Here is a 54,434-nt window from a genome sequence, read left to right on the forward strand (position 1 = left end):
GATACACACAGTTGGTGTCCCGCCCTCCGCCGTACTTCATGCGCGCGGCTGTACGCCTCAGGCGTCCTGCTGCTCCATGCCGTCGTCGGGTTCGTCGTCGAAGACCGCGCTGACGTCGAAGCGGCAGACGATCTGCTCGGGATCGGCGTGCTCGAAGGGGGCGTTCAGCCACTCCCCCGGGTCCGGCAGCTCCTCCGCGGCCGAGACCCAGAGGGTGGAGTCGCCCTCCTCCAGGCCGAACTCCTTGTGCCGTGATGCGATTTCGTCCGGTTCGTACTCCCCGAAGAGCACGCCGAGGGCGGCGTGCGTGCTGACACCGACGACGGGGGCGGTGTCCGCGCCCTCCTCGTCGCTCTCCAGATCGGCGATGCGCTGGGCCTGGGCGAGCAGCCGCTTCGGCTCCACCACCGCGTAGTCGCGACGGATCAGCACGCTGAGGGCGTGCGGCTCCTCGGGGCCCGCGTACGGCGGCAGCGAGTCCTCGGCGCCCGGGATCTCGAAGGGGGTGACCTCGTCGTACCGGTCGTAGAGCCGCTCGTCGTACGCCTCGGCCGCCGCGGCGAGGGCGTTGAAGGCTTCGTAGACGGCCGGGTCGTCGTCTCCGGAGCGGCGCTCGACCGCCTCGAGGTGACGGTCCAGTGCGGCTTTGACCGCCTCGGCGGCGGCACGTACCTCGGCAGCGGTGGGCTGCGCAGCATCAGACATGAGACGCACGCTATCCGTACCGGGCCCGTGCCCGCACAATAGATGCGATGCCGGAATACGAATTTGTCGACGTGTATGTGCCCCGCGGCGTCTCCCGCAAGGAGGCGACGCGGCTTCTGACCGACCATGCCGAGTACGGGCACTGGGAGTTGGACCGACTGAGCCTGCACCGGGACGGCAGCCGCAGGGTGCGGCTGCGCCGGCGCATCATCCGTCAGGTCCGCGCCACCTGGTGACATGAGAAGGGGCCCCGCCGTGCGGGGCCCCTGTTGCGTCGCGCGGGCTCCCTAGGCGGAGCGGCGGGCGCGGCGGTAGAGCAGCGAGCCGGCGAGCAGCAGACCGGCGCCGGCCGGGACGATCATCCCGAGCGGACCCGAACCGGTCTCTGCGAGCTCCTCGGTGGCCTGAGGCTGCGTGATGGTGTGCGCACCCGGCGTGTTCGGCCCGTTCGGCGTGCCGGGGTTGCCGGACTCGCCCGAGTCACCGGGGTTGCCAGGAGTCCCGGGGTTGCCGGGCGTACCCGGGTTACCGGGATTCCCGGGGTTGCCGGGGTTGCCGGGGTTGCCCGGGTTACCGGGGTTACCGGGGTTACCGGGGTTGCCCGGGTTCCCGGGGTTCCCCGGGTGACCCGGGTGCGTGGGCTCGACGCCGTTGCCGCACCCGTTGCCGAACGTCGGGTTGAGGCCGCCGATGACCGTGACGCTGTTGCCGCACGCATTCACCGGGACGTCGATCGGCACCTGCACGGTGTTGCCGGAACCGACACCCGGCGAGTTACTGGTGCCGCCCTCGGCCGAGGAGCCGCCACGGCCCGGCTTCGAGACGTTGGCGCACGTGTTGCCGAAGGCCGGGTTGATCAACCCGATGACACTGATGGTGTTTCCGCAGGCGTTCACCGGAACGTGAACCGGCACCTGGACGTTGTTTCCGGACGCGACGCCCGGGGAATTCGAGGCCTTGCCGTTCGCACCCGAATCGGCATTCGCATAACCACCGCCGAGGGCGATGACGCCGCCCGCGGCCGCAATGGTGATCAGGCCTTTGCGTGTGACCTGTCGCATAGTTGTTCCCTGCCTTCTCGGCTTCTGCCTTCCGAGCTTCGGAGCCGCCGAGCTGTGAAAGAAGAGGGCCACCGGGCACGACGCCCGGGGCGGAAATGCCCACCGGCCCCGGAGCGCATGGCACGCACTCCGGGGCCGGACCGGCTCAGACCCTCACGGGTCGAGACACAACGTCAGGCGTTGATGCAGGTGTTGCCGAAGGTGGGGTTCAGCAGCCCGATCACGGAGATCGTGTTGCCGCACACGTTCACCGGGACGTGAACCGGCACCTGGACAACATTGCCCGAGAGCACGCCGGGGGAACCGATGGCGGCACCCTGGGCACCCGAGTCGGCAACGGCCATGCCCGCACCCGCGAGAACGAGACCGCCAGTGGCAGCCGCAGCGGCGACGACCTTCTTGATCATTATTCCTCCTTGTTGGCAATGCGATCCCATGCCGCGGACCGCACCACCTGTAACGAGGAGGAGGTATTGGGGCTACGAGCGTATGAGCGCATTCACTCTTTCCGGTCACAGGCGTACGCGCGGCCGAATATCGGAAGGCGCCGCGGAAAGCCTGCCGGGCGACTCAGGAGGCGTCGATGAACCGGTCGAGGACGCGGACGCCGAACTTCAGTCCGTCGACCGGAACACGCTCGTCCACGCCGTGGAACATGCCGGCGAAGTCCAGCTCCGGCGGCAGCTTGAGCGGCGCGAAGCCGAAGCAGCGGATACCGAGGTCGTCGAAGGACTTGGCGTCGGTGCCACCGGAGAGCATGTACGGCACGGCACGGGCGATGGGGTCCTCCGCCTTGAGGGCCAGCTGCATCGCGTCGACGAGGTCACCGTCGAAGCTGGTCTCCAGGGCCTTGTCCCCGTGCACGTCCTCGCGCTTGACCCGCGGCCCGAGGATCCGGTCGAGATCGGCCAGGAACTCCTCCTCGTAACCCGGCAGGAACCGTCCGTCGACATGCGCCGTGGCCTGGCCCGGGATGACGTTGACCTTGTAGCCGGCGCCGAGCATGGTCGGGGCGGCGGAGTTGCGCAGCGTCGCGCCGACCATCTTGGCGATGCCGCCGAGCTTGGCGAGCGTGGCCTCCATGTCCTCGGGATCGAGCGGGGTGCCCAGGGCGTCCGAGAGCTCGTCGAGGAAGGACCGTACGGTCTTCGTGACCCTGACCGGCCACTGGTGGCGCCCGAGCCGGCCGACGGCCTCGCAGAGCTCGGTGATCGCGTTGTCGTTGTTGGTCATCGAGCCGTGGCCGGCGGTGCCCTCGACGGTCAGCCGCATCCAGTGCATGCCCTTCTGGGCCGTCTCGACCAGGTAGAGCCGCAGGTTCTCGTTGACGGTGAAGGAGAAACCGCCGACCTCACCGATCGCCTCCGTCACCCCGTCGAAGAGGTCCCGGTGGTGGTCGACGAGGTGACGGGCGCCGTAGGTGCCGCCCGCCTCCTCGTCGGCGAGGAAGGCGAGGACGATGTCGCGCGGGGGCTTGCGGCCGCTGCGCATCCGGTCGCGGACGACCGCGAGGGTCATCGCGTCCATGTCCTTCATGTCGACCGCACCCCGGCCCCAGACGCAGCCGTCGGCGACCTCGCCGGAGAAGGGGTGGTGGGTCCAGTCCTCGGCGTTGGCCGGCACGACATCGGTGTGGCCGTGGATGAGCAGGGCCGGCCGGGAGGGGTCCTCGCCCTCGATACGGGCGACGGTGGAGGCCCGCCCCTTGTGCGACTCGATGATCTTGGGCTCGAGACCGACCTCCGCGAGCTTCTCGGCGACGTACTCCGCCGCCGCCCGCTCGCCGGGGCCGGAGTGGTCGCCGTAGTTGCTGGTGTCGATGCGGATGAGGTCGCGACAGAGGTCGACGACCTCATCCTCGCCGGTGACGCTCCGGGCCGTGTTCGACTCGCTCACGCTGCTTCCTCCCACTACGTGCCCCACGTGCTTGCTGGTGGTCGCCCCCATCCTCCCGCGCGGCGGCCCGGGACCCAAGGGCGGCCCTCGACCGACACGCGGCTGTCACACGGTTCCGGCCGGAACAGGGGTGGTGATCGGCCACTCCGAATGTTTGCTATGGTTTTCCACGTCGGAACGGCCGAGCGGCCGGAAAGACAGACACCTTGTCCGGGTGGCGGAATGGCAGACGCGCTAGCTTGAGGTGCTAGTGCCCTTTATCGGGCGTGGGGGTTCAAGTCCCCCCTCGGACACCACACGAAGCCCCGTCGAGATCTTCTCGACGGGGCTTCGGCGTTCCCGGCCGGCGTCGGTCAGCCGTTCTCGATGGAGGGTCGGGCCGCCGGGATGAGCGGTCCGTCGACCTTCACGTCCCGGCCCGCCGTGATGGAGCCGCCGCGGATCTCGACGACGGAGCCGTCCAGGGCGACGGTGCCGGCGTTGTCGATCCGTACGGTGCCCGAGTCGTCGTCCGCCTCGGCCGCCTCGCGCAGGAGTGCGGCGAGGGAGCGGGCGAACTCGGGGTCGTTCTCGGCCAGTTCCTGAAGGTGGTCCTCCACCGCGCCGCGCCGGTTGGTGTTGTCGGGCTGGTCCTGGAGGCGGCGCAGGGCGCCCTCGGCGACCGGGTCCCCGCTGAAGCGGGCCGTGACGGTGTCCCAGAGGCGGCACATCCGGTCATCGACGGCGGAGTCGACCGTGGCGCCGGCGAGATGATCGGCGTAGCGGGCGATCAGTGTGACGACTGCGCCCACGGCGAGCGGTTCCATGCGGGGCCCCCTAGGTGTCAGCGGCAGTGTGCTCCTTCCCCCGCGCGGAGGTCGCTACGCGGCGTGAAGGCGGGCTCGCTCTACGCAGTTCGGCCGAGGTGGGTGCGCGGCTGTGGGCGTAGGGAGGCGTAGAGGGGTGGTTACCGTGGTGCGGTGAGACGCAGAACGAAGGCTCCGGCGGCGCCGCTCCCCCAGCGCGACGGCATCGATCCGGCACGCGTCCGGCTGCCGGAGGATCCTGACGGCGCCTGGGCGACCGTCGGGGATCATCTGCGGGACCGCTTCGGGGGCGCCGTCGGGATCGCGCGGGTCGAGGAGATGCTCGCGGGCGGGCGGTTCGTGACCACGGACGGGCCCTTGGACGGGGAGGAGCCGTACACCGCCGGGCTGCATCTCTGGTTCCACCGGGACTTTCCGGCGGAGGAGCGGGTGCCCTTCGAGATCGGGATCGTGCATCGGGACGAGCGGATCCTGGTCGTCGACAAGCCGCACTTCCTGGCGACGATGCCGCGCGGGCGGCATGTGACCGAGACGGCGCTCGCCCGGCTGCGGCGGGAGCTGGGGCTGCCGACGTTGCAGCCCGCGCACCGGCTCGACCGGCTGACGGCCGGTCTGGTGCTGTTCGTGGTGCGGCCCGGGGACCGGGGGGCGTACCAGACGTTGTTCCGGGACCGGTCGGTCGGCAAGGAGTACGAGGCGGTGGCGCCGTACGACCCGGCGGTCGCGCTGCCCGTGACGGTGCGGAGCCGGATCGTGAAGGAGCGTGGGGTGATGGCCGCCCGGGAGGAGCCGGGCGAGCCGAACGCCGAGAGCCGGATCGAGCTGGTCGAGCACCGGGAGGGGCTCGGGCGCTACCGGCTGCTGCCGGCGACCGGGCGCACCCATCAGCTGCGGGTGCACATGAACGCGCTGGGGCTGCCGATCCTGCACGATCCGGTCTATCCCGTGGTGCGCGAGGACGGGCCGGAGGACTTCGGGCGTCCGCTGCAACTGCTCGCGCGGACGCTGGAGTTCACCGACCCGTTCTCGGGCACGCCGTTGAGGTTCGAGAGCCGGCTGCGGCTCAGTGGCCTCGGCTGATCCACTCCTCCAGGTGCGGCGCCTCGGCGCCGATCGTGGTGGTGTCGCCGTGGCCGGTGCGGACGACCGTCTCCGGCGGGAGGGTCAGCAGCCGGTCGCGGATCGAGTCGACGATCGTGGGGAAGTGGGAGAAGGAGCGGCCCGTCGCGCCGGGGCCGCCCTGGAACAGAGTGTCGCCGGTGAAGACGGTGCCCAGGTCGGGGGCGTGGAGGCAGACCGCTCCGGGGGCGTGACCGGGCGTGTGCAGGACCTTGAGGTCCGTGCCGGCGATGGTGAGGGTCTGGCCGTCGGCGAGTTCGCCGTCGGGGGTGTGGTCGGGGTGGGTCTGCTTCCAGAGCGGCTGGTCGTCGGGGTGGAGCAGGATCCGGGCGCCTGTGGCGGCGGCCAGGGCCGGGGCCGCGTCGATGTGGTCGTTGTGGGCATGGGTGCAGACGATCGCGCGCAGGGTGCGGCCGTCGAGCGCGGCGAGGATGGCGGCGGCGTCGTGGGCGGCGTCGATGACGATCGCCTCCGTGTCGTCACCCACGATCCAGACGTTGTTGTCGACGTCCCAGGTGCCGCCGTCGAGGCTGAAGGTGCCGGAGGTGACCAGGTGGTCGATGCGTGCCGCCATCAGAGGACCACCACCGAGCGCAGGACGTCGCCCTCGTGCATCCGGGCGAAGGCCTTCTCGATGTCGCCGAGGCCGATGGTCTCGGTGACGAAAGCGGCGAGGTCGATGCGGCCCTGCTGGTGCAGGTCGACGAGCATCGGGAAGTCGCGGGAGGGCAGACAGTCGCCATACCAGGAGGACTTGAGCGCGCCGCCGCGGCCGAAGACGTCCAGGAGCGGGAGTTCGAGCCGCATCTCGGGGGTGGGGACGCCGACGAGGACGACGGTTCCGGCGAGGTCGCGGGCGTAGAACGCCTGCTTGTACGTCTCGGGGCGGCCGACGACCTCGATGACGACGTCGGCGCCGAAGCCTCCGGTGAGCTCGCGGATCGCTTCGACGGGGTCGGTGGAGCGGGAGTTGACGGTGTGGGTGGCGCCCATCGCCCGCGCGGTCTCCAGCTTGCGGTCGTCGATGTCGACGGCGATGATCCTCGCCGCGCCGGCGAGGCGGGAGCCGACGACCGCCGCGTCGCCGACGCCGCCGCAGCCGATGACGGCGACGGTGTCGCCGCGGCCGACGTTGCCGGTGTTGATGGCGGCGCCGATGCCGGCCATGACGCCGCAGCCGAGGAGCCCGGCGACCTCGGGGGCGACGGACGGGTCGACCTTGGTGCACTGGCCGGCGGCGACCAGGGTCTTCTCGGCGAACGCGCCGATCCCCAGGGCCGGGGAGAGTTCCTGGCCGGTGGAGGCCAGCGTCATCTTCTGCTCGGCGTTGTGGGTGGCGAAGCAGTACTGGGGGCGGCCGCGCAGACAGGCCCGGCAGGCACCGCACACGGCACGCCAGTTGAGGATGACGAAGTCCCCGGGGGCCACGTCGGTGACGCCCGCGCCGACCGACTCGACGATGCCCGCCGCCTCGTGGCCGAGGAGGAAGGGGAACTCGTCGTTGATGGCACCCTGTTTGTAGTGGAGGTCGGTGTGGCAGACCCCGCACGCCTGGATCTTCACCACGGCCTCGCCCGGGCCGGGGTCGGGAATCACGATCGTCTCCACCCGCACGGGTTCGTTCCTGCCGGGGGCGACGACCCCCTGGACCTGCTGCGCCATCGGGTACTTCCCTTCCTCGGTAAGGCTCTTGGGTACCACTATCTCCTGACAAAGGGCGAGACCCCCGCAGGTTCTGCCTGCGGGGGTCTCTTCACCCGTGGGGGGTGCCGTGGGGGGTGTACGCGGTGGGAGCCGTCAGTCCTTGTACGTGGCGGCGGTCGCGCGGACCCGCTTGCGCACCAGGAACCAGCCGCCGACGAGCAGGAGCCCGATCAGCGGGAGGCAGTTCACGGTGGTGCGGCTGATGCCACCGTCCATCCACATCAGGACGAGGACCGAGCCGAGGAAGACCAGCGTGACGATCTGGGTGTACGGGGCCCAGGGCAGCTGGTACCCGGGGCGGGTGACCCGGCCTTCCTTGGAGCGGTTCACGAAGAGCAGCGAGCAGACCATGATCATGGCCCAGGTGCCGATGATGCCGATGGAGGCGAAGTTCAGGACGAGCTCGAAGGCCTCGCCGGGCATGAGGTAGTTCAGGCCGACACCGAGGACACCGAAGGCGGCGGTCAGCAGGATGCCGCCGTAGGGCACGCCGCCCTTGTTCATGACGCCGGTGAACTTGGGCGCGGAGCCCGCGAGCGACATGGAGCGCAGGATGCGGCCGGTGGAGTAGAGACCCGAGTTCAGGCTGGAGAGCGCGGCGGTGAGGACGACCAGGTTCATCACGCCGGCGGCGCCGGGGATGCCCAGCTTGTCGAAGACCGTGACGAAGGGGCTCTGGTCGCCGGAGTACGCGGTGTACGGCAGGAGCAGGGCGAGGAGGACGACGGAGCCGACGTAGAAGAGGCCCACGCGCCACATGATCGAGTTGATCGCCTTGGGCATGATCTTCTCGGGGTTCTCGGTCTCACCTGCGGCGACGCCGCACAGCTCGACGGAGGCGTACGCGAAGACGACACCCTGGATCAGCAGCAGCATCGGCATGACACCGCTGGGGAAGATGCCGCCGTTGTCGGTGATGGTGGAGAAGCCCGGGGTGTGGCCGCCGACGTCGTGCGAGGTCACGATCAGGAAGATGCCGATCAGCATGAAGGCGACGAGCGCGCCGACCTTGATGATCGCGAACCAGAACTCCATCTCGCCGAAGTACTTCACCGAGATGAGGTTGGCGGCGAGGACGACCGCGAGGGCGATCAGGGCCAGGATCCACTGCGGGACGTCGCTGAACATGGCCCAGAAGTGGGCGTAGGTCGCGGCCGCGGTGATGTCCGCGATGGCGGTCGTCGACCAGTTGAGGAAGTAGAGCCAGCCGGCCGTGTAGGCGCCCTTCTCGCCCATGAACTCACGGGCGTAGGAGACGAAGGCTCCGGAGGAGGGGCGGTAGAGGACCAGCTCGCCGAGGGCCCGCACGACGAAGAAGGCGAAGACGCCGCAGACCGCGTACGCGATGAACAGGGACGGTCCGGCGTTGGCCATGCGGCCACCGGCACCGAGGAAGAGGCCGGTTCCGATCGCGCCACCGATGGCGATCATGTTGATGTGCCGGGACTTCAGGTCCTTGCGGTACCCGGCGTCACCGGCGTCGACGTGGGGGGACGCTCCGGATGCCGTCGCCGGTGGCGTGGCGGACAGCGTGTCGGCCGCAGGGAGGGTGCGGTCACTCATGGAGTTGTTCGCCTTCGTGAGGGGGAGGGTCTGTGCGGTACCCGGCCGCGCGCGTGGAGGGTCGTCCACGGCTCTCACGGCCAGCGCACATCGTCACGGCAAGGCGGGATTTCAGCAGTGGCCAATGTCACTGAACGCCCTTATTTGAGCTACTTCTGAGGTTCCTACGAGGCAAACGCCTGGGATCGGAAGGTTTTACGGCGCGAGAACATCCAGTTCCTTGAGCGCGCCGACCGCGATCTGCCGGGTCAACTCCTCGGCGCGGGCCGCGTCCCTCTCCCGTACGGCCTCGGCGACCTGGACGTGGAGGGTGACGGCGGCCGGGTCGGGGTCCTCGAACATCACCTGGTGGTGGGTACGGCCGGTGAGCACCTCGGCGACCACGTCGCCGAGGCGGGCGAACATCTCGTTGCCGGAGGCGTTGAGGACGACCCGGTGGAAGGCGATGTCGTGGACGAGGTACGCCTCCAGCTGCCGGCCGCGCGAGGTGGCGACCATGCCGAGCGCCTGCTCGGTCAGCTCGCGGCACTGCTCGGGGGTGGCGTGGACGGCGGCGAGTCCGGCGGCGACCGGTTCGACGGCGGAGCGCAGCACGGTGAGCGAGCGCAGCTGCCGGGGTCGGTCGGCGCCGGCCAGGCGCCAGCGGATGACCTGGGGGTCGTACACGTTCCACTGCGCCGTCGGGAGGACGATCACGCCGACGCGGCGGCGGGACTCGACCAGGTGCATGGACTCCAGGACGCGGACGACCTCGCGCACGACGGTGCGGGAGACGTCGAAGCGCTGGGCGAGCTCGTCGGTGCGCAGCACGCTGCCGGGCGGGTACTCCCCCGCGGTGATCGCGAGGCCCAGGGTGGCGAGGACGTGCGGATGAAGCCCCTGGGCCGGTGTCGTCATGGAGGTCAGCCTACGCGGGCACCAAGATCGGGAACAAAAAGTATGACTTTAATGTCACAAGCTCTTGAATACGTCGTACTCAATGGGTTTCATGAGCGCGACGGAATCGATGTCGAAGAAGACAGCGAGGCACCACCCCATGAGCACCACCTCCCCGACGGCCCCTCAGGTCGTCGTCGTGATGGGCGTCGCCGGCACCGGCAAGACGACCATCGGTCCGCTGGTCGCGGACGCCCTTGGAGTCCCCTATGCCGAGGGCGACGACTTCCACCCGGCGGCGAACGTCGCCAAGATGTCGGCCGGCATCCCGCTGGACGACGCGGACCGTGGCCCTTGGCTCGACGCGATCGGCGAGTGGGCGCACGGCCGCGAAGGTCACGGCGGGGTGGTGAGCAGTTCCGCCCTGAAGCGGATCTACCGGGACCGGCTGCGGGCGGCCGCCCCGGGCGTGGTCTTCCTCCATCTCACCGGCGACCGCGAGCTGATCGAGAAGCGGATGAGCGAGCGCAAGGGGCACTTCATGCCGACCGCGCTGCTCGATTCCCAGTTCGCCGCCCTGCAGCCGTTGCAGGACGAGGCGGGTGTCGCCGTCGACGTCTCCGGCTCCCCCGAGGAGATCGCCGCCCGGGCGGTCGCCGCGCTGCGCCGGCTCACCGGCTGATCTCCGAACGCCGGCCGCACCCCGGTCGTACGACCGCCGCCGTACCCCCGTCGCCCTCCTGCCCCCACCCGTCCCCTAAGGAATCACCGTGACCAGTCTCAGCGTCGAGATGCTGGCAGCGGATGCCGTCGAGCCGATCACCTCGGCCGGCAACGCCCAGCTCGGCGTCGCCGTGCTCGCCGGCATAGCCGTCATCGTCCTGCTCATCACCAAGTTCAAGCTGCACGCCTTTCTGGCGCTGACCATCGGGTCGCTGGCCCTCGGCGCGTTCGCCGGAGCCCCGCTCGCGGCGACCATCGACTCCTTCACCTCCGGCCTTGGCAAGACCGTCGCCGGCGTGGGTGTGCTGATCGCGCTCGGCGCGATCCTGGGCAAGCTGCTCGCCGACTCCGGCGGCGCGGACCAGATCGTCGACACGATCCTCGCCAAGGCGAGCGGCCGGTCCATGCCCTGGGCGATGGTGCTCATCGCCTCCGTCATCGGTCTGCCGCTCTTCTTCGAGGTCGGCATCGTGCTGCTGATCCCGGTGGTGCTGCTCGTCGCCAAGCGCGGCAACTACTCGCTGATGCGGATCGGCATCCCGGCGCTGGCCGGTCTGTCGGTCATGCACGGACTGATCCCGCCGCACCCCGGCCCGCTGGTCGCCATCGACGCGCTGGGCGCCAACCTCGGTGTCACGCTCGCCCTGGGTGTCCTGGTCGCCATCCCGACCGTGATCATCGCCGGTCCGCTGTTCTCCAAGTACGCCGCCCGCTGGGTGGACATCCCGGCCCCCGAGAACATGATTCCGACGCGCCCCTCGGAGGACCTGGAGAAGCGCCCCGGCTTCGGCGCCACCGTCGCGACCGTCCTGCTGCCCGTCGTCCTGATGCTGGCCAAGGCGCTGGTCGACATCGTCGTGGACAACCCGGACAACGGTCTGCAGAAGGTCACCGACGTCATCGGCTCGCCGCTGATCGCGCTGCTCGCGGCCGTCATCGTCGGCATGTTCACGCTGGGCCGCGCGGCCGGCTTCACCAAGCAGCGGCTCTCCACGACCGTCGAGAAGTCCCTCGCCCCGATCGCGGGCGTGCTGCTGATCGTCGGCGCGGGCGGCGGCTTCAAGCAGACGCTGATCGACGTCGGCGTGGGCCAGATGATCCTGGACTTCTCCAAGAACTGGTCGATCCCGGCCCTGCTGCTCGCCTGGCTGATCGCCGTGGCGATCCGGCTCGCGACCGGCTCGGCGACCGTGGCGACGATCTCGGCGGCCGGCCTGGTGGCCCCGCTCGCCGAGGGCATGGGCACGAGCGAGACGGCGCTCCTGGTGCTGGCGATCGGTGCCGGTTCGCTCTTCTTCAGCCACGTCAACGACGCCGGTTTCTGGCTGGTGAAGGAGTACTTCGGGATGAACGTCGGCCAGACGATCAAGACCTGGTCGGTGATGGAGACGATCATCTCGGTCGTCGGTATCGGCTTCGTCCTGCTGCTGTCGCTGGTGTTGTAGCCGCGGCCGCCGACTCCCCCGCACACGGACCGGGTCCGGACGCCGCCCAGGCGTCCGGGCCCGGTCTCGTGCGTATCGCCGCGTGCCACACTTCGGGGCATGGAGCAGACCGAGAGCGCCGAACAGGCGGAGAACGCCGAGCCGGTGGAGAACCCCGAGTCCCTCAAGCCCTTGGCTCTGGCCTTCCCCGGGCCGCTGCGCGACCAGCTGGTGGCCGCGGTCCTGTCGGGTGAGAAGACCTCGACGACGGGTCTCATGGTGGAGTTCGAGGTGGAGGGCGAGGAACTGCCGCGCGTGGGCGAGCGCTGGGCCCTGCTCGACTCGGAGGAGCGGCCGGTGGCCGTGGTGGAGACGACGGAGGTACGGGTGCTGCCCGTCGGGGAGATCGACCTGCCGTTCGCGATCGACGAGGGCGAGGGGTACACGACGGTCGCCGAGTGGCGGGCCTCCCATGACAGGTTCTGGCACGGCGCCGAGATGCGGGAGTTCCTCGGGGACCCGGACTTCACGGTGACCGACGCGACGACGGCGGTCGCGGAGCGGTTCAAGGTCGTACGGCGGCTGGGCTGAGGCACCGGGTCGCACCGCGGGGGCGAGCCTCTCGAGTCGAACGACCCGGCGTGCCCCGCTCGGTGACGATGCCTACGGCGTGCCGGGAAGCCTGACCGTGACGAGGAGGCCGCCGGCGGGGCGGGGGACGAGGTCGAGGGTTCCGTCGTGGGCGCGGACGATGCTGTGCACGATGGCCAGGCCGAGGCCGACGCCGGCGTGCTCGTCGGTGCGTACGCGTTCCGATCCGCGCTGGAAGGGCTCGGTGAGGGTCGGTACCAGTTCCGGTGGTAGCGGATGGCCCGTGTTCTCGACCCGCAGCACGCTCGCGTCCTGCCGCGCTTCGGTGTGGACCGTCACGGTGCCGCCGGCGGGGAGGTTGTGGACGACGGCGTTCTGGACGAGGTTCGTCACCATCCGCAGCAGAAGCTCCGCGGAGCCGCTGGTCCGGGCCGCCCCGCCGGTGACGTCGATCGTGATCCGGCGCTGTTCGGCGAAGGGAAGCAGCGTTTCGGCGGCTTCCTCGGCGAGGAGGGAGAGGTCGACGCCGGCGCGGGCGAAGTGTCCGCGGTCGCCTCGGCTGAGCACCAGAAGGGCTTCGGTGAGGTCGATGGCCCGCGTGTTGACCGCGTGCAGGCGCTCGATGAGTTCGCCCCGGCCCCGCGTGGGGTCCTTGCGGGCGACGTCGAGGAGCGTCCGCGAGATCGCCAGCGGGGTGCGCAGTTCGTGGGAGGCGTTCGCGGCGAACCTCCGCTGCTCGGCGACGTGGGACTCGAGCTGTCGGAGCATCGAGTCGAACGCGTCGGAGAGTTCACGGAATTCGTCCTGGCGGCCCTCCATACGGATCCGGTGGGACAGCGACCCGTTCCCGGCCATCCGTGCAGCATCCGTGATCCGAGTGAGGGGTGCGAGCATCCGGCCGGCGAGGATCCATCCCCCGACGAGGCCGAACACGAGCAGGAAGAGCATCGCCACGGCCGCGGCGGGGGCGAAGGTGTGCACAAGGAGGTAGCGGTTGGGCGAGATCCCGAGAAGGCCCTGGGAGTTGTCGGGTACGTGGCGCAGCAGGAACACCCACACCACGGCCAGCAGGAGAGCGCCGGCGACGGCCAGGAACCCTGCGTAGCTGAGGGCGAGTCTCAGTCGGGCGCTGAGCCCTGGGCGTCTATGCATGCGCACTGCCCGGACGGTGTGTGTCGGGGCCCGTCTCGATGCGGTAGCCGACGCCGGGCACCGTGGCGATGATCCATGGTTCGCCGAGCCGTTTGCGCAGGGCGGAGACGGTGATGCGCACGGCGTTGGTGAGGGGGTCGGCGTTCTCGTCCCAGGCCCGTTCCAGCAGCTCCTCGGCGCTGACGACACCCCCCTCGGCGGCGACGAGGACTTCCAGGACGGCGAACTGTTTGCGGGTGAGCGCGACATGGCGTCCGTCGCGGAAGACCTCCCGGCGGAAGGGGTCGAGCCGCAGGCCCGCGATCTCGCGGACCGGGGGCCTGGCGTACGCGCGTCTGCGGTCGAGCGCCCTCAGCCGCAGGACGAGCTCCCGCAGCTCGAACGGCTTGGTGAGGTAGTCGTCGGCGCCGAGCCCGAAACCGGAAGCCTTGTCGTCGATCCGGTCGGCAGCGGTGAGCATGAGGATCGGGATGCCGCTGCCGGAGGCGACGATGCGCCGGGCGACCTCGTCGCCGGAGGGGCCGGGGATGTCGCGGTCGAGGACCGCGAGGTCGTAGGAGTTGACGCCGAGCAGTTCCAGGGCGGAGTCGCCGTCCCCGGCGATGTCGGCGGCGATCGCCTCCAGCCGGAGACCGTCACGGACGGCTTCCGCCAGGTAGGGCTCGTCCTCCACGATCAGTACGCGCATGCCCGAAGCCTAAGCAGCACGACATATCGCCGACGTATGCGACGACCCGCAGGCACCGGACACGCGGCTCACCCCGCCGGTGCCATCGCGGGGCGAGGCCGGTCCGACGGCGCCTCCGCCGTCGTGCGCCACCAGCGGCGCGACGCCACTCCGGCCAGCGCGGCGCCGGCGGCGTTGACCAGTACGTCGTCCACGGAGGACACCCGGTCGAGGCTCAGGACGTACTGCGCCGTTTCGACCAGGACCGAGCAGCCCGCCCCGAGCGCCAGGATCCGCGGCACGGACGCCACGGACGCGAACCGCATCGGGGCGAAGAACCCAAGAGCCGCGAAGACGAGCAGGTTGCCGACGATCCCGAGCGGCCCCATCGTGACCAGGTCCCGCAGCGGTACCAGGCTCACCCGGGCCGGGACGAAGCCGGCCCCGCCGCCCGGCATCATGGTCATCCACAGGAACGGCACCGTCCCGTGCACCATGCCCACCTCGGCCAGCGACGTCCGCCACGCCGAGGGGACGCCGGCGGCACGCCGACGGCGCGCCAGAGCCCAGACCACCAGCGCGGCCAAGGGCAGTGCGACCAACGTCATGAGCACCACACCGTTGAACGTGTCGAGGCAGCCGTGCCACCGCCCGGCCATGCACCTCGGAGCGGACATCATGAGCGGCCCCCGCACGACGAACAGGGCGCTCGCGATGCCGAGGGCCGCCAGGCCGAGGAGCACGATCCTTCGCGTGCGACGGGGCGGTGTCGAAAGGGATGCGTTGTGGTTCACGCAACCCATGGAAGACGGAGTGCCGTTGCGGTGGCGTATGCGTTTTTCGATACGCCCGCGATACACGGCATCCCCGGCGTCGAGGAACCGGCGCGAGCCGGCAGTGGGACGCACCGGTTACGGGACGGCCTGGCCGGCCGCCTGACCGGCCGCCCTAGCCCACCGCCCTAGCCCACCGCCTTCGCCGCCGCCCTGCCCGCCGCGCGGCCCGAGAAGATGCAGCCGCCGAGGAAGGTGCCCTCCAGGGAGCGGTAGCCGTGGACGCCTCCGCCGCCGAACCCGGCCGCCTCGCCCGCCGCGTACACCCCTTCCAGTACCTCGCCGTCCTCCTTGAGCACCCGCGACGACAGATCCGTCTCCAGACCGCCGAGCGACTTCCGGGTGAGGATGTTCAGGCGTACGGCGATCAGCGGGCCGGCCTTCGGATCCAGGATGCGGTGCGGGGACGCCGTACGGATCAGCTTGTCGCCCAGGTACTTGCGCGCACCCCGGATCGCCGTGACCTGAAGGTCCTTGGTGAAGGGGTTGGCGATCTCCCGGTCCCGGGCGGTGATCTCGCGGCGCAGCTCCGCCTCGTCGATCAGCGGCTCGTCGGTCAGCGCGTTCATGCCCCGGACCAGGGCGGACAGATCCTTCTCCACGATGAAGTCGACACCGTGGTCCATGAACGCCTTCACCGGTCCCGGCACGTCCGCGCGGGCCCGGCCGATGACGTCCCGGATCGACTTGCCGGTGAGGTCGGGGTTCTGCTCGGAGCCCGACAGGGCGAACTCCTTGCCGATGATGCGCTGGTCGAGCACGAACCAGGTGTGGTCGTAGCCGGTCTTCATGATGTGCTCGAGCGTGCCGAGGGTGTCGAAGCCGGGGAAGAGGGGAACGGGCAGCCGGCGGCCGCGGGCGTCCAGCCAGAGCGAGGACGGTCCCGGCAGGATGCGGATGCCGTGCTTGGCCCAGATCGGGTTCCAGTTCTCGATGCCCTCGGTGTAGTGCCACATCCGGTCGCGGTTGATGTGGTGCGCACCGGCCGACTCGGTGATGCCGAGCATCAGCCCGTCCACATGGGCGGGGACGCCGGAGAGCAGCTTGGCGGGCGGGGTGCCGAGCCGGTCCGGCCACTGCGCGCGGACGAGATCGTGGTTGCCGCCGATGCCGCCCGAGGTGACGATCACCGCCTGGGCGCGGAGTTCGAAGGTGCCGGTGGCCTCCCGGCTGCTCGCGGTGCCGCGCTCCGCGGTGGAGGGCGCCAGGATCTCGCCGCTGACGGTGTCCACGGCGCCCGCCGTGCGGCCGAGGCCGGTGACGCGGTGGCGGAAGCGGAAGGTGACGAGGCCCCGGGCGACGCCCTCGCGGACCCGCTGCTCGAAGGGGGCGACGAGGCCGGGGCCGGTACCCCAGGTGATGTGGAAGCGGGGCACCGAGTTGCCGTGCCCGTTCGCGTCGTACCCGCCGCGCTCGGCCCAGCCGACGACCGGGAAGAACCGGACTCCGCGGGAGTGCAGCCAGCTGCGCTTCTCGCCCGCGGCGAAGTCGACGTACGCCTCCGCCCAGCGCCGCGGCCAGTGGTCCTCCTTGCGGTCGAACCCGGCGGTGCCGAGCCAGTCCTGGAGCGCGAGCTCGTGGCTGTCCTTGATCCGCATCCGGCGCTGCTCGGGCGAGTCCACGAGGAAGAGACCGCCGAAGGACCAGTGGGCCTGGCCACCGAGGGACTGCTCCGGCTCCTGGTCGAGCAGGATCACGCTCCGGCCCGCCTCCACGAGTTCGGCGGTGGCGACGAGCCCGGCGAGGCCGGCTCCGATCACGATCACATCAGCGTCGTACGACATGGACCGAATCTTGGATACACGGATGTATCGAGTCAACAGTTCGGACCGTGCAGACCCCTCCCGCTTTCTAATGTCGAGCATTAATATGGATGCATGGCGAGGACATCCGGGCCCGAGACCAGGGACAAGCTGATCCGCGCGGCGGAGGAGATCTTCGCCGCCCAAGGCGTCGACGGCGCCCAGCTCCGCGACATCGTCGCCCTGGCCGGACAGAGCAACCCGTCGGCCGTGCAGTACCACTTCGGCTCGCGCGGCGGCCTCCTCGACGCGGTGATGGCCGGCCGCCAGCGCCGTACGGAGCAGGTCCTCGACCCGCTCCTCGCCCCGGCCCCCGACGAAACACGCGCACTGATCCGCGCCCTCGTCACCGCCGAGGCGAGCGAGCTGCGCACCGACCGCGGACGGCGCTGTCTGCGGATCTCCGCCCAGCTCAGCCATGAGAGCGGCGTCCGCACCCGCACGCCCCATCCCACACTCGACGGCACCGTCTACTGGCGGCTGATCGAGCGGCTCGAGGCCTGTCTGACCGCACTGCCCGAGCCGCTGCGCCTGGAGCGCCTCGACCTGGCGCTCACCGTCGTCGGCGCGGCCATGGCCGACCGGGCCCGGCAGTACCTCGACGGCACCCGACCGCTCACGAGTGAGGCGCTCTTCCTCGCCGATCTCGTCGAGACCACCACCGCCCTGCTCCGGGCCCCGCTGCCCGGCATCCGAGAGGAGCTCTCATGAACGAGCCCACCGCCGCACACGAGCCCACCCGCCTCCACGACCTGACCGGCCGGACCGTCCTGATCACCGGGGGCGCCCGTGGCCTGGGCGCCGAGGCCGCGCGGCAGGCCGTCGCCGCGGGGGCGAACGTCGTGATCACCGATGTGCTGGACGAGGACGGCAAGGCGACCGCGGCCGAGCTGGGCGAGCGGGCGCGCTTCCTCCGCCACGACGTGACGTCGGAGGAGGAGTGGGCCGCGGCGGTGGCGTACGCGGTCGCCGAGTTCGGCGGTCTGCACGGTCTGGTCAACAACGCCGGGATAGCCAGTGGCGCTTTCCTGGAGTCCGAGTCCGTCGAGAACTTCCGCAAGGTGCTCGACATCAATCTGACCGGCGTCTTCATCGGCATGAAGGCCGCGATTCCGGCGATGAAGGAGGCCGGTGGCGGCTCGATCGTCAACATCTCCTCCGCGGCCGGGCTGATGGGTCTCGCGCTGACCGCGGGCTACGGCGCCTCCAAGTGGGGCGTGCGCGGACTGACGAAGATCGGCGCGGTGGAGCTGGGCACGGCGAGGATCCGCGTCAACTCGGTCCACCCCGGCATGACATACACCCCGATGACCGCCGTCGTCGGTATCGAGCGGGGCGAGGGGAAGTACCCGAACACCCCCATGGGGCGGGTCGGCGAGGCTCCCGAGATCGCGGGCGCCGTCGTCTTCCTGCTGTCGGACGCGGCGTCGTACATGACGGGCGCGGAGCTGGCCGTGGACGGCGGCTGGACGACCGGTCCGACGGTCAAGTACGTCATGGGTCAGTGAGGACGGGTGCCACCGGCCGGTGATTTCATGGCGGGATGACGAACCCCGCCGAAGAGATCCTGGACGTCGTCGACGAGAACGACGAGGTGGTCGGCCAGGCCCCGCGCGCCGAGGTGTACACGCGGGGCCTGATCCATCGCTGCGCCTTCATCCAGGTACGGGACGCCGAGGACCGGATCTTCGTGCACCGCCGTACGCCGTCGAAGCTCGTCTACCCGTCCCTGTACGACATGTTCGTCGGCGGGGTCGTCGGCGCGGGTGAGTCGTACGACGAGGCGGCGCTGCGCGAGGCCGAGGAGGAGCTGGGCGTGACCGGCCTGCCCCGGCCGGAACCGCTGTTCCGTTTCCTGTACGACTCCGGGGGCGTCGCCGGGAAGTGGTGGTCGGCCGTCTACGAGGTGCGCTGCACGCTGCCGGTGCACCCCCAGGCGGAAGAGGTCGCCTGGCACGCCTTCCTGCCCGAGGAGGAAGTGACCTCCCGGCTGGGTACGTGGGAGTGGGTCCCGGACGGCCGGGCGGCCTATGAACGGCTGCGCGCGCACCGCGGTTAAGGTTCCCGGGTGAGTGACTTCGTGCAGAGTCTGCGGCTGTGGTTCGCGCCGCAGCGGATCCGGGACGAGGGCGAGACTCCGGACTACCGGTTCTCGCTCGCCAACGAGCGCACCTTCCTCGCCTGGATCCGGACCGCGCTGGCACTCGTCGCCGGCGGTTTCGCCGTCGACCAGTTCCTGCCGGATCTGCGCTGGGGGGTACGGGTCGGGCTCGCGCTGGCGCTGATCGGCGCGGGGGTGCTGTGCGCGCTGCGGGCGGTCAACCACTGGGTCCGGTGCGAGCGGGCGATGCGGCGCGGCGAGGACCTGCCCGTGTCGCGGTTCCCGACGGTGCTGAGTCTCGCGGTGGCCGTGGTGGCGCTGGCGATGGTGGTGGTCATCGTCTTCGGCTGGGCCGGGCGGTGACGGAGCCGGCGACGCCGGCCCGGGACCCCGGGCTGCAGCCGGAGCGGACGCGGCTCGCGTGGCGGCGTACGACGCTGACGTTCACGATCGCGGCCGTCCTCGCCGCGAAGGCGGTGATCCGTGACGAGATCACCGCGGCGGGAGTGACGGGCGCGGCGCTGGCGGTGCTGGCCTGGCTGGGCTTCCTGGCCGTCGCCCACCGCCGGATCCGCGCCCTGGACGCGGCACGGCCTGCACCGCTCTCCCACCGGGGCGCGCTGCTGGCGACGGTCTGCACGGTCGCGCTGGCGGCGTTCGCGGTCGCGGTGGTGCTCTGACGGCACCGAGAGCACCGACGCACGCTCTGGCCCGACCGGGGTGATCGTTCCTGGGGCTCGATTCCGGGGGCTCGGCCGGGGGCTCGATTCCGGGGGCTCGGCCCGGGGGCTCGGTTGCGGGGGCTCGGACCCGGGGCTCGACCCGGCGGGCTCGGACCCGGGGCTCGACCCGGCGGGCTCGGTCCCGGGGCTCGACCCGGCGGGCTCGGTCTCGGGGGCCTGCTCATGGGACCGGCTCTTGGGCCGTGACCCTGAGGCCTGCACTTGGGGCCTGCTCATGGACCGTGCCCCTGAGGCCTGCCCTTGGGCCTCGCTCCAGGCGCCCCGTCAGTCGGGCCACTCCACCGTGACCACGACCTTGCCGTTCAGGCCGCCCTCGGCGTTCGCACGCTGGGCGTCGGCGGCCTGTTCCAGCGGGAAGCTCCGGGCGACCCGTACGGACAACACGCCCTCGTCGACCAGCTCCGCGAGCGCGGCGAGGTCCCGGGGATCCGGGCGCACCCAGAAGTAGCGGCCTCCGAGGCCGATGACCTCGCCGTCGGCGATCGAGGCGAGGCGCCCTTCGGGGGCCAGCACCCGGGGGGCGAGCTTGAGGAACGGGCCGCCGATGGTGTCGAAGACCGCGTCCACGCCGTCCGGCGCCAGCTCCCGGACCTGTGCGACGAAGGTGTCCTCGTCGAACAGGACCGGCTCGGCGCCCAGCTCCCTGATCTGCTCCTGGCCCGCCTCGCGCGCCGCGCCGATCACCCGGCAGCCGAGGTGGCGGGCGATCTGGACGGCCATGGAGCCGACCCCGCCGGCCGCCGCGTGCACCAGGACGGTCTCGCCGGAGCGGACGGCGAGGGCCTGGTGGAGCACCTGGTAGGCGGTCAGTCCGGCCAGCGGAAGGGCGGCGGACTCCTCGAAGCTCATGGTGCGCGGCTTGCGGGCGAGGGTACGGACCGGGGCGGCGACGTACTCGGCGAAGGTGCCGCGGGCGAGGAAGTCCTCGCGGACGTAGCCCATCACCTCGTCGCCGACGGTGAACTCGGTGACCGAGACGCCGGGCTGGACGACGACGCCGGAGACGTCCCAGCCCGGGATGACGGGGAAGACCGCGTCGATCATCCCGTCGAGGTAGCCGGCCTGGGCCTTCCAGTCGACGGGGTTCACAGCGGCCGCGCGCACCTTGACGAGGACGTCGTCGGGGCCGACCTTCGGGTCGGGCCGCTCGCCGTACTCGAGCACCTCAGGTCCGCCGTACCGGCTGTAGCTGATCGCCTTCATACCCCGAACGATCACGTCGCGCCTCTCGCCCCGCAAGCCGGGTTGGCCCGGCGGAGTGCGGCGACGCGCTCGCCGAGGCGCAGGGCCGACACAAGGACGAAGTAGACATTTCGGACTAGCCTGAGGCCATGACCCTTCTGCACCACGAGCACCCCACCCACGCCCACACCCACGGCCCGTCGTGCGGGCACACCGCCGTCACGCACCGGGACCATGTCGACTACGCCCATGACGGGCATCTGCACCGCGAACACGCCGGGCACTGGGACGAGTGCGAGCCGACGTCGCACGTCGCGCACACCCACCCCGACCACACGCACGGGCCGGAGTGCGGGCACACCGCCGTCGCGCACGGGGACCATGTCGACTACGTCCACGACGGACACCGGCACGCGGAGCACGGCAACCACTGGGACGACCACTGAACTTTCGCGGAACGGGCCCGACTTGGCAGGCACACTTGTCTCCCTGCCCTTGCCAGTCGGGCCCGTCCTTCATGTCCGGGGGGAATCCTTGTCCGTCACCGATCCTTATGTCGTCCGCCTCGCGCCGCACGTGCACGCCTTCGTCCAGCCTGACGGCGGCTGGTGTCTGAACAACGCGGGGTTCGTGGGCGACGCCCGCGAGACGCTGCTCGTGGACACGGCCGCGACCGAGCGGCGGGCGCGACTGCTGCGCGAGGCGGTCCTCGCCGAAGGGCTGCCGCTGCCCCGCACGATCGTCTCCACGCACCACCACGGCGACCACACCTACGGCAACGGGGTGTTCCTTCCGGAGGCGCGGATCGTCGGGCACGACAACTGCCGGACGGAGCAGCTCGCGGCCGGGCGTCAGCTCCATCTGCTGTGGCCGCAGACCGACTTCGGCGCGATCGAGGTGACGCCGCCCTCGCTCACGTACAGCGAGCGGCTGACGCTGTACGTGGGTGAGCTGGAGGTGCGCGTGCTGCACCCGGGGACGGCTCATACGACCGGTGACTCGATCGTCCATCTCCCGGAGCAGGGCGTCGTCTTCACCGGGGACCTGGTCTTCCACGGCGGGACGCCGTTCCTGCCGATGGGTTCGCTGTCCGGTTCGCTGCGCGCGCTGGACCTGCTGCGCGCGCTGGACGCGCCGACGGTGGTGCCCGGGCACGGCCGGGTCACCGAGCCGTCGGCGTACGACGCGACGGAGCGCTATCTGCGCTGGGTCGCCGAGCTGGCGCGCGAGGGCCACGGCAAGGGGGCGACGCCGCTGGAGACCGCCCGCCGGGCCGACCTCGGGGAGTTCGCGGCCTGGCGGGAGAGCGAGCGGCTGGTGGCGAACCTGCATCGGGCGTACGCGGAGCTGGACGGGCTCCCGGAGGGCTCTCCGCTGGACGCGGCGGTGGTCTTCGGCGACATGGCGGCGATGAACGGGGGCGTGCCCGTGGCGTGCCACGCGTAGCGCGGGGCGCGGACGGGGCGCACGGGAGAGACGCGCCTACGTGAGCCGGCGCATCGCCGCCGCGTCGTCGCGGTCGCGCAGGGTGCCGTCGTCCTCGCGCCAGCGACGGTGGAGGTCCGCGAGCCGGTCGCGGTCCAGTGTCACACCGAGACCGGGAGCGTCGGAGACCGCCAGGCGGCCGTCGTGGAACGTGGCGCGGGTGGTGACGACGTCCTCGGTCTGCCAGGGGTAGTGGGTGTCGCAGGCGTGGTCGAGGTGGGGCAGGGTCGCGGCGACCTGCGTCATCGCGGCGAGGCTGATGCCGAGGTGGGTGTTGGAGTGCATGGAGAGCCCGACGCCGTACGTGCGGCAGAGCGCGGCCAGTTCGCGGGTGCGGTGCAGGCCGCCCCAGTAGTGGTGGTCGCAGAGCACGATCCGTACCGCGTCCCGGACGAAGGCCTCCGGGACCTCCTCGAAGGTCGTGACGCACATGTTCGTCGCCAGCGGCACGTCGGTGCGGGCGGCGACCTCGGCCATGGCGTCCGTGCCGGTCGCCGGGTCCTCCAGATACTCCAGGACGTCCTTCAGCTCCCGCGCCACCTCCAGCGCGGTCTCCACCGACCAGGCGCCGTTCGGGTCGAGGCGGAGCGGCCGGCCGGGGAACTCCTCGGCCAGGGCGCGGATCGCTGCGATCTCCTGTTCGGGCGGGAAGACGCCGCCCTTGAGCTTGAAGGAGCGGAAGCCGTACGTCCGGTCGAAGCGGCGGGCCTGTTCGACGATCCCCGCCGGGTCGAGGGCCGCCCCCCAGACGTCCGCTCCTTCGAACTTGTAGAAGAGGTACGCGCTGTACTCGACGGAGTCACGGACCTTTCCGCCGAGCAGGGCGTGGACGGGCAGGCCGAGGCTCTTGCCGAGGGCGTCCAGGCAGGCGACCTCGAAGGCCGAGACGACGGAGAGCCGGAGCTTGTCGGCGGTCTGCACTCCGCGCAGCCCGCCCGCGTCGACCCGCTCGTCGACGGCCCGTGAGTCGCCGCACACCTGCGCGGCGAGCGAGAACAAGCCGTTCACGTCCGTGACCGATCGGCCGGGCAGCGCCTCGGCCAGCGGCCGGGCGAGGTCCAGATACTTCGTATCGCCGTAGGTCTCGCCGAGGCCGACGACACCGCCGCGTGTGACGACCTCGACCACGAGCCGGGGCGTGTAGGGCTGGTGCACGCCCTGGGTGTTGAGCAGAGGCGGGTCGGAGATCAGGATCGGGGTCAGCCGGACTTCCTCGACGAACAGCTCTGGATTCATATGTGAACTCTATTCATGAGTCCGATCGATGACCAGAGCGTCGACACTGCTTTCCCGCCCGAACCCTGGACGACATACCGACTGGTCGGTCATCATGAACGCCGACCCGCCCCGCGTCCCCGGAGGTACACACGATGAGCGCAGTCCAGCCGCCAGGTCTCGATCCCGAGCAGTTGCGCGGATTCCTCGACCGCGAGCGGCCCGGACTCGTCGGCGGCCCGCTGACCGCCCGGCTGATCGAGGGCGGCCGGTCGAACCTCACGTACGTCGTCACCGACGGCACCGGCCAGTGGGTCGTCCGCAGGCCCCCGCTCGGCCACGTCCTGGCCACCGCGCACGACATGAAGCGCGAGCACCGCGTGATCAGCGCCCTGCACGGCACAGCGGTGCCCGTCCCCGGGACCGTGCTGCTCTGCGAGGACGACAGCGTGCTCGGAGCGCCGTTCTACGTCATGGAGTTCGTCGCCGGCACCCCGTACCGCTCGGCCGAACAGCTCGCCCCGCTCGGCCCCGAGCGCACCCGCGAGGCCGTCCTCGGCCTGGTCGACACCCTCGTCGACCTGCACGCCGTCGACCCGGCGGAGGTGGGCCTGGGCGACTTCGGGCGGCCCGACGGCTTCCTCGACCGGCAGCTGCGCCGCTGGGGCAAGCAGCTCGACGCCTCGCGCAACCGCGAGCTGGCGGGCATCGACGAGCTGCACGCGGCGCTCGGCCGCGCGCTCCCGGCCTCTCCCGCCCCGACCGTCGTCCACGGCGACTACCGCCTGGACAACGTCCTGATCGGCGAGGACGACCGCATCAAGGCCGTCCTCGACTGGGAGATGTCGACGCTCGGCGACCCGCTGACCGACCTCGGCCTGCTCGCGATGTACAGCGCGCCGCTCGACGTCCCGCACTCCCCCGTCAGCACGACCGCCACGGCCGCCGGCCACCCCACCCCCGCCGAGCTGATCGAGCGCTACGCCGCCCGCTCGGGCCGCGACACCTCGGCGATCTCCTGGTACACGGCCTTCGCCTGGTTCAAGCTCGCCGTGATCCTGGAGGGCATCCACTACCGGTACACCCTCGGCCAGACCGTCGGCGCCGGCTTCGACCGCATCGGCGAACTCGTCCCCGTCTTCATCGAGCACGGCCTCACCACCCTTCAGGAAGGCTGATCCGCCATGGACTTCGCATTCGACGCACGGACCGAGGAGCTGCGGGAGAAGCTGCTCACCTTCATGGACGAGCACGTCTACCCCGCCGAGCAGACCGCACACGAGCAGCGGGCGCTGCTCGCCTCGCCGTGGGACACCCCGCAGATCGTCGAGGAGCTGAAGGCCGAGGCCCGCCGCCAGGGTCTGTGGAACCTCTTCCTGCCCGACGCCGAGCACGGTGCCGGACTGACCAACCTCCAGTACGCGCCGCTGGCGGAGATCACCGGCCGCAGCCCCGAGCTGGCCCCCACGGCCCTCAACTGCGCGGCCCCCGACACCGGGAACATGGAGGTGCTCGCCCAGTTCGGCGACGAGGCGCAGAAGAAGCAGTGGCTGGAGCCGCTGCTGGCCGGCGAGATCCGCTCGGCGTTCGCGATGACCGAGCCCGAGGTCGCCTCCTCCGACGCGACGAACATCGAGACCCGGATCACGCGGGAGGGCGACGAGTACGTCCTCAACGGCCGCAAGTGGTACATCTCCGGGGCGATGAACCCCGACTGCAAGATCTTCATCGTGATGGGCAAGACCGACCCGGAGGGCGCCGATGTGCGCCGCCAGCAGTCGATGGTCCTCGTCCCGCGCGACACCCCCGGTGTCGAGGTGCGGCGGGCCATGCAGGTGTACGGCTACGAGGACCACTCCCACGGCGGCCACGCCGAGGTGCTGTTCCACGACGCCCGCGTCCCGGTCTCGAACCTGATCGGCGAGGAGGGCGGCGGCTTCGCCATCGCCCAGGCCCGGCTCGGCCCCGGCCGGATCCACCACTGCATGCGGCTGATCGGCATGGCCGAGCGGGCGATCGAGCTGATGTGCCGGCGGGCCGTCTCCCGCACCGCCTTCGGCAAGGCGATCGCGCAGCAGGGGGTCGTGCAGAACTGGATCGCCGACGCCCGGGTGACGGTCGAGCAGCTGCGCCTGCTCGTCCTCAAGACCGCCTGGCTGATGGACACCGTCGGCAACCGCGGTGCGCACACGGAGATCCAGGCCATCAAGATCGCGACCCCGCGCGCGGTCGTCGACATCATCGACAAGGCCGTGCAGGTGCACGGTGCGGGCGGGGTGTCGCAGGACTTCCCGCTGGCCCAGCTCTGGGCCGCGGCGCGGACGCTGAAGCTGGCGGACGGCCCGGACGAGGTGCACCAGCGGTCGCTGGCCCGGCGGGAGCTGAAGAAGTACCTGTGAGCCGAAGAGGGCACCCGGGGCGCAATCGCCCCGGGTGCCCTCGGCCGTACGCGAGTGTTACGGCCGCAGCGCCCGCAGCAGCAGGTCGGCGAGCTGGTCGGCGACCTGCTGCGGAGTCAGCGGGCCGTCCGGGCGGTACCAGGTGGACAGGTGGTGGACCGAACCGAAGTGGTAGTCCACGACCAGGTCGGCGGGGGTCGCCACGGAGAACACCCCGGCTTGCTGGCCCTCCTCGATCAGGGCCCGGAACCGCTCGTGGTAGCGCCGCCGCTCGGCGCGCACCTGCTTGTTCTTCTCCGGGCTGAGGTGGTGCATCGAGCGGAAGAAGATCGAGGCGTCGTCGAGGTTCTCGATCGTGGTCACCACGACGTCGGCGGCGGCGTCCCGCAGCCGCTGCTCGACCGGGGCGTCCGCGTCCGCGAACGCGTCGAGCCGCTCCTGCTGGAGCCGCAGCACTCGGGAGTAGACCTCCTGGAGGAGGTCCTCCTTGGAGCCGAAGTAGTGGTAGAGCGCACCCTTGGTGACGCCCGCCGCCTCCACGATCTCCTGGACGGAGGTGCGGTCGTAGCCACGCTCCGCGAAGAGCCGGGTGGCGGCGGCCAGCAGCCTCTGGGGGACGGGGGTACCGCTCCCGTCCGTCGTCCTGGCCATGCGCCGCCGCCTTTCCCTTGTGATCGTCATGAAGTGGGGGAACGGAGTTCCCGCCTCAGGATCTTCCCACTTGTCGTTTTCGGCAGCTCCGCCAGGATCTCGACCTCGCGCGGATACTTGTACGCGGCCAGCCGCTGCTCGCAGTACGCGGAGAGCTCGCCGGGCTCCGCTGAGGCGCCCGGACGCAGGCTCACATAGGCCTTCACCGTCTCGCCCCGGTAGGCGTCGGGGACGCCGACGACGGCGGCCTCACGGACGGCCGGGTGGGTGTAGAGGACGTCCTCGACCTCCCTCGGCCAGACCTTGAAGCCCGAGGCGTTGATCATGTCCTTCTTGCGGTCGACGACGTAGAGCCAGCCGTCCGCGTCCATGAAGCCGATGTCGCCGGTGCGCAGCTCCCCGTCGGGGAAGGTCTGCTCGGTGGCTTCCGGGAGCCGCCAGTAGCCCGGTACGACCTGCGGGCCGCGTACCGCTATCTCGCCCGGTTCACCGAAGGGCACCTCGGCGCCGGTCTCGTCGAGGATGCGGACGACCGTGTCGGGCCCGGGGAGACCGACGGAGAGGGTGCCGGAGGCCGGGTCGACCGGGGCCTCCAGCTCTGGCGGTACGGCGGCGCAGGGGGCGGTGCATTCGGTGAGGCCGTAGCCGTTGCGGATGTACGGCCCGAAGCCGGCGCGGAACTTCTCCACCAGCGCCGGCGGCACCGGCGCGCCGCCGGAGGAGATGACCAGGAACGAGGAGAAGTGGTCGCGGGTCGCCCCCGGGTGGGCGCCGAGCGCCATGAAGGCCGTGGAGGGGCCGACCGTGTAAGCGGGGCGGTGCTCGAGGAAGGCGTCGAGGACCACGCCGGCGTCGAAGCGGTAGGCGAGCACGAGGGTGCCGGCGTTGCCGAAACAGGCGGCGAGCTCGCAGACCAGGCCGGTGATGTGGAAGAGGGGGGCGAGCGCGAAGTAGCCGGCCCCCTCCGGAATCGGGTGCCCGGTGCGCTGGCGCTCGGCGTTGTAGCTGATGCCCCGGTGGAGGTTGAGCGCGCCCTTGGGGGTGCCGCTGGTGCCGGAGGTGTAGCTGATCAGGGCCACGTCGTCGGCGGTGAGCTCACGGTCGGCGGGGGCGGGGTGGCCGGCGCGGGCGACGGTCAGCAGGTCGTCGACCTCGGTGGGCACGGGCTCGAAGGCGAGGACACGGGGGTCGTCGCGGGTCTGGAGCTCGCGTTCGCAGGCGGTGAGCGCGATCCGTACGGAAGAGCCGGCCGCGGTGTCCCGCAGATACGCCTCCCAGGCCCGGTCGGAGCAGATCAGGGCGGTGGCGCCGGAGTCGCGCAGGGCGTGCCCGACCTCGGCCGACTTGTACATCGGGTTGAGCGGGACGACCGTCGCGCCGGCCTTCCAGGCGCCGAGCAGCGCGAGGACGAAGTGCGGGCTGTTCTGGAGCATGATCGCGACCCGGTCGCCCCGCTCCAGGCCGTGTGCGACGAGGTGCCCGGCGACCGAGTCGGAGAGCCTGTCGGTCTCGCGGTAGGTCAGGCGGCCGTCGAAGTAGGCGAGGGCCGGGCTCTCCGGGGCCCGGGCGGCGGAGGCCCGGAAGGCGTGGAGCGCCGTGGGCGGCGGGGCGATGGGGGCCCGCTGGGCCTCGGTGAGCCGGTCGAGCCAGGGCTTGGCCGCGTACAGCGACTGGGTCGAGGTCATGCGCCGGCTCCTTCCCACTTCCGCTGGATGTGGTTCATGTTGCCGAGCCATCGCTCGGGGTCGGTCGCCCTGGCCCGGTAGAACTCGGCGACCTCGGAGTGCGGGAGGACCAGGAAGCGGTCGGCATCGATGGCGTCGAAGAGGGAGTCGGCGACGTCCTCGGGCTCGATGGCGGTGGGAGCCAGGACCAGCTCGCCGGCCGATCCGGCGGCGGTGAGCATGTCCGTACGCACACCCTGCGGGCAGATCGCGTGGACCTTGACCCCGCGGTGGCGGTACGTGAGGGAGAGCCATTCGGCGAAGGCGTAGGCGCCGTGCTTGGAGACGCTGTACGGGGCGGCGCCCACCATGGTGAGCAGGCCGGCGGCGGAGACCGTGGAGACGAAGCGGCCGGTGCCGCGCTCCAGCCAGTCGGGCAGCAGCGCCCGGGCGGCGCGGACATGAGCCATGACGTTGACGTCCCAGGCGGCGGCCCAGACGGCCTCGTCGGCGAAGGCGTCACCGGGTGAGGCGAGTCCGGCATTGGCGCACCATACGTCGATGGAGCCGGTGCCGCCGAGGGCCTCGCGGGCCTCCTCGACGATCGCCGAGGCGTCGCCCGGGACGGCGAAGGCGCCGATCTCCTCGGCGACGGCCTTGGTGCGGTCGGGGTCGAGGTCGTTGACGACGACCCGGGCGCCCTCGGCGGCGAACCGGCGGGCGAGTGCGGCTCCGATCCCGCCGCCCGCGCCCGTGACGACCACTCCAGCGCCCTGCACCGTACTCATCGAGACCCGCCTCTCCGTTGTGACAGTGCCAGCAGACTAACCAGTCGGTATGTAGCAAGGGAAGACCTCTGGTGCACGCCTCGTTCCCTGGGGCCGTCAGGAGCGCTAGCGTGCGGGCCCATGTCAGGGAAGGCGATCAAGGAGGTTTCCGTATGAGCCTGTCGAGCCCGTCGAACCCGTCGAATTCCTCGAGCCGGTCGCACCCGTCGGGCCTGTCGAGACGCGGCCTGCTCGCCGCCGGCGGCGCGGTCGGGCTGGGGGTCGCGACCGCCCCCGTGGCCGTCGCGCACGGCGACGGCCGCCGGGTCCGCACCGGTTTCGACCGGCTGGTCGCCGACGGATACGCCCCGCTGGCCGGGCAGAAGGTCGGTGTCGTCACCAACCCGACCGGGATCACCTCGGACGTGCGCCACATCGTCGACGTCATGCACACGGACGACCGGGTCGACCTGGTGGCCGTCTTCGGCCCCGAGCACGGCTTCCGGGGCACGGCGCAGGCGGGCGGCTCGGAGGGCCGCTACGACGACCCCGCGACCGGGCTTCCGGTCTACGACACCTACCTCAAGAGCGGGCAGCCGCTGGCGGACGTCTTCACCGCATCGGGCGTGGACACCGTCGTCTTCGACATCCAGGACGCGGGTGCGCGCTTCTACACGTACATCTGGACGCTCTACGACTGCATGGTGGCGGCCGCGCTGGCGGGGAAACGGTTCGTCGTCCTGGACCGGCCGAATCCGGTCACCGGGCAGGCGGCCCTCGGTCCGGTCCTCGACCGCGCCTTCGCCACCTTCGTGGGGCGCGAACCGATCGCGCAGGCGCACGGGATGACGGTGTCGGAACTGGCCCGGCTGTTCAACGGAGAGTTCCTGGCCGAGCCGGTGGAGCTGGAGACCGTGCAGATGTCGGGCTGGAAGCGGCGCGACTTCTTCGACGCCACCGGGCTGCCGTGGGTGCCGCCGAGCCCCAACATGCCCACGCCCGACACCGCGCTCGTCTACTCCGGCACCTGCCTCTTCGAGGGCACCAACCTCTCCGAAGGGCGCGGCACCACCCGCCCCTTCGAGCTGCTCGGCGCGGAGGGCGTCGACCGGCGGTGGGCGGAGGCGGCGAACGCCCTGGAGCTGCCCGGAGTGCGCTTCCGCGAGGCGTACTTCGCGCCGACCTTCTCCAAGTTCCAGGGGAAGACGGTCGGTGGGGTCCAGGTGCAGGTGCACGACCGGGAGGCCTTCGACCCCGTACGGACCGGGATCGGGCTGCTGATCAGCGCGAAGCGCTCGTGGAGCGGCTTCGCCTGGCGGCCGGACAACTGGATCGACAAGCTGACGGGCTCGACACGCGTCCGGACCCTGATCGACGCGGGCGCGGACACGGACGAGGTGGTGGGCGCGTGGGCTTCGGATCTGGCCGCGTTCCGCGCGGTGCGGAAGGAGTACCTGCTCTACCGGTGAAGGGTGGGGGAAACCCCCGCATGATCACGGGTGCGGGCGGGTTGGCCGGGGTGGGTCCGCCGCCACCACCCTTGATCCATGAACACGTTGACACGACATCGGTTACCTCTGGTGGGGGCGGTAGTGGCGCTCTGCCTCGCCGCCCTCGCCCCGGCCGCGAGCGCGGACGCCACGGCCACACAGGACCCCGCCCGTGAACTCGCCCGTACCGCAAGCCCCTTGGACGACCTGCGGCCGCTGGACCGGATGATCGGCTCGGCCAAGGTCCTCGGGATCGGGGAGGCGACCCACAGCTCCTCCGAGTTCTTCGAGACCAAGCACCGGATCTTCGAGCACCTGGTGGAGAAGAAGGGCTTCACCACCTTCGCTCTGGAGGCCAACTGGTCGACGGGGCTGCTGATCGACGACTACGTGCGCTTCGGCAAGGGCGACCCGCGGCGGATCCTGGACGACGAGTTCCAGAACGCGTACCGCTTCTGGAACACCGAGGAGTACCTCGATCTCATCACCTGGATGCGCCGGCACAATCTGCGCCATCCCGGCCATCAGGTGCGGTTCATGGGCAACGACCTGGGCTACGCGGGACCGCAGCTCTTCGACAAGGTCACGGGGTACGTGGCCCGCACCCACCCGCGGCTCCTGCCGCGCTTCCAGGAGCTGTACCGGGCTTCGCGGCCGGTCGGTGACGTCGACACCTGGATGAACGGGTACCTCGCCAAGCCGTTGGAGGAGCGTCGGCGGATGGCCGCGGACGTGAACCGTGCCCTCGCCCTCCTTGAGCGCCAGAAGCCCGGCCGTGACCCCGAGGGGCATGCCTGGATGGTCCAGCACGCCCGTGCGATCGCGCAGGTCGGCACGGAGATGGCGCACGACGCGGAGAGCGCCACGGGCGTCGCCGAAGCGATGCTCTACCGGGACCGGATCATGGCCGAGAACACCGTGTGGTGGCAGCGGGCGACCGGCGACCGGATCGTGCTGTCCGCGCACAACAACCACGTCGGCTACGAGACGACCAAGCCGGACCAGTACCCGCGCCTCCAGGGAGCCTTCCTGCGGGACGCGCTCGGCAAGGACTACGTGAGCATGGGCGCCTCCTTCGGGCGGGGCTCGTTCAACGCCCATGACACCGAGGCACCGGGCGAGCCGATCCGTACGTTCACGGTCGGCCGGCCCGCTCCGGACAGCAGCGCGGAGACACTGGACCGGGTGTCGCCGCGCCCCTTCTACCTGGACCTGCGCGCCGCGACGCCCGCCGCCCGCGACTGGCTGGGCGTGCATCGCCCGGCCTGGCTGATCGGCACCGCGTACCCGTGGGAGGGCAACCGCTCACCGGTCCGGCTGACCACGGCGTACGACCTGCTCGTCCACTTCCCCGAGGTCTCCGCGGCGCGTCTGCGCTGAAAACCTGGCCGTCCCTCCGTGCGCGCAGGATGCTGTCGCGGGAAGAACATCCCGAGCAGTTTCCTCAGGAACTTCCCCAGCACTTCCTCGACGCGGAGGGACGGGCAGAGCATGGCCGGAATGAGTGTGGAGCCGTACCGGGAGATCACCTTCGACAAGGACGGCGACGGGGCGGCCCGGCAGCACGAGGCGCTCGCGGCGCTGGCCGCCCAAGGGGTCACGGATCTGGTGATGTTCGCCCACGGGTGGAACAACACCCGATCCGTGGCGACCCGGCTGTACTCGGCGTTCTTCGCCCCGTTCCCGGAGACCCTGAGGCCGGGTGTGCGGGCCGGGTACGTGGGGGTGGTGTGGCCGTCCATGATGTTCTCGGACGAGCCGATCCCCGACTTCGAGTCCGTGGCGGCGGTGCACCCGGGCAAGGAATCGGTCGTGGAACGGCTGGCCACGCTGCTGCGGGAGCAGCCGGACGACGAGGCGGCGCTGACCGAGTTCGGCGAGCTGCTCCGGCAGTTGACCGACACGAACGGCTCGCAGGGCTTCATGAGGGACGACCCCGAGGTGCCGGACTTCCTGCTCGCGGACCCGGTGGTCGTCTGCGCGATGTTCGCCGACGCGCTGGAGGAGGCGGCGGGGCCGGGGAGCCTGCCGACCCCGCGCGAGGCGTTCGGGGGCAGACTGACGCGGTACTGGAAGGGTGCGCGGGAGGCCCTGCGGCAGGCCACGTACTACACGATGAAGCGCCGCTCCGGCACGGTCGGCGAGCGGGGGCTCGGCCCCTTGCTCGGCGAGCTCGCCCGCTCCTCCCCCGGGCTGCGGATCCATCTCGTCGGCCACAGCATGGGCGCCCGACTCGTCTCGTTCGCCCTGCGCGGCCTGCCGGCCGACGTCCGTAACGTGGCTTCGGTGACGCTCCTCCAAGGGGCCTTCTCCCACTACGCGTTCGCGGCCCGCCTCCCGCACGACCCGGGCCGGGGCGGTGCGCTGCGCGATCTCCAGCGCCGCGTCGACGGCCCCGTGGTCGCCTGCTACTCCCGCCACGACACCGCGCTGCGGGTGATCTACCCCCTCGCCTCCCGGCTGGCCCGCGACGCCGACTCGCTGCTCGGCAGCGACAAGCGCTGGTGGGCGATCGGCCACGACGGCGTCCAGGCGGTCCCGGGCACACCCTCGCTGCCGCTGGCGAAGGCCCTGCGCGACGGGATCCCGGCGACGGGATGCGTGAGCGTCGACGCGGCGGAGGTGGTCGGGGAGCACAGCGACATCTGCCACGCGGAGCTCGCCCGGCTGGTGGCGTCGGCGGGCCGGATCAGGGGGCGGTAGTCAGGTCCGCGGACGTCCCTCACCGACAGGCCTCGACGGCGTCCGGCGGCACCCGGCCGACCGGCGTCCTCGCGGCCTGGGACCAGACCACCGAGAAGTGAGGATCGTCACGGGGCAGCCGTTCCGGGAGCGCCGGATTCTCCGCGAGCCCCAGTACGACGTCCCGCAACAGATCTCCCTCGTGCGCCTCTGATGGCCCCCATCGAATTTTCGATGGAACACGAACGGGCGGCCGTTCGTCCATTCCATAACGTCCTTGACGCCGAAGTACCACCGACGGAGGTGCGAAGCGATGGCGGGTTTCCGGAGTCTTGCGAGACAGGTGCGCGATCCCGGGAGTGACACGGCGCTGCGGAGGTACTCGCTGCGCAAGTGCCTGGAGCGGTTCGCCCCGTACGGGCACCGCGCGACCTGGGACCATCTGTGCCGCAGGCACAGGTTCGGGCCCGAGGATCGGGAGCTCGATCCTGGGCGGCTGGTGGCCGCTCTGGAGGAGCTGGAGGAGGCGCGGGCGGTGTGGCTCGCGTACGAGGAGGAGTTCGCGGCGCGGCGGCGGCGCGAGAAGCACGGCGGGCTGAGGCGGCCCGGCGCGCTGGACGACTGGCACCGGCGGACCTGGGGCGGCAACGGGGTGGCGCGGTGCGACGATCCGGCGGTGCATCCGTCGGAGCCGCTGGCCGAGGTGCTGCGGCGGCTGATCACCGCGCTGCAGTCCGCTCCCGGGGAGTTCTGCCCGGTGTGCGCGGGGCCCCGGATCGAGTGGCGGCCGGATCTGGACGACGAGCCGTGGTTCGGTCCGGTGTGCGGTGACTGCGGGGTCGTGGTGCCGCGGGCCGTGCTGACGGCGGGGGCGCTGGCACGGGCGCGGGAGACGGTTCCACGGCTGGCGTCCGTGGCGTGACGCAGGTCTGTCTGAACGGGGGCCGCGGTCCGGGGGATTCGGCGGCCGTGCCGATGTCGCCGGCCGCGATGGCGGAAGCGGCGGCACGGGCGGTCGCGGCCGGGGCGTCGGACATTCACGTACACCCCAGGACTCCGTGCGGCGGGGAGACGCTCTCGCCCCGGGTGCTGGCGGAGACCCTGACGGCGATCCGCGCGGCCGTGGACGTGCCGGTGGGGGTGACGACCGGCGTGGCGGAGGAGCCCGATCCGGTACGGCGGGTGGAGCGCGTCCGCGCCTGGACGGTCCTCCCCGACCACGCCTCGGTGCACTGGCACGAGCCGGGCGCGGAGGAGCTGGCGGCCGCGCTGATGGAGCGGGGCGTCGGCGTGGAAGCCGGACTGCGATCGGGTACGCGGGGGCCTGCGCGCTTCCTCGGCTCACCCCTCGCTCCCCGGGTGCTGCGCGTCCTGGCGGAGGTCACCGGCCCCGACCCGGTCACGACGGCCCGTACCCTGCTCGCCGAGGTGGGCGGGAGCCACGGTCGGCCGATCCTGCTCCACGGCACCGACGCCGGCGCGTGGCCGGTCCTGCGGCTGGCCCGTCGTCTCGGCCTGGCGACACGTATCGGTCTGGAGGACACGCTGTTCCTGCCGGACGGAAGCCCGGCGCGGGACAACGCCCAGCTGGTCTCGGCCGCGTTCCCGGAGGAGTAGCCCCCGCTTGCGGGAGGCGCGAGGCTACCAGTGCAAAAACCGCTGGCCCAGGGGGTTTTCACACGGGCAGAGTGTCCGGCGATGAGAACGCCACGTGACCATCCCTGAGCCGCCGGAGCACCGACATGTCGACACTGCGCGTCACCGCCGAAACCCTGACCGTCCACGACCATCCCAACGCCGACGCGCTGGAGCTGGCCCAGGTCGGCCTCTACCGAGCCGTCGTCGCCAAGGGCGCGTACCGCACGGGTGAGGTCGCCGTCTACATCCCGGAGCAGGCCGTCCTGCCGATCGCGCTCGTCGACGAGCTGGGGCTGACGGGGCGGCTGGCCGGAAAGGCGTCGGACCGGGTCAAGGCGGTGCGGCTGCGGGGCGAGTTGTCGCAGGGGATCGTGTGCCGGCCCAAGGCGCTGGCCGATGTCGACCTGGCCTCGGCGGCCGCCGAGGGAACCGACTTCGCCGAACTCCTCGGGATCACCAAGTGGGTGCCGCCGATCCCGCCGACGATGAGCGGGGACGTGGAGTCAGCGCCGGATCTGCTGCCGTGGGTCGACATCGAGAACCTGCAGCGGTATCCGGACATCTTCGAGCCCGGCGAGCCGGTGGTCCTGACGGAGAAGCTGCACGGTACGGCCTGCCTGGCGACGTACGTCGTCGAGGACGACCGGCTGCGGGTCTCCTCGAAGGGCTTCGGAGCCAAGGGCCTGGCGCTCCAGGAGGACCCGCGCAACCTGTACTGGCGCGCGGTCCACGGCCATGGCGTGCAGGCGGTGGCGGCACGGCTCGCCGCGCGGCTCGGCGCGAGCCGGGTCGGGCTGTTCGGCGAGGTGTACGGGGCCGGGGTGCAGGACCTCGGCTACGGCGCGAACGCCCGCAGCGAGGGCGTCGGTTACGCCGTCTTCGACGTGTCGGCCGAGATCGACGGCCAAGTCCGCTGGCTGGACCCGGCCGAGGTCCTGGAACCCGGCGAACTGCCGCTCGTACCACGGCTGTACACCGGACCGTACGACCTGGATCGGGTGCTGGAGGTGGCGAGCGGCCGGGAGACCGTCTCCGGGCGGGAGCTCCATCTGCGGGAGGGCGTCGTGATCCGCCCGGTGACGGAGCGGTACAGCCCGGTGGTCGGCGGCCGCGCCATCGCCAAGGCGGTCAGCCCGGCCTATCTGACCCGTAAGGGCGGCACCGAGTACGAGTGATCCGCCCGCCGGAACCGAGGGGCCCGTCCACGGGGGTGGCGGGCCCCTCTCCGTACGTGCGGACGGCCGGCCCGCGGGACTGGGGTGACCTTTCGAGAACGCCACGGCGCTCCGGCGCCGGCCCTCCGGGCGGACCCCTAACCCTCCCGGCGCTCCGGCAGCAGCCGCGAGCCCGTCATCCGTTCGCCGATGACGTCGTCGGGGTTGGACAGCACGCAGTTCTGCAGCGACAGACATCCACACCCGATGCAGTCCGTCAGATGGTCGCGCAGCCGTCCGAGCTGCTTGATCCGCTCGTCCAGCTCCGTGCGCCACGCCGCCGAGAGCTTCGCCCAGTCCTCGTTGGTGGGGGTGCGCTCCTCGGGGAGTTCGGCGAGCGCGTTGCGGATGGTCGCGAGCGGGATGCCGACGCGCTGCGCGGCCCGGATGAAGGCGACCCGGCGCAGGATGTCGCGGCCGTAGCGACGCTGGTTGCCACTGGTGCGGCGGCTGCTGATCAGGCCCTTGGACTCGTAGAAGTGCAGGGCGGACACGGCGGCGCCGCTGCGCGCGGACAGCTGGCCGACGGTGAGTTCGTGGATCTTCTCTGGAATCTGCGGCACTCCCCGAACCCTACTGCTCGACCCTTCCGACCCGTTGACAGAGCCCTCCGCCCCCAGCCAGACTAAGCAGTCGCTTAGATAGGCATCGAGCGACAAGCGTCAAGCCGGGTGAGAGACAGGGAGCAGGGACATGGCCGAGCCGAGGATCTTCACCTCCGCCGAGGAGCTGCGCGCCGGAGTCGGCGAGCAGCTGGGGCACAGCGACTGGCTGGAGATCGAGCAGAAGCGGATCGACCTGTTCGCCGACGCGACCGGTGACCACCAGTGGATCCACGTGGACGCGGAGCGTGCGGCCGCCGGGCCGTTCGGGAAGACGATCGCGCACGGCTATCTGACGCTGTCGCTGCTGCCGACCCTGGTCCCGCAGATCATGCGCGTCGAGGGCATGAAGATGGGCATCAACTACGGCACGGAGAAGGTGCGCTTCCCCTCCCCCGTACCCGTCGGCTCGCGGCTGCGTGCGACCGCCGTGCTGACGAACGTCGTCGAGGCGGGTGGCGGTGTGCAGGTCACCGCGACCGTGACCGTGGAACGCGAGGGCGGCGACAAGCCGGTCTGCGTCGCCGAGTCGGTCTCGCGCTACTACTTCTGAGCGCCGACCATCCGCAGGACGAGGTCGGCGTAGAGCGCGCCGACCTCGTCCGGGGTCCGGCGGCCCGACACGTTGAACCAGCGCGACACGTCGATGCACAGCGAGAGCACCGCGACGGTGGTGCCGGACACGTCCGGGACGTCGAACTCCCCGGCCGTCACGCCCTCGTTGATGATCCGGCGCACGGCCGCGTCGGACTCGCGGCGCAGCTCGACGATCTCGGCGCGGTGCTCGGGGCCGAGCGCGTCGAGCTCGTACTGCACGACCCGCGCGGTGGTGTGCCGCTCGGCGTGCCAGCGGACGAAGGACCGTACGGCGTCCGCGAGCCGCTCCCCCGCCGTTCCCTCACCGTCGGCGGCGTCCCGGAGGATCTCCAGGGCCTTGTCGTGACCGATGCGGCTGATCCGGTGGAGCAGCTCTTCCTTGGTCTTGTAGTGGATGTAGAGCGCGGCCGGGCTCATGCCGGCCCGGCCCGCGATGTCCCGGGTCGTCGTGGCGTGGTACCCGCGCTCGGCGAACGCCTCGACGGCCGCGACGAGCAGCCGCCTGGCCGCCTCCGGCGTGACCTCGCCCCACGGCATGTCCTCGCCGCCGGGCGTCTCCTCCGCCACGCTCATCGCTCGCCCCTCACTCCAGCTGTCGGAACGAACACCATACAACGAAGCTGAGCAAGCGCTTAGAGCTTCTGGAAGGGGTCGTGCTCGGCGAGGAGCTTCTCGAGGCGGGCCTGGTCGACCCGGCTGACGATCTGACCCGCCTCCTGGCGGTCGCGGACGACCTTGGCGAGCGTGAAGGCCGAGGTGGTGAGGTAGAGGACGGCGATGGCGAGGAAGGCACGCACCCAGGCGTCGGCGTCCAGCTGGTAGACGCCGATCGCCACGGCGGCGAGCGCGAGCCCGAAGGAGATGACGGCCTGCAGGTGGTAGGCGGCGGTGTTCTGCTGCTTGACGGGTGTGTCGCTCATGGAGGAAGCATCGGGCGGATGTGGCGCCCGCCACATCCGCCCGGATACTCAGCGGCGCATCGCGACGTACTCAGAACGCCGAGACGCCGGTGAGCGCCCGCCCGATGATCAGCTTCTGGATCTGACTGGTGCCCTCGTACAGCGTCATCACGCGGGCGTCCCGCAGCAGCTTGCCGACCGGGTACTCGTCGATGTAGCCGTAGCCGCCGAAGACCTGGAGGGCGTTGTTCGCGGCGCGGACCGCGGCCTCGGAGGCGTACAGCTTGGCCTTCGACGCGGCGGTGGCGAACTCCTGACCGCGGTCGATCAGATCGGCGACGCGCCAGGTCAGCAGCCGCGACGCGTCCACGTCCACGGCGATGTCGCTGATCAGCTCCTGCACCAGCTGGTACGAGGCGATGGGCTTGCCGAACTGCTCCCGCTCGCCCGCGTAGCGGACGGCCGCGTCGAGCGCCGCCTGTGCGATGCCGACACAGCCGGCGGCGACCGACATCCGGCCCTTGGCCAGGGCTGACATGGCGATGGAGAAGCCCTTGCCCTCGGGGCCCAGCATGGCGGAGGCGGGGACGCGGACGTCTTCGAGGACCAGTTCGGCGGTCGCCTGGCCGCGCAGGCCGAGCTTGCCGTGAATGGTGCGGCGCGAGAGGCCCGGGGTGTCCGTGGGCACCAGGAAGGCGGAGACGCCCTTGTGGCCCGGCGTGTCGTTCGTGCGAGCGAAGAGCAGGACGACATCGGCCCAGGTCCCGTTGGTGATGAACATCTTCGAGCCGTTGACGACGTACGCGTCCCCGTCACGGACGGCCCTGGTGGCGAGGCTGCCGGCGTCCGAACCGGTGCCGGGCTCCGTGAGACCGAAGCAGCCGAGGGCCTCACCCGCGGCGAGCCGGGGCAGCCAGGCCCGCTTCTGCTCCTCGTCGCCCCACGCCGCGATGGTCTTGGCGACGAGACCGAGCGAGACGGAGACGATGCCGCGCACGGAGGAGTCGCCGCGCCCGAGCTCCTCGGTGACCAGGCAGTAGGCGAGGTGGTCGCCGCCCGAGCCGCCGTACTCCTCCGGGATCGTGAGGCCGAGGAAGCCGACGGCGCCGAGCTTCTTGACGATCGAACGGTCGACGCTCTCGGCCCGGTCCCACTCGACGACGTGCGGGGCGACCTCGCGGGCGACGAAGTCGTGGGCGAGCCGCCGTACGGCTTCCTGTTCCTCGCTGAGCTCCAGGTTCACTGCGCCACCGACCTTCATGAAGACTTTAATTAGCACTGCTAGTTTCCTTCGGGCAGGCCTACTATGTGCGCCATGGCCCGACCGCGCAAGCCCCTCCTCAGCCGAGACCGGATCGTCGAGACGGCGAGCGCGCTCGTGGACGCGGAGGGCCTCGCCGCCGTCTCCACCCGGCGGCTCGCCGGGGAGCTGGGGGTCAGCGGGCCGTCGCTCTACAACCACTTCCGCACGAAGGACGAGATCCTCGACGCGGTCGCCGACGCCGTCAGCGCGAAGGTCGATCTGTCGATGTTCGAGGAGGGCGACGAACGCGACTGGCGCACGGCCCTGCACGACTGGGCGGCCTCCTACCGTGCGGCCCTCGCCGACCACCCGAACATCGTCCCGGTCCTGGCACAGGGGCCCGGACGCCGGCCGGCGGGCCTGAAGGTCGCCGACGCGGTCTTCGGCGCGATGGTCCGCGCGGGCTGGCCACCCGCCCAGGCGACCTACATCGGCGCGCTGATGCGGTACTTCGTCACCGGCTCGGCGCTGGGCTCCTTCGCCCGCGGCTTCGTCGACGACGAGACGGCCTACGACCCGGCGGACTACCCTCACCTGGGCCAGGCTCACCTCCTGGCGGAACACCGCCAGAAGGTCGACGAGGGCGCATTCGAGACGGGGCTGCGGGCGCTGCTCGACGGGTTGGCGATGCAGTACGAGACGGGGGCACGGGGAGCATGGGCCAGGCAGGAGACGACGAGCGGCTCGTAGCGGCGGTACGCGCGGGGGACGCGGAGGAGGTCCGCGCCCTGGTGGAGGCGGGTGCGGATCCCGACGCGCGGACCGAGGACGGGCTGCCCGTCGTGTGCGCGGCGGTCGCGGCCTACGAGGCCGAGACCGCCCGCGCTCTCGTGGAGGGCGGCGCCGACCCGGACCGGAAGCTGCCGGACGGCACGACATCGCTGTACCGGGCGATCGACGGAGGCTCTCCGGCCGTCGTCGACGCCGTCCTGGGACCCGAACCCCTGCTGCGGCTCCCGGCGGCCGCGCGGGAACGTCTCCTCGCACTCGCCCGCCGCTGGTACGAGTCGGGCGTGGAGGCCGAACTCCGGCGCGCGCCGGGCGCGTCGGGCCCCGCGCGGACCGTCCTGGTCGAGGACTCCGAGGATTCGTTCGTACGACAGGTGACGCTCGGCACCCGGACCGCACGGGACGGGCACGGCGCGATCCTGACCTCGCTGGAACGGGCGTTCCGTGTCCTGACGCCCCTGGACACGCTGGTGACCCGGGCGGTGACGCCGCCCGACGCGGGCTGGGATCACCCCGCCTGGTCGGGGGCGCGGTTCGTGCTGCTCGAGCGGCGCACCCGCGAGACCTGGTCGGCGCTGGCGGCCTACCGTCATCACCCGGACCCCGTCCGTCGCCGCTTCGCGGTCGAGACCCTGTGGAGCGTCTCCGTCTTCGGTTCGAGCCACGGCGGCTCCTACGAGAGGGACACCGCCGAACTCCTCGCCGACTGGGCCCTGGAGGAGCCTGACGACGACGTTCTCACGGTGATCCTCCGCACCTTCAACCTCCTGGGGCACCCCTGCCACGAGGAGCTCGGCCTACGGTTCGCCGGCCACGCGCACCCGCCCGTCCGTGTGGAGGCGGCGTGCGCCCTGGCGAACGAGCGCGCTCCCCACACACCGGCGGCCCGGGCGGCGCTGCTCGGCCTCGCGGGCGACCCCGACGCCCTGGTACGCGCCGCGGCCGGCGAGACGCTGGCCGACGGGCACGACCTCTCCGACGAGGTCACCGGAGCCCTGCTCGCCCTCGTCGGGGACCGGGACGCCGACGTGCGCGGGAAAGCCGCGGCAGCGCTCGCCAACAGCCGGGACCGGTCACCCGCGGCCGCGGCGGCGCTGTGGGCGCTGCTCGACGAGGACGATCAGTCGCTGCGGCTCGAGGGCGCCTTCGGGCTGGCCCGGCGCGACGATCCGCGGACGGAGGAGGCGTACCGGCGGGTGGGGCCGCTGGTCGGTCCGCTCGCCGGCCCGGAATCCGAGCACGATCACCGGCCCACGGAACTGCTCCACCACCGGTGGCGCCTGGAGGACCGTTCGGCGACCGCCGAGACATGAGTGCGGCGCTCTGCGCCGACAGGATGACGATGCAGTACGAGACGGGGGTACGGGGAGCATGGGCCGGGCAGGAGACGACGAGCGGCTCGTAGCGGCGGTGCGGGCGGGGGACGCGGAGGAGGTCGAGCGTCTTCTCGGCGCGGGCGCCGACCCGGACACGGTGGCGGAGGACGGGCTGCCGGTGCTGTGTCTGGCGGTCGCCGCGTACGACGCGGAGGTCGCCGAGGTCCTGGTGGAGGGCCGGGCCGACCCGGACCGGGTGCTGCCGGACGGCACGACCCCGCTGTCGCGGGCGGTCGACGGCGGCTCCCCCGCCGTCTTCTACGCCGTCCTGGAGCGCGACCCCGGGACACGGCTGCCGAAGGCTCAGCAGGAACGGCTGCTCGGACTCGCCCGCTCCTGGTACGAGACCGGCGCGGAGGCCGAACTGCGGCGCAGGACCGGCGACTCGGGGCCTGCCGAGACGGTCCGGATCCGGGACGACGAGTCCGACACCGTCGACCAGGTTTCGCTCGGCGGGCTGACCGTCCGCGCCGGGCACGGAGCGATCCTGACCACGCTCGAGCGGTCCTTCGGTGTCCTGACACCGACGGAGGTGCTGATGGAGCGGGCGCTCGCGGACCCGGACCCGGAGCACGCGGACCGGTCGGCCGTCCTCCATCCGCTGGGCCTGCGGCTGGACCGGGAGTCCTGGTCGGCGGTCCTCTCCGCACGCCACCCCTCGGAGCGCGACCGCAGGCTGTTCGCGCTCCAGGTACTCCGGTACGCCGGAGTGCTCGGTCTCCTGGGCGAGACCCGATTCGAGCGCAAGGAGCCGGCCGCCCTCCTCGCCTCCTGGACGGCCGACGAGAGCGACCCGAAGGTCCTGTGGGAGATTCTCGACGCCTACATCGGCCTCGGCCACCCCGAGGAGGAGGCGATCGGCCTCCGGCTCGCCGGCCATGCCGACCCCGACATCCGCGCCTCGGTCCCCCTCGCCCTCGGTGGTGACGAGGGCGCGTCCCTGGGCGCGGACGCCCGCCGTGCCCTGTTCGCGCTCACCCGGGATCCGCATCCGAACGTGCGCGCGTCCACCTCCGAGGCCCTGAGCCACTGGCAGCAGCGCTTCACCGAGGCAGGGGAGCCGGCCGAGGCCGCCGAGTTCGCGGAAGCGCTGCTCGCCCTGGCCCGGGATCCCGATCCCGGCGTCCGGGGCGGCACCGCGGCGACATTCGCCACGGGCCCGGACCGCTCCCCCGCCGTGGCCGACATGCTGTGGCGGCTGCTCGACGAGGACGAGCAACTGGTGCGCCTGGAGGCCGCGTACGGGCTCGCGCTGCGCGACGATCCGCGCACCGAGGACGCGTACGAGCGGGTGGGACGGCTCCCATGGGAGGCGCACTGGCTCGCCGAGGACCACCGCCTGCTCGCTCTCCACGCCTACCGGTCGCGCCACCGGGACGGTTTGGCGGACGCCGAACTGTGAGTGCGGCACCCTGGTGCCATGGCCGCCAAAGACCTCGCCGCCCTCGCGGCGCTCCTCGCCGACGAGACCCGCGCCGCCTTTCTCCTCGCCCTGCTCGACGGGCGGGCCTGGACCGCGGGGGAGTTGGCGCGGCACGCGCGCGTGGCGCCGTCCACGACCAGTGAGCACCTCGGGAAGCTCGTCGCGGGCGGGGTGCTCGCCGAGGAGCGGCAGGGGCGGCACCGGTACGTGCGCCTCGTCGACGCCGGGATCGCCCACCTCGTCGAGGACCTGGCCGCCCGCTCCGAGCCCGCGCGGAAGCCGCCGCCGCAGTCGCTGCGGGCCGCGAGCGCGGGGCAGGCGATGGCGCGGGGGCGTACCTGCTACGACCATCTCGCCGGGCGGCTGGGGATCGCGATCACCGAGGCGATGACCGTGCGCGGACTGCTGCGGCAGGACACCGGGTTCGCGCTCACGGACGCGGGCGTGGAGTGGTTCGGGGAGCTGGGAATCGCCCTCGCGGCCAGGGGGCGGCGGCCCGTCGCCCGCGGCTGCCTCGACTGGACCGAGCGGAAGCCTCATCTGGCGGGGATCGCGGGCGCGGCGCTCTGCCGGCACGCGCTCGACGCCGGCTGGTGCGTACGGATCGGGTCCGAGCGGGCCGTGAAGGTGACCCCGCAGGGCGAGCAGGCGCTGCGGCTGGCCCTGGGGATCGAGCCGGAAACAATTCGGTGAGCGCCGAAGGGTCCAGGGCATACGGTCGCCCCATGACCGACTCACCCGACTCCCCCGCCACCTCCCGCCTGGCGCTCGCCGCCGCCGGTGTCACCGTCGTCCTGTGGGCCTCCGCCTTCGTCTCGATCCGCAGCGCGGGGGCCGCCTACTCCCCCGGCGCGCTCGCCCTGGGCCGGCTCCTCGCCGGGGCTCTCGTCCTCGGAGCGGTCCTGCTGATACGGCGGGAGGGGCTTCCGTCACGGGCGGCCTGGCCGGGGATCGCGGTGTCCGGACTCCTGTGGTTCGGCGCCTACATGGTGGTGCTCAACTGGGGCGAGCAGGAGGTCGACGCGGGCACGGCGGCGATGGTCGTGAACATCGGGCCGATCCTGATCGCGCTGCTCGGCTCCCGCTTCCTCGGCGAGAAGCTGCCGCCCCGGCTGATCGCGGGGATGGGGGTCTCCTTCGCCGGCGCGGTCGCCGTCGGGTTCTCGATGTCCGGCGAGGGGCACGCCTCCGTCCTCGGCGTGGTGCTCTGCCTGCTCGCGGCCGTCGCGTACGCGGGCGGTGTGGTCGCGCAGAAGCCCGCCCTGGCCCACGGCAGCGCGCTGCAGATCACGACCTTCGGGTGCCTGGTCGGCACCGTGGCGTGTCTGCCGTTCGCCGGGCAGCTCGTCGACGAGGCGAGCCGGGCTCCGCTCCCGGCGACGCTGAACATGGTGTACCTCGGGGTGTTCCCGACCGCCCTCGCCTTCACCACCTGGGCCTACGCCCTGGCCCGTACGACCGCGGGCCGGATGGGCGCGACGACGTACGCCGTGCCCGCACTGGTCGTCGTCATGGCGTGGGTGTTCCTCGGCGAGCTCCCCGGGCTGCTCACGCTCGGGGGCGGGGCGCTGTGCCTGGCGGGCGTGGCGGTCTCGCGCTCCCGGCCGAAGCCTCTGTCGAGGACTCCGGCCGACAGCGTCGAGGCCACGGAAGCCGTCTGACCGGGGCCGTCTAGAAGACGACGAGCGCCCGGCCGCCCTTGCCCGCGAGCATGTTGTCGAACGCGCCCGGGATGCCGTCCAGGGTGATCCGCTCGGTGACCAGGGCGCCCAGGTCGAGGCGGCCGGCCCGGATGTGTTCGGCGAGGACGGGCAGGTCCACGGCCGGGTCGGAGTTCCCGTACACACAGCCGGACAGGGTCCGGCCCCAGTGGAAGAGCTCAAGGGCGTTGAAGGTGACCTGCTGGTCCTTGCCGCCGATGCCGACGACCGTGGTGCGACCGCCACGCCGGGTCGAGTCCCAGGCGGTACGGATGGTGGTGGCGCGGCCGACGCACTCGACGGCCACGTCGGCGCCCTGGCCACCCGTCAGCTTCCGGATCTCCTTGGCGGTGGTCTCGGAGGCGACGACGTACTCCGTCGCCCCGGCGGCCCGCGCCAGGGCCTCCTTCTCGGGCGACACATCGACCGCGATGATCGGCGAGGCACCCGCGATGCGGGCGGCCTGGAGGGTGGCGAGGCCCACGCCCCCGACACCGAAGACGACGACGGACTCCCCCTCCCGGACCCGCGCCGAGTGGTGGATCGCGCCCCAGCCGGTGAGGACGGCGCAGCCGAGGAGGGCCGCGTCCGTGAGCGGGACCCCGTCCGGGACGGGCAGGACGCAGTTCGCCGCGACCACGGTCTCCTCCGCGAAGGCGGCCACGTTGAGACCGGGGTGGAGGTCGACGCCGTCCTCGGTGGTGGCGTACACGCTCCCGGCGCCGGTCAGCGCGTGGGCGCAGAGCCAGACCTCGCCGAGCGAGCAGGGGTGGCAGGTTCCGCAGGACGGCGCCCAGTTGAGGACGACGCCGTCGCCGGGGGCGACGTGGGTGACGCCCTCGCCGACGGAGACGACCGTACCGGCGCCCTCGTGGCCGAGGACGGCGGGGACGGGCACCCGCATCGTCCCGTTGGAGAGGGACAGGTCGGAGTGACAGACCCCGGCGGCGGCGAGGCGCACCCTGACCTGGCCGGGGCCGGGCTCGGGCAGTCGGATACCGGCTATCTCCAGCGGAGAGCCGACGGCGGGCAGGAAGGCGGCGCGGACCACGCTCATGACGCGTCTTGCTCCTCAGGGGGTCGGAACAGGCTCGGAAAGGACTCGGAGCAGGCTGGGAACGGGCTCGGAGCCGGCTGGGAACGGGCTCGAACACGCTCAGCGGGACCGGAGCGGGTCGGAACCGGCTCGGAAGGGCTCAGAACTGGAGGGACTTGGTCTGGAGGTACTCGGCGAGGCCGTGCGCGCCGAGTTCACGGCCCACGCCCGACTGCTTGTAACCGCCGAAGGGCGCCAGCGGATTGAAGCGGCCGCCGTTGATGTCGACCTGACCCGTGTCCATCCGGCGGGCGAAGGCGACGGCCGCCGCCGGCTCGCCCCAGACCGCGCCGGCGAGCCCGTACACGGTCCCGTTGGCGATGGCCAGGGCGTCCTCCTCGTCCTCGTACCGCAGGATCGAGACGACCGGGCCGAAGATCTCCTCCTGGGCGATGGTCATGTCCGGGGTGACGTCGGCGAAGACGGTCGGGGAGACGTAGTAGCCGGTCTCGCGCGGCGCCTCGGGGCCGCCCGCGACGATACGGGCGCCCTCCTCGACGCCCTTCTCGATGTAGCCGCGCACCCGCTGCTGCTGCTTGGCGTTGACGAGGGGGCCGACGCGCTCGCCGGGGACGTACTTCTTGACGGCCTCGGCGGCCAGCGCGACGGCCTCGTCGTACCGGTCGGCGGGGACGAGCATCCGGGTCCACGCGCTGCACGTCTGACCGGAGTTGGCCATGACGTTGGCGATGCCGACGGCGACGGCCCTGCCGAGGTCGGCGCTCGGCAGGATGACGTTGGCCGACTTGCCGCCGAGTTCCAGGGCGACCCGCTTGACGGCGCCGCCCGCGAGGGCGCCGATCCGCCTGCCGACGGCCGTCGAGCCGGTGAACGAGACGAGGTCGACGCCCTCGTGCTCGGCGAGCGCCTGGCCGGCGACCGGGCCGAGGCCGGTGACGAGGTTGAACACACCGGCCGGGATGCCCGACGCGTGGACCGCCTCGGCGAAGAGCTGGGCGGTCAGCGGAGTGTCCTCGGCGGGCTTGAGGACGACGGTGCAGCCGGCGGCGAGCGCGGGGGCGACCTTGGCGACGATCTGGTGGAGCGGGTAGTTCCACGGGGTGATCGCGCCGACGACGCCGACGGGCTCGGAGTAGACCGTGGAGTTGCCGACCTTCTCCTCGAAGGAGTGGGTGGCGGCGAGCTCGGCGTACGAACCGGCGACGGCGATCGGCAGTCCGGCGTGGACCGTGGCCGCCAGCTGTGGCGGCGCTCCGAGTTCGGCGGTGACCGTGGCGGCGATCTCCTCGGCGCGGGCCGCGAGGGCGTCGCGGAGCGCCCCGATCAGCTTGGCGCGCTCCGCCGGCGGGGTGGCGGCCCAGCCGGGGAAGGCGGCCCGCGCCGCGTGGACGGCGGCGTCGACGTCCTCGGTGGTTCCGGCGGGAACATGGCCGATGACCTGCTCGTCCGCCGGGTTGACGACCGGAATGGTGTCGGTGGAGGCGGCGGGGCGCCACTCCCCGCCGATGTACATCGCGTCGTGGCTCTTCATCCGCTGTCTCCTCTGCGCCTGTTCCCGACCTACCGGCCGGTTCGTCGTCCGCGACCCAAACTAGCGCTGATAGTTTTTCGGCGCCAGAGCCTTCTTCCCGCAGCCCCTTCCCTCCCGCCGGCTCAGAAGTCGGCGCGGGTCGGCTCGTCCAGCCGGGCCACGGACTCCTGCCCGAAGGCCTTCTTGTACGCCTCCCTGACCTGCTCGATCCGCGGGTCGTGAAGTCGCGCCTCGGCGGCCGGGTAGAACAGGATCAGCTCGTACGATCGCTCCCGCTCGATGGTGCCGTGCACGTCACGCCACTGTCCACGCCCGTCCTGGACCGTCAGGCCGGCCGGGAACCCCGGGGTGACCTCCTTGTCGACGAAGGCCATGAACTGCTGATCGGTGACGTCCGGGCCGCCGTCGGGGCGCTCCGTCCCGAAGAACAGCCGTGTCTCGACATACGCCTTGCCGCGCGTCTGTGCCGTGACGGCGGCAGGGGAGACCGCGTCCTCGCCGAGGGTGGCGTACGCGGCGGGGGCGCCGACCGCGATCAGCAGCCCGGCGGTGGCGACGGCGACACGGCTACGGGTGGTCGGCAGACGGAGGGGCATGGACGCGTCCTTGTGGCTCGGGGCCGGGGGCCCGGGGTTCCTGAGGCTCGGTAACTCCCCAGGAACGGACCGGTTCCACCCTTCCCGGCCGAACCGTCGCGTCGCCGTCCCCCGAACGGAGGACGGCACCGGGTCAGATCCCCCGGGCGATGTCGGTGAGATGGGCGTAGACGACGATGTTCGACGCGTACCCCTTCTTCGGATCGAACGAGCCGCCACAGGTGAGCAGCCTCAGTTCGGGGCGGCCCGTGGAGCCGTACACCTCCCGGTCGGGGAATTGCTCCTTCGTGTAGGTGCGGACCTTGTCGACGGTGAAGACGGCGACCCGGCCGTCGGCGCGGGCGACGCGGACGGTGTTCCCGGGGGCGAGCGAGTCGAGGTTGAGGAAGATGGCAGGCCCGGTACGGGTGTCACGGTGGCCGACGACGACCGCCGTGCCGCTTTCACCCGGGGCCGGGCCGTCCTTGTACCAGCCGACGATCCGGGGATCGTCGGCCGGCGGGGTGCCGAGCCGTCCGGAGGCGTCGAGTCCCAGGCCGAGCACCGGGGCCTCGATGGTGATCGCCGGGACGGCGATGCCGGTGGGGCGCGAGCGGGCCAGGGGCGCGGGCAGCGGATCGGCCTTGGGCGTGGCCGGAGCCCCGGGCCGCGGCTGCGCCTTACCGGGGGCCGAGGCCGGGGGCCGGGGCTGCGCCTTGGGCTTCTCGTCGGGGTGTCGACCGGATCCGGCCGGGGCGGCGGGGGGTTCCGCATCCGCCCCGTGCGCGGCCGGGGCGGCGATCGGCGGGCCGGACGGTTCCTCGTCCTGGGCCCACCAGATGCCGCCACCGGCCAGCGACAGGGTCACCACCACCGTCCGGGTGAGCCGGAGGAGGCGCCGCTGTCTGCGCGTGAAGCGGGACCTACGCGGCGCCATCGGTGCGGCGGCGCGACCGACGGACGAGGATCAGGCCGACCGTACCCGCGAGGGCGGCGGCGATGGCCGAACCGACCCCGAAGGCGGAGCCGTCCGTCCCGGTGGTGTCGGCGCTGCCGCCACCGCCCGCGCCGACCGGTCCCTGCGGGGGCTTGGTGGCGCCGCCACCGCTGCCACCGCTCCAGCCGTTCGCGCTGCTGGTGCTGGACGGGCTCGCGCCGTTGCCGGTGCCGCCGTTACCGGTGCCGCCGTTCCAGCTGCCGGTCCCGCCGGTGGCACTGCTGGTGGCGCTGCCGGTCCCGCCGTTCCAGCTGCCGGTCCCGCCGGTGGCACTGCTGGTGGCGCTGCCGGTCCCGCCGTTCCAGCTGCCGCTGCCGTTGGCCGTCCCGCCGTTCGCGCCGCTGCCGGATGCGGTGCTGCCGTTCCCGGTGCTGCCGTTCCCGGTGGCGCCATTGCCACTGTTGGCCGCGGCCCCCCTGTTGCCGCCATTGCCGTTCGTCGGGGGCGGGCCGGCGCTGTCGTCGCAGTCGACTCTGAAGATCTTGCTCTTCTCCGGGCCCTGCTGGCCCTCCCAGGTCCACTCGACCTTGTACCTGCCGTCGGCGAGCGTCAGATCCGGGCTGATCCCGGACCCCGCGGCGTCGATGGGGATCGAGCCGCTCGTCGTGACGCTGTCCACCGACGGCTGTGGCGTAATGGCCCAGTTGATGCTCTGAAGTCCGTCGAAGTCGAAGGCGGCGAAGTAGAACGTGCAGACGGAGGGATTGTTGACCGGGCTGTTCTCGCCCGTGCGGGACACCTCGCCCGGGCGTCCGGCATGGTGGACCTTGATGTCGCCTTCGTCGCCGGGGGCGGCGACGGCCGCGGGCGCACCGGCAAGGGCGGCACCGCCGAAAGCCATGGTAACCAGCGCGGCGGACAGTAGAGGACGGACAGCCAGAGCGGTCATACGAGGGTTCCTCCAGTCATGAAGACATCAGATGATCAACCGATAATCTGACTTTCTGTCATGAGAGGAATACGGAGGGTGGCAGCAACGCCGCCCACCCTCCGACTTTCACTCCCCCGGCGGAGGAACCACCCGCCCTCCGCCGACCGCGGACTAGATGACCCCGAAGAGGATCCCGGCCGCGAGGACCACCAGCGAGGTGAGCGCCGCCCACTTCACCGTGAACCTGGTGTGGTCGCCGAACTCCACCTTCGCCATGCCGACGAGGACATAGACGGCCGGAACGAGCGGGCTCGACATGTGCAGGGCCTGGCCGGCGATCGAGGCGCGGGCGATCTCCAGCGGGGACACGCCGTGGGCCGCGCCCGCCTCGGCGAGGACCGGCAGGACACCGAAGTAGAAGCCGTCGTTCGACATGAAGTACGTCAGCGGCAGGCTGAGCACGCCCGTGACCAGGGCCATGTGCGGGCCCATGCCCGCAGGGATGGCACCCACGAGCCAGTCGGCCATGTGCTTGACCATGCCGGTGCCGGTGAGGACGCCGGTGAACACGGCGGCCGCGAAGACCATGCCGGCGACATTGAGGACGTTGTCGGCGTGGGCGGCGATCCGGGCCTTCTGATCGGCCATGTTCGGGTAGTTGACGGTGAGCGCGAGCGCGGCGCCGAGCAGGAAGAGGACCGGGATCGGCAGCAGTTCGAGGATCATCGCGGTGAGCAGCGCGACGGTGAGGCCGGCGTTGAACCAGTACAGCTTGGGCCGCAGGGTCGGGCGGTTCGGGTCGAGGCCGGGGAAGCCCTCCTCGGAAGCCCCCTCGGGCTGCCCGGGGGCGGCACCGGGCCGTCCCAGGGTGTCACCGGCACCGCCGGAGCCGCCGGACGCCTTCGAGGTTTCCGTACCGGCCCCGGCCTTCACCAGGACGGTCTCGGTCTGCGTCGGCTCGAGAACCTCGTCCAGGGTGAGGTAGCCGATGCGCTTGCGCTCGCGGCGACCGAGGACGTACGCGAGGAGGAAGACGAAGAGCAGGCCCATGCCGAGCGCCGGGATCATCGGGACGAAGATGTCGGCCGCGTCCAGCTTGAGCGCGGTCGCGGCGCGGGCGGTGGGGCCGCCCCAGGGCAGGGTGTTCATGACGCCGTTGGCGGTGGCGGCGACACCGGTCATGACGACGAGGCTCATCCCGAGCCGCTTGTAGAGCGGATACATCGCCGAAACGGTGATCATGAAGGTGGTGGAGCCGTCGCCGTCGAGCGAGACGATCGCGGCGAGCGCCGCCGTACCGACCACCACACGCACCGGGTCGGCCTTGCAGAAGCGCAGGATGCCCCGGACGATCGGGTCGAAGAGACCGACGTCGATCATCACGCCGAAGTAGACGATGGCGAACATCAGCATCGCCGCGGTGGGCGCCAGCTTGCCCACGCCTTCGAGGACGTAGTCGCCGAGCTGGGCTCCCTGCCCGACGACGACGCAGAACAACGCGGGAATCAGCACGAGCGCCGCGATCGGCGACATCTTCTTCATCATGATCAGGACCAGGAAGGTCGCGATCATGGCGAAGCCGAGGACGGTCAGCATGGAGGACACCTCACGTTCACCTTTGAACTCCCACCGGGGCGGCTCCCACCGGTGCGGCGTTCGGATGACGTTAGGTGCCCCCTTCCGCGGTTAACAAGATGTCGACGCGTGAGCAATACGAGCAAAACCCCAGGTCACGGCAGGGGTGACAGCTCCACGGGGAAGCCGTTGAGCACGGCGGTGCCGGACAGCGGGTCCAGCCGGGTGCCGTCGAGGAGCTGGTTCACATTGACCCCGGGGCGTGCGGCGGCGACCGCGAGGCGGGTGCCCGGACGGTCGTGGCCCCAGCCGTGCGGCAGGCTCACCACCCCGTTCCGTACGGAGTCGGTGATCTCCACCTCGACCTCCAGCTCGCCGCCCTCGGCCGCGATCCGCGCGGGCTTGCCGTCGGCGAGGCCGAGCCGGTCGGCGTCGTCCGGGTGGATCTGGAGGGTGCACCGGTTCGAGCCGCTGTTGAGGGACGGCGCGTTGTGCAGCCAGCTGTTGTTGGAGCGCAGATGCCGCCGGCCGACGAGGACGAGGCCGCCCGGTTCGGTGTCGAGGGCGGCGCGCAGCCGGGGCAGATCGGCGGCGATCGGCGTGGGCAGCAGCTCGACGCGTCCGCTGCGGGTCTTGAGGAGCCCGGGGAGGCGGGGCTTCAGCGGGCCGAGGTCGATGCCGTGGGGCGCCCGGCGGAGGGCTTCGAGGTCCAGGTCGTACGGGCCGAGGCGCAGCATCATGTCGAGGCGCCGCTCGGGCCCGGTCACACCGCTCAGTCGGGCCGCGACGGCCTTGGGGTCGGCGCCGTGGACGGGCGAGTGCTCCTGTGCGACGGCCTTGGCGAGGGTGGTGTCGATGGCGAGGTCGTCGACGGCCGAGGGCGGCGCGCCGTGCATCCCGGCGACGGCGAGGATCAGCCGGGCGTGGATCTCGCACTCGTCCATGCGTCCCTCTTCCAGAGGGACGGCGGCGGGCGTGAAGCGGGCCTGGTTGCGGACGGCGAAGTTGTTGAAGGCGAAGTCGAAGTGCGCGCTCTGCGAGGGTGGCGGCGGGGGCAGCACGACATCGGCGTGGCGCGTGGTCTCGTTGAGGTACGGGTCGACGGCGACCATGAAGTCCAAGGTGCCCAGGGCCGCGTCGAGACGCGTGCCGTCGGGTGCGGACAGGACGGGGTTGGCGGCGACGGTGATCACGACCCGGATACGCCCCTCCCCCTCCGTCTCGATCTCCTCGGCGAGGGCGGCCATCGGGATCTCGCCCTTGGCCTCCGGGTGACCGGAGACACGGCTGCTCCAGCGGCCCAGGGCGAAGCCCTTGCCGGATCCCGCCGGGCGGGGCGCGGGGGCCGTGGCGGCGAGCGGGAAGAGCGCGCCGCCGGGGCGGTCCAGGTTGCCGGTGAGGACGTTGAGGACGTCGACGAGCCAGTTGGCGAGCGTGCCGTACGCGACGGTGGAGCTGCCCATGCGGCCGTAGACGGCGGCCGTCGGTGCGGCGGCCAGTTCCCGGGCGATGGTGCGGATGGTGTCGGCGTCCAGGTCGCAGGCGGTGGCGACGGCCTCGGGCGTGAAGTCCCGTACCGCTTCCCGTACCTCCTCCACTCCCTCGACGTGCTCGGTGAGCGCACCGAGGTCCGTGAGGTCCTCGGCGAAGAGGGTGTGGACGAGTGCGGCGAGGAAGAAGGCGTCGGCGCCGGGGCGGATGGCGACATGGCGATCGGCGAGCCGGGCCGTGCGCGTACGGCGCGGGTCGACGACGGTGAGGGTGCCGCCGCGCCTGCGCAGCGCCTTGAGCTTGCCGGGGAAGTCGGGGGCGGTGCAGAGACTTCCGTTGGAGTCCAGGGGGTTGGCGCCGAGCATCAGGAGGTGGTCGGTGCGGTCCAGGTCCGGTACGGGGATGGCGAAGGGGTCGCCGAAGAGCAGTCCGCTGGAGACGTGCTTGGGCATCTGGTCGAGCGTGGAGGCGGTGAAGAGGTTCCGCGTGCGCAGGGCGCCGAGCAGCAGGGGCGGGTAGAGCGCGCCGGCCATGGTGTGGACGTTCGGGTTGCCGAGGACGACGCCCACCGCGTTCGGGCCGTGCTCCTCGATCAGGGGCCGGACGCGGGCGGCGATGGCGTCGAACGCCTCGGTCCAGGTGGCCTCCTGGAGGATGCCGTCCTTGCGGACGAGGGGGCCGGTGAGCCGGTCGGGGTCGGCGTCGACCTCGCCGAAGGAGGCGCCCTTGGGGCAGATGAAGCCCTGACTGAAGACATCGTCCCGGTCCCCGCGAGCGCCGGTGACACGGGAGCCGTCGAGGGTGAGGGTCAGCCCGCAGGTGGCTTCGCAGAGCGGACAGATACGCAGGGCGGTGGACATGGCGGGCTCCCTGGGGCGGCGGCTGTGACGCGCGGGCATCAGCGAGCATACCGACCGGTACGCACGGTGGGGAGGGTCATGTCAGGGACGGCGCGAGATAGGCGTAGAGAAGCTCGCGGATCTCCGCGACGAGCCCCGGGTCCCCGGACGGGGCCGTGCGGAAGGCGAGCTGGAGCAGCGCGTCGGCGGCCTCGACGCCGACCAGCACCTTGCGGCGCAGGACGTCGTCGGTGGTACGGCCGAGATGGTCGGCGAGCAGGCCGCAGAGGCGGTCGGCGACGAGGTGGTTGGCATCCTCGCCCGGCCCCTCGCCCGCGGGCGGGGCCGGGACGCCGAAGTCGACGAGCGCGAAACCGGGGACCGTGCGCTTCATGGCGATGTACTCGTCCAGGACGCCGTCGATCGCGCTGTACGCGTCGACGTCTCCGGCCGCGGCGAGCCGGGCGGCGATCCGCTCGGCGTAGCGGTCGAGGTTGCGCTGGGCGAGGGCGTCGGCCATGGCGCGCTTGTTGCCGAAGAAGCGGTAGACGGAGCCGATGGGGACACCCGCGCGGACGGCGACGGCGCGGGTGCTCAGCTGCTCGTAGCCGGTCTCGTCGAGGAGTTCGGCACAGGCGTCGAGGATCCGGGCGAGGCGCTCGGCGCTGCGCTGCTGGACGGGGGTGCGGCGGAGTGAGGGCGGGGGCACGGGGTCC

At 71.7% G+C, this 54,434-nt stretch carries 57 protein-coding genes and 1 tRNA gene (1 of these 58 running past the window's edge); 27 read left to right on the plus strand and 31 right to left on the minus strand.

The window, feature by feature from the left end; all coding sequences use genetic code 11:
- Positions 1 to 57: 57 nt before the first annotated feature.
- Positions 58 to 705, minus strand: a complete 648-nt coding sequence (locus ACFC0D_RS14120; protein WP_376434603.1) for a hypothetical protein — start codon at positions 703 to 705, stop codon at positions 58 to 60.
- 47 nt (positions 706 to 752) lie between these two features.
- Here ACFC0D_RS14120 and ACFC0D_RS14125 point away from each other — a divergent pair, with 47 nt between their 5' ends.
- Complete coding sequence (locus tag ACFC0D_RS14125) at positions 753 to 941, plus strand: DUF5703 family protein (RefSeq protein ID WP_005319466.1); 189 nt, start codon at positions 753 to 755, stop codon at positions 939 to 941.
- A 51-nt stretch (positions 942 to 992) separates the two neighbouring features.
- On the opposite strand, the gene ACFC0D_RS14130 is transcribed toward ACFC0D_RS14125, so the two are convergent.
- The 3 genes from ACFC0D_RS14130 to ACFC0D_RS14140 all read right to left on the minus strand — a co-directional run bounded on the left by ACFC0D_RS14130 (position 993) and on the right by ACFC0D_RS14140 (position 3,662).
- Entirely contained in the window at positions 993 to 1,766 is a 774-nt protein-coding gene (locus ACFC0D_RS14130; RefSeq protein ID WP_376434605.1) for a chaplin, read from the minus strand.
- A 173-nt stretch (positions 1,767 to 1,939) separates the two neighbouring features.
- Positions 1,940 to 2,173 (minus strand): chaplin ChpH, encoded by a 234-nt coding sequence (gene chpH / locus ACFC0D_RS14135; protein ID WP_376434607.1) that lies wholly within the window; start codon positions 2,171 to 2,173, stop codon positions 1,940 to 1,942.
- A gap of 163 nt (positions 2,174 to 2,336) precedes the next feature.
- A complete protein-coding gene (locus ACFC0D_RS14140; RefSeq protein WP_260230230.1) occupies positions 2,337 to 3,662 on the minus strand; it encodes a M20/M25/M40 family metallo-hydrolase in 1,326 nt (441 codons plus the stop codon).
- A gap of 208 nt (positions 3,663 to 3,870) precedes the next feature.
- Here ACFC0D_RS14140 and ACFC0D_RS14145 point away from each other — a divergent pair.
- Positions 3,871 to 3,958, plus strand: a tRNA-Leu gene (locus tag ACFC0D_RS14145).
- A gap of 57 nt (positions 3,959 to 4,015) precedes the next feature.
- Here the strand turns inward: ACFC0D_RS14145 and ACFC0D_RS14150 are convergent.
- Positions 4,016 to 4,468 (minus strand): hypothetical protein, encoded by a 453-nt coding sequence (locus ACFC0D_RS14150; protein ID WP_376434609.1) that lies wholly within the window; start codon positions 4,466 to 4,468, stop codon positions 4,016 to 4,018.
- A gap of 153 nt (positions 4,469 to 4,621) precedes the next feature.
- Here ACFC0D_RS14150 and ACFC0D_RS14155 point away from each other — a divergent pair, with 153 nt between their 5' ends.
- Positions 4,622 to 5,548 (plus strand): RluA family pseudouridine synthase, encoded by a 927-nt coding sequence (locus ACFC0D_RS14155; protein WP_376434611.1) that lies wholly within the window; start codon positions 4,622 to 4,624, stop codon positions 5,546 to 5,548.
- On the opposite strand, the gene ACFC0D_RS14160 is transcribed toward ACFC0D_RS14155, so the two are convergent.
- From ACFC0D_RS14160 to ACFC0D_RS14175, 4 genes are all read right to left on the minus strand, one after another.
- On the minus strand, positions 5,532 to 6,161 hold the full coding sequence (locus ACFC0D_RS14160) for an MBL fold metallo-hydrolase (RefSeq protein WP_376434613.1): 630 nt from the start codon (positions 6,159 to 6,161) through the stop codon (positions 5,532 to 5,534). The two genes, ACFC0D_RS14155 and ACFC0D_RS14160, sit on opposite strands and share 17 nt — an antisense overlap.
- On the minus strand, positions 6,161 to 7,249 hold the full coding sequence (locus ACFC0D_RS14165; RefSeq protein WP_376434615.1) for an S-(hydroxymethyl)mycothiol dehydrogenase: 1,089 nt from the start codon (positions 7,247 to 7,249) through the stop codon (positions 6,161 to 6,163). The genes ACFC0D_RS14160 and ACFC0D_RS14165 overlap by 1 nt, the downstream gene beginning before the upstream one ends.
- 135 nt (positions 7,250 to 7,384) lie before the next feature.
- On the minus strand, positions 7,385 to 8,854 hold the full coding sequence (locus tag ACFC0D_RS14170; RefSeq protein ID WP_376434617.1) for an amino acid permease: 1,470 nt from the start codon (positions 8,852 to 8,854) through the stop codon (positions 7,385 to 7,387).
- Positions 8,855 to 9,049: 195 nt separating this feature from the next.
- Complete coding sequence (locus tag ACFC0D_RS14175; RefSeq protein ID WP_137990333.1) at positions 9,050 to 9,751, minus strand: FadR/GntR family transcriptional regulator; 702 nt, start codon at positions 9,749 to 9,751, stop codon at positions 9,050 to 9,052.
- A gap of 139 nt (positions 9,752 to 9,890) precedes the next feature.
- Between ACFC0D_RS14175 and ACFC0D_RS14180 the strand changes: the two genes are divergently transcribed.
- The 3 genes from ACFC0D_RS14180 to ACFC0D_RS14190 all read left to right on the plus strand — a co-directional run bounded on the left by ACFC0D_RS14180 (position 9,891) and on the right by ACFC0D_RS14190 (position 12,468).
- Positions 9,891 to 10,412 carry a gluconokinase gene (locus ACFC0D_RS14180; protein WP_376434619.1) on the plus strand — a complete coding sequence of 174 codons (522 nt, stop codon included), beginning with the start codon at positions 9,891 to 9,893 and terminating at the stop codon, positions 10,410 to 10,412.
- 88 nt (positions 10,413 to 10,500) lie between these two features.
- On the plus strand, positions 10,501 to 11,898 hold the full coding sequence (locus ACFC0D_RS14185; RefSeq protein WP_376434621.1) for a gluconate:H+ symporter: 1,398 nt from the start codon (positions 10,501 to 10,503) through the stop codon (positions 11,896 to 11,898).
- A 144-nt stretch (positions 11,899 to 12,042) separates the two neighbouring features.
- Positions 12,043 to 12,468 carry an ASCH domain-containing protein gene (locus ACFC0D_RS14190; RefSeq protein WP_376434773.1) on the plus strand — a complete coding sequence of 142 codons (426 nt, stop codon included), beginning with the start codon at positions 12,043 to 12,045 and terminating at the stop codon, positions 12,466 to 12,468.
- Positions 12,469 to 12,540: 72 nt separating this feature from the next.
- On the opposite strand, the gene ACFC0D_RS14195 is transcribed toward ACFC0D_RS14190, so the two are convergent.
- From ACFC0D_RS14195 to ACFC0D_RS14210, 4 genes are all read right to left on the minus strand, one after another.
- Positions 12,541 to 13,620, minus strand: a complete 1,080-nt coding sequence (locus ACFC0D_RS14195) for a sensor histidine kinase (protein WP_376434623.1) — start codon at positions 13,618 to 13,620, stop codon at positions 12,541 to 12,543.
- Positions 13,613 to 14,308, minus strand: a complete 696-nt coding sequence (locus ACFC0D_RS14200; protein WP_376434625.1) for a response regulator transcription factor — start codon at positions 14,306 to 14,308, stop codon at positions 13,613 to 13,615. Before ACFC0D_RS14200 ends, ACFC0D_RS14195 begins: the two co-directional genes overlap by 8 nt.
- A gap of 68 nt (positions 14,309 to 14,376) precedes the next feature.
- Positions 14,377 to 15,081: a VanZ family protein gene (locus ACFC0D_RS14205; RefSeq protein WP_376434627.1), complete on the minus strand. Its 705-nt coding sequence runs from the start codon at positions 15,079 to 15,081 to the stop codon at positions 14,377 to 14,379.
- 167 nt (positions 15,082 to 15,248) lie between these two features.
- Positions 15,249 to 16,904, minus strand: a complete 1,656-nt coding sequence (locus tag ACFC0D_RS14210) for an FAD-binding dehydrogenase (protein ID WP_376434629.1) — start codon at positions 16,902 to 16,904, stop codon at positions 15,249 to 15,251.
- 93 nt (positions 16,905 to 16,997) lie between these two features.
- Here ACFC0D_RS14210 and ACFC0D_RS14215 point away from each other — a divergent pair, with 93 nt between their 5' ends.
- Genes ACFC0D_RS14215 through ACFC0D_RS14235 form a run of 5 tightly spaced genes read left to right on the plus strand, consistent with a single transcriptional unit; the run spans position 16,998 to position 19,703 of the window.
- Positions 16,998 to 17,633, plus strand: a complete 636-nt coding sequence (locus ACFC0D_RS14215; protein ID WP_376434631.1) for a TetR/AcrR family transcriptional regulator — start codon at positions 16,998 to 17,000, stop codon at positions 17,631 to 17,633.
- Positions 17,630 to 18,430, plus strand: a complete 801-nt coding sequence (locus ACFC0D_RS14220) for a glucose 1-dehydrogenase (protein WP_376434633.1) — start codon at positions 17,630 to 17,632, stop codon at positions 18,428 to 18,430. Before ACFC0D_RS14215 ends, ACFC0D_RS14220 begins: the two co-directional genes overlap by 4 nt.
- A gap of 35 nt (positions 18,431 to 18,465) precedes the next feature.
- Positions 18,466 to 18,981, plus strand: a complete 516-nt coding sequence (locus ACFC0D_RS14225; RefSeq protein WP_376434635.1) for an NUDIX hydrolase — start codon at positions 18,466 to 18,468, stop codon at positions 18,979 to 18,981.
- Between the two features lie 9 nt (positions 18,982 to 18,990).
- Entirely contained in the window at positions 18,991 to 19,386 is a 396-nt protein-coding gene (locus ACFC0D_RS14230; protein ID WP_376434637.1) for a YidH family protein, read from the plus strand.
- Positions 19,383 to 19,703 (plus strand): DUF202 domain-containing protein, encoded by a 321-nt coding sequence (locus ACFC0D_RS14235; protein ID WP_376434639.1) that lies wholly within the window; start codon positions 19,383 to 19,385, stop codon positions 19,701 to 19,703. Before ACFC0D_RS14230 ends, ACFC0D_RS14235 begins: the two co-directional genes overlap by 4 nt.
- A 327-nt stretch (positions 19,704 to 20,030) precedes the next feature.
- Here ACFC0D_RS14235 and ACFC0D_RS14240 read toward each other — a convergent pair whose 3' ends face one another.
- A complete protein-coding gene (locus ACFC0D_RS14240; RefSeq protein WP_376434642.1) occupies positions 20,031 to 20,969 on the minus strand; it encodes an NADP-dependent oxidoreductase in 939 nt (312 codons plus the stop codon).
- A 128-nt stretch (positions 20,970 to 21,097) separates the two neighbouring features.
- Here ACFC0D_RS14240 and ACFC0D_RS14245 point away from each other — a divergent pair, with 128 nt between their 5' ends.
- Both ACFC0D_RS14245 and ACFC0D_RS14250 read left to right on the plus strand, forming a co-directional pair.
- Positions 21,098 to 21,394, plus strand: a complete 297-nt coding sequence (locus tag ACFC0D_RS14245) for a hypothetical protein (RefSeq protein WP_329122466.1) — start codon at positions 21,098 to 21,100, stop codon at positions 21,392 to 21,394.
- Positions 21,395 to 21,482: 88 nt separating this feature from the next.
- Positions 21,483 to 22,394, plus strand: coding sequence for an MBL fold metallo-hydrolase (locus ACFC0D_RS14250; RefSeq protein ID WP_376434645.1), 912 nt, complete (start codon positions 21,483 to 21,485; stop codon positions 22,392 to 22,394).
- Between the two features lie 36 nt (positions 22,395 to 22,430).
- On the opposite strand, the gene ACFC0D_RS14255 is transcribed toward ACFC0D_RS14250, so the two are convergent.
- Entirely contained in the window at positions 22,431 to 23,669 is a 1,239-nt protein-coding gene (locus ACFC0D_RS14255) for a glucarate dehydratase family protein (protein ID WP_376434647.1), read from the minus strand.
- 134 nt (positions 23,670 to 23,803) lie between these two features.
- Between ACFC0D_RS14255 and ACFC0D_RS14260 the strand changes: the two genes are divergently transcribed.
- Entirely contained in the window at positions 23,804 to 24,826 is a 1,023-nt protein-coding gene (locus tag ACFC0D_RS14260; protein WP_376434649.1) for a phosphotransferase family protein, read from the plus strand.
- A gap of 6 nt (positions 24,827 to 24,832) precedes the next feature.
- A complete protein-coding gene (locus ACFC0D_RS14265) occupies positions 24,833 to 26,047 on the plus strand; it encodes an acyl-CoA dehydrogenase family protein (RefSeq protein ID WP_376434651.1) in 1,215 nt (404 codons plus the stop codon).
- Positions 26,048 to 26,104: 57 nt separating this feature from the next.
- Here ACFC0D_RS14265 and ACFC0D_RS14270 read toward each other — a convergent pair whose 3' ends face one another.
- From ACFC0D_RS14270 to ACFC0D_RS14280, 3 genes are read right to left on the minus strand one after another with little or no spacing between them, the layout of a single operon-like run.
- On the minus strand, positions 26,105 to 26,698 hold the full coding sequence (locus ACFC0D_RS14270) for a TetR/AcrR family transcriptional regulator (RefSeq protein ID WP_376434654.1): 594 nt from the start codon (positions 26,696 to 26,698) through the stop codon (positions 26,105 to 26,107).
- 26 nt (positions 26,699 to 26,724) lie between these two features.
- Positions 26,725 to 28,383 carry an AMP-binding protein gene (locus tag ACFC0D_RS14275; protein WP_376434656.1) on the minus strand — a complete coding sequence of 553 codons (1,659 nt, stop codon included), beginning with the start codon at positions 28,381 to 28,383 and terminating at the stop codon, positions 26,725 to 26,727.
- On the minus strand, positions 28,380 to 29,150 hold the full coding sequence (locus ACFC0D_RS14280; RefSeq protein ID WP_376434658.1) for an SDR family oxidoreductase: 771 nt from the start codon (positions 29,148 to 29,150) through the stop codon (positions 28,380 to 28,382). Before ACFC0D_RS14280 ends, ACFC0D_RS14275 begins: the two co-directional genes overlap by 4 nt.
- A gap of 152 nt (positions 29,151 to 29,302) precedes the next feature.
- On the opposite strand from ACFC0D_RS14280, the gene ACFC0D_RS14285 reads away from it, so the two are divergent.
- The 3 genes from ACFC0D_RS14285 (at position 29,303) to ACFC0D_RS14295 (ending at position 33,322) form a co-directional block, all read left to right on the plus strand.
- The gene (locus tag ACFC0D_RS14285) at positions 29,303 to 30,598 is read left to right on the plus strand and encodes an exo-beta-N-acetylmuramidase NamZ domain-containing protein (RefSeq protein WP_376434660.1); all 1,296 of its coding nucleotides are present in this window, start codon (positions 29,303 to 29,305) and stop codon (positions 30,596 to 30,598) included.
- 111 nt (positions 30,599 to 30,709) lie between these two features.
- Positions 30,710 to 31,999, plus strand: a complete 1,290-nt coding sequence (locus ACFC0D_RS14290; RefSeq protein ID WP_376434662.1) for an erythromycin esterase family protein — start codon at positions 30,710 to 30,712, stop codon at positions 31,997 to 31,999.
- Between the two features lie 120 nt (positions 32,000 to 32,119).
- Positions 32,120 to 33,322 carry an alpha/beta hydrolase gene (locus ACFC0D_RS14295; RefSeq protein WP_376434664.1) on the plus strand — a complete coding sequence of 401 codons (1,203 nt, stop codon included), beginning with the start codon at positions 32,120 to 32,122 and terminating at the stop codon, positions 33,320 to 33,322.
- 19 nt (positions 33,323 to 33,341) lie between these two features.
- On the opposite strand, the gene ACFC0D_RS14300 is transcribed toward ACFC0D_RS14295, so the two are convergent.
- Entirely contained in the window at positions 33,342 to 33,491 is a 150-nt protein-coding gene (locus tag ACFC0D_RS14300; protein WP_376434666.1) for a hypothetical protein, read from the minus strand.
- A 123-nt stretch (positions 33,492 to 33,614) separates the two neighbouring features.
- Here ACFC0D_RS14300 and ACFC0D_RS14305 point away from each other — a divergent pair, with 123 nt between their 5' ends.
- From ACFC0D_RS14305 to ACFC0D_RS14315, 3 genes are all read left to right on the plus strand, one after another.
- A complete protein-coding gene (locus ACFC0D_RS14305) occupies positions 33,615 to 34,223 on the plus strand; it encodes a hypothetical protein (RefSeq protein WP_329122441.1) in 609 nt (202 codons plus the stop codon).
- Positions 34,220 to 34,918, plus strand: coding sequence for a 3-keto-5-aminohexanoate cleavage protein (locus ACFC0D_RS14310; protein WP_376434669.1), 699 nt, complete (start codon positions 34,220 to 34,222; stop codon positions 34,916 to 34,918). Before ACFC0D_RS14305 ends, ACFC0D_RS14310 begins: the two co-directional genes overlap by 4 nt.
- Before the next feature lie 125 nt (positions 34,919 to 35,043).
- A complete protein-coding gene (locus ACFC0D_RS14315) occupies positions 35,044 to 36,114 on the plus strand; it encodes an RNA ligase (ATP) (protein ID WP_376434671.1) in 1,071 nt (356 codons plus the stop codon).
- Between the two features lie 137 nt (positions 36,115 to 36,251).
- Here the strand turns inward: ACFC0D_RS14315 and soxR are convergent, their stop codons facing one another.
- Entirely contained in the window at positions 36,252 to 36,716 is a 465-nt protein-coding gene (gene soxR / locus ACFC0D_RS14320) for a redox-sensitive transcriptional activator SoxR (RefSeq protein ID WP_376434673.1), read from the minus strand.
- 130 nt (positions 36,717 to 36,846) lie between these two features.
- Between soxR and ACFC0D_RS14325 the strand changes: the two genes are divergently transcribed.
- A complete protein-coding gene (locus tag ACFC0D_RS14325) occupies positions 36,847 to 37,308 on the plus strand; it encodes a MaoC family dehydratase (protein ID WP_376434675.1) in 462 nt (153 codons plus the stop codon).
- On the opposite strand, the gene ACFC0D_RS14330 is transcribed toward ACFC0D_RS14325, so the two are convergent.
- From ACFC0D_RS14330 to ACFC0D_RS14340, 3 genes are all read right to left on the minus strand, one after another.
- Positions 37,299 to 37,925: a TetR/AcrR family transcriptional regulator gene (locus tag ACFC0D_RS14330; RefSeq protein WP_376434677.1), complete on the minus strand. Its 627-nt coding sequence runs from the start codon at positions 37,923 to 37,925 to the stop codon at positions 37,299 to 37,301. The two genes, ACFC0D_RS14325 and ACFC0D_RS14330, sit on opposite strands and share 10 nt — an antisense overlap.
- 59 nt (positions 37,926 to 37,984) lie before the next feature.
- Positions 37,985 to 38,272, minus strand: coding sequence for a YiaA/YiaB family inner membrane protein (locus tag ACFC0D_RS14335; RefSeq protein WP_352189895.1), 288 nt, complete (start codon positions 38,270 to 38,272; stop codon positions 37,985 to 37,987).
- Positions 38,273 to 38,342: 70 nt separating this feature from the next.
- Positions 38,343 to 39,494 carry an acyl-CoA dehydrogenase family protein gene (locus ACFC0D_RS14340; protein ID WP_376434680.1) on the minus strand — a complete coding sequence of 384 codons (1,152 nt, stop codon included), beginning with the start codon at positions 39,492 to 39,494 and terminating at the stop codon, positions 38,343 to 38,345.
- 72 nt (positions 39,495 to 39,566) lie between these two features.
- Between ACFC0D_RS14340 and ACFC0D_RS14345 the strand changes: the two genes are divergently transcribed.
- From ACFC0D_RS14345 to ACFC0D_RS14365, 5 genes are read left to right on the plus strand one after another with little or no spacing between them, the layout of a single operon-like run.
- Complete coding sequence (locus ACFC0D_RS14345) at positions 39,567 to 40,244, plus strand: TetR/AcrR family transcriptional regulator (RefSeq protein ID WP_376434682.1); 678 nt, start codon at positions 39,567 to 39,569, stop codon at positions 40,242 to 40,244.
- Complete coding sequence (locus ACFC0D_RS14350) at positions 40,211 to 41,596, plus strand: HEAT repeat domain-containing protein (RefSeq protein WP_376434684.1); 1,386 nt, start codon at positions 40,211 to 40,213, stop codon at positions 41,594 to 41,596. Before ACFC0D_RS14345 ends, ACFC0D_RS14350 begins: the two co-directional genes overlap by 34 nt.
- 58 nt (positions 41,597 to 41,654) lie before the next feature.
- On the plus strand, positions 41,655 to 43,061 hold the full coding sequence (locus tag ACFC0D_RS14355) for a HEAT repeat domain-containing protein (protein ID WP_376434686.1): 1,407 nt from the start codon (positions 41,655 to 41,657) through the stop codon (positions 43,059 to 43,061).
- 18 nt (positions 43,062 to 43,079) lie between these two features.
- Entirely contained in the window at positions 43,080 to 43,775 is a 696-nt protein-coding gene (locus ACFC0D_RS14360) for an ArsR/SmtB family transcription factor (protein ID WP_376434688.1), read from the plus strand.
- 32 nt (positions 43,776 to 43,807) lie between these two features.
- Positions 43,808 to 44,743 (plus strand): DMT family transporter, encoded by a 936-nt coding sequence (locus tag ACFC0D_RS14365; RefSeq protein WP_376434690.1) that lies wholly within the window; start codon positions 43,808 to 43,810, stop codon positions 44,741 to 44,743.
- 10 nt (positions 44,744 to 44,753) lie between these two features.
- On the opposite strand, the gene ACFC0D_RS14370 is transcribed toward ACFC0D_RS14365, so the two are convergent.
- The 8 genes from ACFC0D_RS14370 to ACFC0D_RS14405 all read right to left on the minus strand — a co-directional run.
- On the minus strand, positions 44,754 to 45,839 hold the full coding sequence (locus tag ACFC0D_RS14370; RefSeq protein ID WP_376434692.1) for a Zn-dependent alcohol dehydrogenase: 1,086 nt from the start codon (positions 45,837 to 45,839) through the stop codon (positions 44,754 to 44,756).
- A gap of 139 nt (positions 45,840 to 45,978) precedes the next feature.
- Entirely contained in the window at positions 45,979 to 47,370 is a 1,392-nt protein-coding gene (locus ACFC0D_RS14375; protein ID WP_376434694.1) for an aldehyde dehydrogenase family protein, read from the minus strand.
- A 122-nt stretch (positions 47,371 to 47,492) separates the two neighbouring features.
- On the minus strand, positions 47,493 to 47,966 hold the full coding sequence (locus ACFC0D_RS14380) for a DUF3574 domain-containing protein (RefSeq protein WP_376434696.1): 474 nt from the start codon (positions 47,964 to 47,966) through the stop codon (positions 47,493 to 47,495).
- Between the two features lie 133 nt (positions 47,967 to 48,099).
- The gene (locus ACFC0D_RS14385; protein WP_376434698.1) at positions 48,100 to 48,882 is read right to left on the minus strand and encodes a class F sortase; all 783 of its coding nucleotides are present in this window, start codon (positions 48,880 to 48,882) and stop codon (positions 48,100 to 48,102) included.
- The gene (locus ACFC0D_RS14390; RefSeq protein ID WP_376434700.1) at positions 48,869 to 49,783 is read right to left on the minus strand and encodes a hypothetical protein; all 915 of its coding nucleotides are present in this window, start codon (positions 49,781 to 49,783) and stop codon (positions 48,869 to 48,871) included. Before ACFC0D_RS14390 ends, ACFC0D_RS14385 begins: the two co-directional genes overlap by 14 nt.
- A gap of 201 nt (positions 49,784 to 49,984) precedes the next feature.
- Positions 49,985 to 51,409 (minus strand): CitMHS family transporter, encoded by a 1,425-nt coding sequence (locus tag ACFC0D_RS14395; RefSeq protein ID WP_376434775.1) that lies wholly within the window; start codon positions 51,407 to 51,409, stop codon positions 49,985 to 49,987.
- 134 nt (positions 51,410 to 51,543) lie between these two features.
- The gene (locus tag ACFC0D_RS14400) at positions 51,544 to 53,739 is read right to left on the minus strand and encodes a molybdopterin-dependent oxidoreductase (protein WP_376434702.1); all 2,196 of its coding nucleotides are present in this window, start codon (positions 53,737 to 53,739) and stop codon (positions 51,544 to 51,546) included.
- A 76-nt stretch (positions 53,740 to 53,815) separates the two neighbouring features.
- On the minus strand, positions 53,816 to 54,434 hold the 3' portion of the coding sequence (locus tag ACFC0D_RS14405; protein WP_376434704.1) for a TetR family transcriptional regulator. It continues 2 nt past the right edge of the window; the window shows 619 of its 621 coding nt (coding positions 3-621); its start codon straddles the right edge of the window (only 1 of its three bases is visible, at position 54,434); its stop codon occupies positions 53,816 to 53,818.

This window comes from Streptomyces sp. NPDC056222 (assembly GCF_042264065.1).
Lineage (GTDB): Bacteria > Actinomycetota > Actinomycetes > Streptomycetales > Streptomycetaceae > Streptomyces.

Coding starts and splice junctions, on each gene's coding strand:
- ACFC0D_RS14360 (WP_376434688.1), top strand. CDS start 43,080: ATGGCCGCCAAAGACCTCGCCGCCCTCGCGGCGCTCCTCGCCGACGAG.
- ACFC0D_RS14165 (WP_376434615.1), bottom strand. CDS start 7,249: ATGGCGCAGCAGGTCCAGGGGGTCGTCGCCCCCGGCAGGAACGAACCC.
- ACFC0D_RS14130 (WP_376434605.1), bottom strand. CDS start 1,766: ATGCGACAGGTCACACGCAAAGGCCTGATCACCATTGCGGCCGCGGGC.
- ACFC0D_RS14240 (WP_376434642.1), bottom strand. CDS start 20,969: ATGAAGGCGATCAGCTACAGCCGGTACGGCGGACCTGAGGTGCTCGAG.
- ACFC0D_RS14175 (WP_137990333.1), bottom strand. CDS start 9,751: ATGACGACACCGGCCCAGGGGCTTCATCCGCACGTCCTCGCCACCCTG.
- ACFC0D_RS14170 (WP_376434617.1), bottom strand. CDS start 8,854: ATGAGTGACCGCACCCTCCCTGCGGCCGACACGCTGTCCGCCACGCCA.
- ACFC0D_RS14375 (WP_376434694.1), bottom strand. CDS start 47,370: ATGAAGAGCCACGACGCGATGTACATCGGCGGGGAGTGGCGCCCCGCC.
- ACFC0D_RS14245 (WP_329122466.1), top strand. CDS start 21,098: ATGACCCTTCTGCACCACGAGCACCCCACCCACGCCCACACCCACGGC.
- ACFC0D_RS14365 (WP_376434690.1), top strand. CDS start 43,808: ATGACCGACTCACCCGACTCCCCCGCCACCTCCCGCCTGGCGCTCGCC.
- ACFC0D_RS14325 (WP_376434675.1), top strand. CDS start 36,847: ATGGCCGAGCCGAGGATCTTCACCTCCGCCGAGGAGCTGCGCGCCGGA.
- ACFC0D_RS14180 (WP_376434619.1), top strand. CDS start 9,891: ATGAGCACCACCTCCCCGACGGCCCCTCAGGTCGTCGTCGTGATGGGC.
- ACFC0D_RS14270 (WP_376434654.1), bottom strand. CDS start 26,698: ATGGCCAGGACGACGGACGGGAGCGGTACCCCCGTCCCCCAGAGGCTG.
- ACFC0D_RS14210 (WP_376434629.1), bottom strand. CDS start 16,904: ATGTCGTACGACGCTGATGTGATCGTGATCGGAGCCGGCCTCGCCGGG.
- ACFC0D_RS14260 (WP_376434649.1), top strand. CDS start 23,804: ATGAGCGCAGTCCAGCCGCCAGGTCTCGATCCCGAGCAGTTGCGCGGA.
- ACFC0D_RS14390 (WP_376434700.1), bottom strand. CDS start 49,783: ATGGCTTTCGGCGGTGCCGCCCTTGCCGGTGCGCCCGCGGCCGTCGCC.
- ACFC0D_RS14225 (WP_376434635.1), top strand. CDS start 18,466: ATGACGAACCCCGCCGAAGAGATCCTGGACGTCGTCGACGAGAACGAC.
- chpH (WP_376434607.1), bottom strand. CDS start 2,173: ATGATCAAGAAGGTCGTCGCCGCTGCGGCTGCCACTGGCGGTCTCGTT.
- ACFC0D_RS14120 (WP_376434603.1), bottom strand. CDS start 705: ATGTCTGATGCTGCGCAGCCCACCGCTGCCGAGGTACGTGCCGCCGCC.
- ACFC0D_RS14255 (WP_376434647.1), bottom strand. CDS start 23,669: ATGAATCCAGAGCTGTTCGTCGAGGAAGTCCGGCTGACCCCGATCCTG.
- ACFC0D_RS14220 (WP_376434633.1), top strand. CDS start 17,630: ATGAACGAGCCCACCGCCGCACACGAGCCCACCCGCCTCCACGACCTG.
- ACFC0D_RS14395 (WP_376434775.1), bottom strand. CDS start 51,409: ATGCTGACCGTCCTCGGCTTCGCCATGATCGCGACCTTCCTGGTCCTG.
- ACFC0D_RS14400 (WP_376434702.1), bottom strand. CDS start 53,739: ATGTCCACCGCCCTGCGTATCTGTCCGCTCTGCGAAGCCACCTGCGGG.
- ACFC0D_RS14350 (WP_376434684.1), top strand. CDS start 40,211: ATGGGCCAGGCAGGAGACGACGAGCGGCTCGTAGCGGCGGTACGCGCG.
- ACFC0D_RS14125 (WP_005319466.1), top strand. CDS start 753: ATGCCGGAATACGAATTTGTCGACGTGTATGTGCCCCGCGGCGTCTCC.
- ACFC0D_RS14370 (WP_376434692.1), bottom strand. CDS start 45,839: ATGAGCGTGGTCCGCGCCGCCTTCCTGCCCGCCGTCGGCTCTCCGCTG.
- ACFC0D_RS14215 (WP_376434631.1), top strand. CDS start 16,998: ATGGCGAGGACATCCGGGCCCGAGACCAGGGACAAGCTGATCCGCGCG.
- ACFC0D_RS14330 (WP_376434677.1), bottom strand. CDS start 37,925: ATGAGCGTGGCGGAGGAGACGCCCGGCGGCGAGGACATGCCGTGGGGC.
- ACFC0D_RS14265 (WP_376434651.1), top strand. CDS start 24,833: ATGGACTTCGCATTCGACGCACGGACCGAGGAGCTGCGGGAGAAGCTG.
- ACFC0D_RS14315 (WP_376434671.1), top strand. CDS start 35,044: ATGTCGACACTGCGCGTCACCGCCGAAACCCTGACCGTCCACGACCAT.
- ACFC0D_RS14200 (WP_376434625.1), bottom strand. CDS start 14,308: ATGCGCGTACTGATCGTGGAGGACGAGCCCTACCTGGCGGAAGCCGTC.
- ACFC0D_RS14195 (WP_376434623.1), bottom strand. CDS start 13,620: ATGCATAGACGCCCAGGGCTCAGCGCCCGACTGAGACTCGCCCTCAGC.
- ACFC0D_RS14305 (WP_329122441.1), top strand. CDS start 33,615: ATGGCGGGTTTCCGGAGTCTTGCGAGACAGGTGCGCGATCCCGGGAGT.
- ACFC0D_RS14160 (WP_376434613.1), bottom strand. CDS start 6,161: ATGGCGGCACGCATCGACCACCTGGTCACCTCCGGCACCTTCAGCCTC.
- ACFC0D_RS14380 (WP_376434696.1), bottom strand. CDS start 47,966: ATGCCCCTCCGTCTGCCGACCACCCGTAGCCGTGTCGCCGTCGCCACC.
- ACFC0D_RS14355 (WP_376434686.1), top strand. CDS start 41,655: ATGGGCCGGGCAGGAGACGACGAGCGGCTCGTAGCGGCGGTGCGGGCG.
- ACFC0D_RS14275 (WP_376434656.1), bottom strand. CDS start 28,383: ATGACCTCGACCCAGTCGCTGTACGCGGCCAAGCCCTGGCTCGACCGG.
- ACFC0D_RS14335 (WP_352189895.1), bottom strand. CDS start 38,272: ATGAGCGACACACCCGTCAAGCAGCAGAACACCGCCGCCTACCACCTG.
- ACFC0D_RS14385 (WP_376434698.1), bottom strand. CDS start 48,882: ATGGCGCCGCGTAGGTCCCGCTTCACGCGCAGACAGCGGCGCCTCCTC.
- ACFC0D_RS14150 (WP_376434609.1), bottom strand. CDS start 4,468: ATGGAACCGCTCGCCGTGGGCGCAGTCGTCACACTGATCGCCCGCTAC.
- ACFC0D_RS14345 (WP_376434682.1), top strand. CDS start 39,567: ATGGCCCGACCGCGCAAGCCCCTCCTCAGCCGAGACCGGATCGTCGAG.
- ACFC0D_RS14280 (WP_376434658.1), bottom strand. CDS start 29,150: ATGAGTACGGTGCAGGGCGCTGGAGTGGTCGTCACGGGCGCGGGCGGC.
- ACFC0D_RS14285 (WP_376434660.1), top strand. CDS start 29,303: ATGAGCCTGTCGAGCCCGTCGAACCCGTCGAATTCCTCGAGCCGGTCG.
- ACFC0D_RS14295 (WP_376434664.1), top strand. CDS start 32,120: ATGAGTGTGGAGCCGTACCGGGAGATCACCTTCGACAAGGACGGCGAC.